Source organism: Stenotrophomonas sp. STEN083, from assembly GCF_056759195.1.
On record NZ_JBRRCU010000035.1, the window covers coordinates 1 to 43,504 of the forward strand.

Annotated in this window: 40 protein-coding genes; 15 read left to right on the forward strand and 25 right to left on the reverse strand. The window is 62.9% G+C overall.

Features of this window, described 5'->3' with window-relative positions; translation table 11 throughout:
• Positions 1–201: 201 nt before the first annotated feature.
• The 5 genes from ggt to rsmD all read right to left on the reverse strand — a co-directional run bounded on the left by ggt (position 202) and on the right by rsmD (position 4,189).
• Positions 202–1,944 (reverse strand): gamma-glutamyltransferase, encoded by a 1,743-nt coding sequence (gene ggt, locus ACVOK8_RS11665; RefSeq protein ID WP_481566947.1) that lies wholly within the window; start codon positions 1,942–1,944, stop codon positions 202–204.
• Entirely contained in the window at positions 1,941–2,225 is a 285-nt protein-coding gene (locus tag ACVOK8_RS11670; protein WP_481510864.1) for a YfhL family 4Fe-4S dicluster ferredoxin, read from the reverse strand. Before ACVOK8_RS11670 ends, ggt begins: the two co-directional genes overlap by 4 nt.
• Positions 2,226–2,537: 312 nt before the next feature.
• Complete coding sequence (locus ACVOK8_RS11675) at positions 2,538–3,026, reverse strand: hypothetical protein (RefSeq protein ID WP_481566948.1); 489 nt, start codon at positions 3,024–3,026, stop codon at positions 2,538–2,540.
• Positions 3,027–3,065: 39 nt separating this feature from the next.
• Positions 3,066–3,569, reverse strand: coding sequence for a pantetheine-phosphate adenylyltransferase (gene coaD / locus ACVOK8_RS11680; RefSeq protein WP_481513533.1), 504 nt, complete (start codon positions 3,567–3,569; stop codon positions 3,066–3,068).
• Positions 3,566–4,189, reverse strand: coding sequence for a 16S rRNA (guanine(966)-N(2))-methyltransferase RsmD (gene rsmD / locus ACVOK8_RS11685; protein ID WP_481566949.1), 624 nt, complete (start codon positions 4,187–4,189; stop codon positions 3,566–3,568). The genes coaD and rsmD overlap by 4 nt, the downstream gene beginning before the upstream one ends.
• Before the next feature lie 203 nt (positions 4,190–4,392).
• On the opposite strand from rsmD, the gene htpG reads away from it, so the two are divergent.
• The 4 genes from htpG (at position 4,393) to ACVOK8_RS11705 (ending at position 9,404) form a co-directional block, all read left to right on the forward strand.
• Complete coding sequence (htpG, locus tag ACVOK8_RS11690; RefSeq protein WP_481566950.1) at positions 4,393–6,297, forward strand: molecular chaperone HtpG; 1,905 nt, start codon at positions 4,393–4,395, stop codon at positions 6,295–6,297.
• Positions 6,298–6,494: 197 nt separating this feature from the next.
• Complete coding sequence (gene ftsY / locus ACVOK8_RS11695; protein WP_481566951.1) at positions 6,495–7,901, forward strand: signal recognition particle-docking protein FtsY; 1,407 nt, start codon at positions 6,495–6,497, stop codon at positions 7,899–7,901.
• A 154-nt stretch (positions 7,902–8,055) separates the two neighbouring features.
• Positions 8,056–9,111, forward strand: coding sequence for an A/G-specific adenine glycosylase (mutY, locus tag ACVOK8_RS11700; protein WP_481566952.1), 1,056 nt, complete (start codon positions 8,056–8,058; stop codon positions 9,109–9,111).
• Positions 9,112–9,128: 17 nt separating this feature from the next.
• Entirely contained in the window at positions 9,129–9,404 is a 276-nt protein-coding gene (locus tag ACVOK8_RS11705; RefSeq protein ID WP_481513528.1) for an oxidative damage protection protein, read from the forward strand.
• Positions 9,405–9,561: 157 nt separating this feature from the next.
• Here ACVOK8_RS11705 and ACVOK8_RS11710 read toward each other — a convergent pair whose 3' ends face one another.
• The 10 genes from ACVOK8_RS11710 to ACVOK8_RS11755 form a co-directional block, all read right to left on the reverse strand.
• Positions 9,562–10,023 carry a DUF6491 family protein gene (locus tag ACVOK8_RS11710; protein WP_481566953.1) on the reverse strand — a complete coding sequence of 154 codons (462 nt, stop codon included), beginning with the start codon at positions 10,021–10,023 and terminating at the stop codon, positions 9,562–9,564.
• 109 nt (positions 10,024–10,132) lie between these two features.
• Positions 10,133–10,843 (reverse strand): lipoprotein-releasing ABC transporter ATP-binding protein LolD, encoded by a 711-nt coding sequence (gene lolD / locus ACVOK8_RS11715; RefSeq protein WP_481535360.1) that lies wholly within the window; start codon positions 10,841–10,843, stop codon positions 10,133–10,135.
• Positions 10,836–12,077 (reverse strand): lipoprotein-releasing ABC transporter permease subunit, encoded by a 1,242-nt coding sequence (locus tag ACVOK8_RS11720; protein WP_481566954.1) that lies wholly within the window; start codon positions 12,075–12,077, stop codon positions 10,836–10,838. Before ACVOK8_RS11720 ends, lolD begins: the two co-directional genes overlap by 8 nt.
• A gap of 24 nt (positions 12,078–12,101) precedes the next feature.
• Positions 12,102–12,281, reverse strand: a complete 180-nt coding sequence (locus tag ACVOK8_RS11725) for a hypothetical protein (protein ID WP_481566955.1) — start codon at positions 12,279–12,281, stop codon at positions 12,102–12,104.
• A gap of 220 nt (positions 12,282–12,501) precedes the next feature.
• A complete protein-coding gene (locus tag ACVOK8_RS11730; RefSeq protein ID WP_481566956.1) occupies positions 12,502–12,756 on the reverse strand; it encodes an FAD assembly factor SdhE in 255 nt (84 codons plus the stop codon).
• A gap of 284 nt (positions 12,757–13,040) precedes the next feature.
• Positions 13,041–13,826 (reverse strand): succinate dehydrogenase iron-sulfur subunit, encoded by a 786-nt coding sequence (locus tag ACVOK8_RS11735; RefSeq protein ID WP_481566957.1) that lies wholly within the window; start codon positions 13,824–13,826, stop codon positions 13,041–13,043.
• A 17-nt stretch (positions 13,827–13,843) separates the two neighbouring features.
• Positions 13,844–15,634: a succinate dehydrogenase flavoprotein subunit gene (gene sdhA, locus ACVOK8_RS11740; RefSeq protein ID WP_481566958.1), complete on the reverse strand. Its 1,791-nt coding sequence runs from the start codon at positions 15,632–15,634 to the stop codon at positions 13,844–13,846.
• A gap of 3 nt (positions 15,635–15,637) precedes the next feature.
• On the reverse strand, positions 15,638–16,021 hold the full coding sequence (gene sdhD, locus ACVOK8_RS11745) for a succinate dehydrogenase, hydrophobic membrane anchor protein (RefSeq protein ID WP_282268787.1): 384 nt from the start codon (positions 16,019–16,021) through the stop codon (positions 15,638–15,640).
• Positions 16,018–16,410 (reverse strand): succinate dehydrogenase, cytochrome b556 subunit, encoded by a 393-nt coding sequence (gene sdhC, locus ACVOK8_RS11750; RefSeq protein ID WP_282268784.1) that lies wholly within the window; start codon positions 16,408–16,410, stop codon positions 16,018–16,020. Before sdhC ends, sdhD begins: the two co-directional genes overlap by 4 nt.
• Before the next feature lie 54 nt (positions 16,411–16,464).
• Positions 16,465–16,638: a DUF1674 domain-containing protein gene (locus tag ACVOK8_RS11755; RefSeq protein ID WP_303746729.1), complete on the reverse strand. Its 174-nt coding sequence runs from the start codon at positions 16,636–16,638 to the stop codon at positions 16,465–16,467.
• A gap of 39 nt (positions 16,639–16,677) precedes the next feature.
• Here ACVOK8_RS11755 and ygfZ point away from each other — a divergent pair, with 39 nt between their 5' ends.
• Complete coding sequence (gene ygfZ / locus ACVOK8_RS11760) at positions 16,678–17,535, forward strand: CAF17-like 4Fe-4S cluster assembly/insertion protein YgfZ (protein WP_481566959.1); 858 nt, start codon at positions 16,678–16,680, stop codon at positions 17,533–17,535.
• Positions 17,536–17,705: 170 nt separating this feature from the next.
• Here ygfZ and ACVOK8_RS11765 read toward each other — a convergent pair whose 3' ends face one another.
• Complete coding sequence (locus ACVOK8_RS11765) at positions 17,706–18,800, reverse strand: ABC transporter ATP-binding protein (RefSeq protein WP_481566960.1); 1,095 nt, start codon at positions 18,798–18,800, stop codon at positions 17,706–17,708.
• A 185-nt stretch (positions 18,801–18,985) separates the two neighbouring features.
• Here ACVOK8_RS11765 and zwf point away from each other — a divergent pair, with 185 nt between their 5' ends.
• The 5 genes from zwf (at position 18,986) to eda (ending at position 25,041) form a co-directional block, all read left to right on the forward strand.
• Positions 18,986–20,557: a glucose-6-phosphate dehydrogenase gene (zwf, locus tag ACVOK8_RS11770; protein ID WP_481566961.1), complete on the forward strand. Its 1,572-nt coding sequence runs from the start codon at positions 18,986–18,988 to the stop codon at positions 20,555–20,557.
• Positions 20,554–21,561, forward strand: coding sequence for a glucokinase (gene glk / locus ACVOK8_RS11775; protein WP_481566962.1), 1,008 nt, complete (start codon positions 20,554–20,556; stop codon positions 21,559–21,561). Before zwf ends, glk begins: the two co-directional genes overlap by 4 nt.
• Positions 21,558–22,277 carry a 6-phosphogluconolactonase gene (pgl, locus tag ACVOK8_RS11780; RefSeq protein WP_481530661.1) on the forward strand — a complete coding sequence of 240 codons (720 nt, stop codon included), beginning with the start codon at positions 21,558–21,560 and terminating at the stop codon, positions 22,275–22,277. Before glk ends, pgl begins: the two co-directional genes overlap by 4 nt.
• Before the next feature lie 141 nt (positions 22,278–22,418).
• On the forward strand, positions 22,419–24,329 hold the full coding sequence (edd, locus tag ACVOK8_RS11785; RefSeq protein WP_481566963.1) for a phosphogluconate dehydratase: 1,911 nt from the start codon (positions 22,419–22,421) through the stop codon (positions 24,327–24,329).
• Between the two features lie 52 nt (positions 24,330–24,381).
• Positions 24,382–25,041: a bifunctional 4-hydroxy-2-oxoglutarate aldolase/2-dehydro-3-deoxy-phosphogluconate aldolase gene (gene eda, locus ACVOK8_RS11790; protein WP_481566964.1), complete on the forward strand. Its 660-nt coding sequence runs from the start codon at positions 24,382–24,384 to the stop codon at positions 25,039–25,041.
• A gap of 335 nt (positions 25,042–25,376) precedes the next feature.
• On the opposite strand, the gene ACVOK8_RS11795 is transcribed toward eda, so the two are convergent.
• The 9 genes from ACVOK8_RS11795 to ACVOK8_RS11835 all read right to left on the reverse strand — a co-directional run bounded on the left by ACVOK8_RS11795 (position 25,377) and on the right by ACVOK8_RS11835 (position 38,185).
• Positions 25,377–28,526: a discoidin domain-containing protein gene (locus tag ACVOK8_RS11795; RefSeq protein ID WP_481566976.1), complete on the reverse strand. Its 3,150-nt coding sequence runs from the start codon at positions 28,524–28,526 to the stop codon at positions 25,377–25,379.
• A 128-nt stretch (positions 28,527–28,654) separates the two neighbouring features.
• A complete protein-coding gene (locus ACVOK8_RS11800) occupies positions 28,655–29,506 on the reverse strand; it encodes a carbohydrate ABC transporter permease (protein ID WP_481566977.1) in 852 nt (283 codons plus the stop codon).
• An 11-nt stretch (positions 29,507–29,517) separates the two neighbouring features.
• Positions 29,518–30,399: a carbohydrate ABC transporter permease gene (locus ACVOK8_RS11805; protein WP_481566965.1), complete on the reverse strand. Its 882-nt coding sequence runs from the start codon at positions 30,397–30,399 to the stop codon at positions 29,518–29,520.
• Positions 30,396–31,673: a sugar ABC transporter substrate-binding protein gene (locus ACVOK8_RS11810; RefSeq protein ID WP_481566966.1), complete on the reverse strand. Its 1,278-nt coding sequence runs from the start codon at positions 31,671–31,673 to the stop codon at positions 30,396–30,398. Before ACVOK8_RS11810 ends, ACVOK8_RS11805 begins: the two co-directional genes overlap by 4 nt.
• A 10-nt stretch (positions 31,674–31,683) precedes the next feature.
• Positions 31,684–33,216, reverse strand: coding sequence for a glucoamylase family protein (locus ACVOK8_RS11815; protein ID WP_481566978.1), 1,533 nt, complete (start codon positions 33,214–33,216; stop codon positions 31,684–31,686).
• A gap of 199 nt (positions 33,217–33,415) precedes the next feature.
• Complete coding sequence (locus tag ACVOK8_RS11820) at positions 33,416–36,370, reverse strand: TonB-dependent receptor (protein ID WP_481566967.1); 2,955 nt, start codon at positions 36,368–36,370, stop codon at positions 33,416–33,418.
• A 76-nt stretch (positions 36,371–36,446) separates the two neighbouring features.
• On the reverse strand, positions 36,447–37,466 hold the full coding sequence (locus ACVOK8_RS11825) for a LacI family DNA-binding transcriptional regulator (protein WP_481566968.1): 1,020 nt from the start codon (positions 37,464–37,466) through the stop codon (positions 36,447–36,449).
• A 144-nt stretch (positions 37,467–37,610) separates the two neighbouring features.
• Positions 37,611–37,889 (reverse strand): BolA family protein, encoded by a 279-nt coding sequence (locus ACVOK8_RS11830; protein ID WP_481566969.1) that lies wholly within the window; start codon positions 37,887–37,889, stop codon positions 37,611–37,613.
• Positions 37,886–38,185, reverse strand: a complete 300-nt coding sequence (locus ACVOK8_RS11835) for a YciI family protein (RefSeq protein ID WP_481566970.1) — start codon at positions 38,183–38,185, stop codon at positions 37,886–37,888. The genes ACVOK8_RS11830 and ACVOK8_RS11835 overlap by 4 nt, the downstream gene beginning before the upstream one ends.
• Positions 38,186–38,535: 350 nt before the next feature.
• On the opposite strand from ACVOK8_RS11835, the gene ACVOK8_RS11840 reads away from it, so the two are divergent.
• The 5 genes from ACVOK8_RS11840 (at position 38,536) to ACVOK8_RS11860 (ending at position 43,096) form a co-directional block, all read left to right on the forward strand.
• On the forward strand, positions 38,536–39,432 hold the full coding sequence (locus tag ACVOK8_RS11840; protein ID WP_481512123.1) for a segregation and condensation protein A: 897 nt from the start codon (positions 38,536–38,538) through the stop codon (positions 39,430–39,432).
• A gap of 16 nt (positions 39,433–39,448) precedes the next feature.
• On the forward strand, positions 39,449–40,300 hold the full coding sequence (scpB, locus tag ACVOK8_RS11845; RefSeq protein ID WP_481566971.1) for an SMC-Scp complex subunit ScpB: 852 nt from the start codon (positions 39,449–39,451) through the stop codon (positions 40,298–40,300).
• On the forward strand, positions 40,293–41,933 hold the full coding sequence (locus ACVOK8_RS11850) for a pseudouridine synthase (protein WP_481566972.1): 1,641 nt from the start codon (positions 40,293–40,295) through the stop codon (positions 41,931–41,933). Before scpB ends, ACVOK8_RS11850 begins: the two co-directional genes overlap by 8 nt.
• A gap of 179 nt (positions 41,934–42,112) precedes the next feature.
• Positions 42,113–42,457 (forward strand): type II toxin-antitoxin system prevent-host-death family antitoxin, encoded by a 345-nt coding sequence (locus ACVOK8_RS11855; RefSeq protein WP_481566973.1) that lies wholly within the window; start codon positions 42,113–42,115, stop codon positions 42,455–42,457.
• 3 nt (positions 42,458–42,460) lie between these two features.
• Positions 42,461–43,096, forward strand: coding sequence for an ATPase (locus ACVOK8_RS11860; protein WP_481566975.1), 636 nt, complete (start codon positions 42,461–42,463; stop codon positions 43,094–43,096).
• The last annotated feature ends 408 nt before the right edge of the window (positions 43,097–43,504 follow it).

A 43,504-nucleotide genomic window follows, 5' to 3' on the forward strand; every position in this document is an offset into this window, starting at 1 on the left:
CTCTCTTGCTCTTCGCTCTTCGCTCTTCGCTCTTCGCTCGTCGCTTATTCAATTCCCCACGCTCCCCCAAGCGGAGAAGCAAGTACAAAAACTGGAGCAGGAGCGATTCCCGCCTTCGCGGGAATGACGACAAGGATCAAAAGCCGACGCCCTTCCCGCGACCAAACAAAAACCCCGCCTATGCGGGGTTTCCTGTTTACCTCAGTCAGCCTTTCCCGACTTTCTGACCTCGGCACTACCTACCGGGTTACGTGGATCGCTGCCGCCACTGAGTACATTGCTGCGGCGGTCCCACTCAACCGTCTGCAGGTTGCCCCAGACGTGGCTGGAACCGCGACCGCCTTCGGCCGAGTCGCCCGGCAGTTCGACCTTGTGGCCCATCGCCTGCAGCTGCTTCGCCACTTCCGGCGAGAACGCACCGGTCTCAGCCGAAATTTCATCCGGCAACCACTGGTGGTGATAGCGCGGCAAGGCAGCCACCTGCTGTGCGTCCAGGCCGGCGTCATAGCCGAGGATGCCGAGCAGGACCATGGTAATGATGCGGCTGCCACCGGGCGTGCCAATCACCACGACCTTGTCGTCGTTTTCCATGAAGGTCGGCGTCATCGAGCTGAGCATGCGCTTGCCCTTGGCCGGTGCGTTGGCCGCATACCCCATCACACCGAAGGCATTGGGCGTACCCGGCTTCAGCGCGAAGTCGTCCATCTCGTTGTTCAGCAGCACACCGGTGCCGGCCGGGATCAGGCCCGAGCCGTACAGCAGGTTCACCGTCTGGGTACCGCCAACGCGGTTGCCTTCGCTGTCGATGATCGAGAAATGGGTGGTCTCATCATCTTCCAGCGGCGTCGGGTTGCCCGACAGCAGGTCGCTGGGCGTGGCCTTTTCCGGGTGGATGGTCGCGCGCAGGCCCTGCGCATAATCGCGACTGGTCAGCACCTTCTGCGGGATATCAACAAAGTCGGGATCGCCGAGGAAGAAGGTACGATCACGATAGGCGCGACGCATCGCCTCCACCACCAGATGGGTGCTGTGTGCCGGATCCATCTTGTTCAGATCCCAGGGCTCGAGGATCTGCAGCATCGAGGCCAGCGCGATACCGCCGGACGACGGCGGCGAGGCCGTGGTGATCTTCCAACCACGGTAGTTGAACACGATCGGCTCGCGGGTCTTGACCGTATAGCCAGCCAGTTCCTCGGCAGTCCAGCGGCCGCCAGCCTGCTTCACGCCAGCCAGCAGCTTGCGCCCGGTCTCACCTCGATAGAAACCGTCAAAACCATTGGCAGCCAGCAGCTGCAGCGTATGCGCCAGCTCTGGCTGCTTGAAGATGTCGCCCTCGGCGATCGGCTTGCCATTGCGTAGGTAGACCTCACGGGTACCCGGGTAACGGTCCATCACTTCGCGGCGGGTGGCGTAACCACGTGCCATGCGTGCATACACCGGGAAACCATCGGTGGCGACACGGATTGCCGGTGCCAGCGAATCGCTCAGCGGCAACTTGCCATGCTCACGCGCCAGTTTCACCAGCGCCGCCGGCAGGCCCGGGATACCGGCCGACCACGGACCATTGACCGAGCGGTCACGGTCCAGATTGCCGTTCTTGTCCAGGAACTGTTCCGGCGTTGCGGATTCGGGCGAGGTCTCGCGCGCATCCAGCATCACGTCCTTGCCGGTCTTGGCGTCGTGCAGCAGGAAGAACCCGCCGCCACCCAGTCCCGAGCTGATCGGCTCGACCACGGCCAGGGTGGAGGATACGGCCACCGCGGCATCGAACGCATTGCCGCCCTTGCCGAGGATTTCCATACCAGCTTGCGTCGCCAGACTATGGCCGCTGGCGATTGCGGCGCCATCGGGATGTGCGGCGCGGGCCGGTGCGGTATCGGCTGCCCACGCAACCGGTGACAACACCAGTGCGAACAGCAGCAGGGAACGGGCAACGAGTTTCATGCCGTTGGATTCTCCGATTGGTAAAACTCAGGGTGATCGCGTTGCAGGCCGGCCAGTTTGGCCAGCAGCTGATCCTCGGTTTCGACGATCTCGGGGTCCGGGTCGATGCATTCGACCGGGCACACCACCACGCATTGCGGCTCATCGAAATGACCGACACATTCGGTGCAACGGGCCGGATCGATCACGTAGATCGTCTCGCCCATTGCGATGGCCTGGTTTGGACAGGCCGGCTCACAGACGTCGCAGTTGACGCAGAGCTCATTGATTTTCAAAGACATTGTTGCGGTGTTCCCGTCGGAGCGGGGCTTGCAACCGGCGCCTGCCGGTTCATCGGTCCTGCTGTTCATGACCTGCCAAGGGCAGCGCCGACAGTTAGCTTACCGGATACTGGTTTTGCCGGGGTTGGGGTGACGGCAATGCCGCCGCCCCACACCGTTCCGCCCGTGGGGATGCTGCCGCTTGGCAACCTCCAGATTGGGCAGGTTTACTGTGGCTCAAACCAGAGCCGCAGCACAGCCAGAGCGATCTCCGCCTGCGCGGGGATGCGCACTGGCAAAGGCGGGGTCGCTACGCGGCCCCGCGCCAGTGCGTCACTTGGCTTCGACGAAGACGTAGTCGGCGCCGGTCGGCTTGACGATGGTCTGCACACGGGCGTTGTCAGCGGCGTCGCCGATGAACACCACGCGCACACCCTTCATCGAATCAGCCTGCACGTCCTTGAAGCTGGTCTCGATCAGGTCGGCCATCTTGGCCGAAGCCGACGAACCGAAAGCCAGCATGTTGCCCGACTGGACGCCACGGCCGACTGCGCCGGTAGCGCTCTCAGCCTGGCGGTCGTACTTGGCAGCAAATTCCGGATCCGATTCCGGCGGCAGGTAGTACAGGAACGGGCTGGCGGTGATGTTGCCCATGTTCTGCACGGCAACCGCCTGCAGGTACTTCTTCCAACCTGCGTCGTCATCCTTGGCCGGGGCGACCAGCGCCTGCTGCGCTTCGACTACCGGTGCTTCTTCTTTCTTGCAGGCGGTTACAGCCAGCGCCATCGAGGCGGCAAGCAGCACGCGCATCGTGTTCTTCATGATCGTTCTCCCGTTGAAAAGTGGTGTTACTGAAAGGATTTACTGCCCGCGCGCTTCGCGGGCCTTGCGCAACGCTTCAAGCACAGTGGCCGGCACGAAGCCGGAAACATCCCCACCCAAACGGGCGATTTCACGCACCAGCGAGGAGGAAATGAAACTGTGCTGCTCGGAGGGGGTGAGGAACAGCGTCTCCACCTCCGGAATCAAATGCCGGTTCATGCTCGCCATCTGGAATTCATACTCAAAATCGGACACCGCGCGCAGACCGCGCAGCAGCACCCCGCCGTGCACCGAGCGCACGAAATGGGCCAGCAAGGTGTCGAAGCCAACCACTTCCACGTTGTCGTGGTGCTGCAGGGCCTCCACCGCCAATGCTACGCGCAGTTCCAGCGGCAGCGTCGGGCCCTTGGCCGGGCTCTGTGCCACGCCGACCACCACCTTCTCGAACAGCGGCGCGGCACGGTTCACCAGATCGATATGACCATTGGTGATCGGGTCGAAAGTGCCCGGGTATACGGCGATGCGGCGATTGGCTGAGGTCATGCGGGTTCGGTCGCGTTCATGTCGCCGCGAAGTGTAGCAGCGGCCCGGCGATAGAGGGCATAGGCCACCTCGCGGGTACTGCCCTCGCGGCGCAACTGCCATTCCGTCGGCAACTGCAGCGCCGCGCCTACCGGCGCTTCCACGTACAGCCAGGCATCTTCAGCCAGGTGCCGGGGCAGGCGCTCGATCACCTGATCCCACAAACCGGCGGCAAAGGGAGGGTCCAGAAACACCAGATCGGCCTGCGCGGGTGGTGCGTTGCCCAGCCATTGCAGGGCATCGCCGGCAATTACCTCAACCTGTGCCCCCGCCCCCAGCTTCCCGACCACACCTCGCAGGGCCGCCACCAACTGCGGATCACGCTCCACCAGTTGCGCTGAGGTAGCACCTCGCGACACCGCCTCGAGGCCAAGCGCGCCGCTGCCGGCAAACAGGTCCAGAACCCGCGCGCCAGGCAACTTGGGCATCAGCCAGTTGAACAGGGTTTCGCGCACCCGGTCACTGGTCGGCCGCAGGCCCGGCAATTCAGGAACCTGCAACCGGGTGTTGCGCCAGCGCCCGCCGACGATGCGCACCTGCCCGCTGCCGGCGGCTGGCGTCTTGCCACGGACCGGACTCATCTGGCCCACACCGGCAAAACCAAGGACAAAACGTGGCAAATCAAATACATCGGCGACCTGAATTCAACAGCTCTGAGAACTGCAGATGATAGACCAGCACCCACCCCGGCAGCGCCCACCTTGAAATCGGCCCATTCACCCTTACCCAAGCTGCAGTCACCGCGCAGCTGCGCGACCTAATCAGCAACGGAGCACCCCGACCGATGACCGACCAGAATCACAAGGAAACCCGCGGTTTCCAGACCGAGGTGAAGCAGCTGCTACACCTGATGATCCACTCGCTGTACTCGAACAAGGAAATTTTCCTGCGCGAGTTGGTGTCCAATGCCGCCGACGCCGCCGACAAGCTGCGTTTCGAAGCGCTGACCCAGCCAGAGCTGCTCGAAGGCGGCGCGCCGCTGCGCATCCGCATCGAGGCCGACCCGGCCGCACGCACCCTGACCATCGACGACAACGGCATCGGCCTGAGCCGCGATGAGGCCATCGCCCATCTCGGCACCATCGCCAAGTCCGGCACCGCAGAGTTCCTGAAGAACCTGTCCGGCGACCAGAAGAAAGACTCCAACCTGATCGGTCAGTTCGGCGTGGGCTTCTATTCGGCCTTCATCGTGGCCGACCAGGTCGACGTCTACAGCCGTCGCGCCGGCCTGCCGGCCAGCGAAGGCGTGCATTGGTCGTCCAAGGGCGAAGGCGAATTCGAGGTCGAGACCATCGACAAGCCCGAGCGCGGCACCCGCATCGTGCTGCACCTGAAGGAAGGCGAAGACAGCTATACCGACGGCTGGCAACTGCGCAGCCTGATCAAGAAGTACTCCGACCATATCGGTCTGCCGATCGAGCTGCAGAAAGAGCACCACGGCGAGGAAGCCGACAAGCCGGCCACCCCGGAATGGGAAACCGTCAACCGCGCCAATGCGCTGTGGACCCGTGCCAAGTCCGAGGTCAAGGACGAGGAATACAAGGAGTTCTACAAGCACATCGCGCACGACCCGACCGACCCGCTGGCCTGGACCCATAACAAGGTCGAAGGCAAGCTGGAGTACACCTCGCTGCTGTACACCCCGGGTCGCGCACCATACGACCTGTATCACCGCGACGCGCCCAAGGGCCTGAAGCTCTATGTGCAGCGCGTTTTCATCATGGACCAGGCCGAGCAGTTCCTGCCGCTGTACCTGCGCTTCATCAAGGGCGTGGTCGATTCCAACGACCTGCCGCTCAATGTGTCGCGCGAAATCCTGCAGTCCGGCCCGGTGATCGACTCGATGAAGTCGGCGCTGACCAAGCGTTCGCTGGACATGCTGGAGAAGCTGGCCAAGGACAAGCCGGAAGAATACGCAGGCTTCTGGAAGAACTTCGGCCAGGTGCTGAAGGAAGGCCCGGCCGAGGACTACGGCAACCGCGAGAAGGTCGCCGGCCTGCTGCGCTTCGCCTCCACCCACGACGCCAGCGGCGAGCAGAGCGTTGCCCTGGCCGATTACGTCGGCCGCATGATCGAAGGCCAGGACAAGATCTATTACCTGACCGGCGAAAGCTTCCAGCAGGTCAAGGACAGCCCGCACCTTGAGGTGTTCCGCAAGAAGGGCATCGAAGTGCTGCTGATGACCGATCGCATCGACGAGTGGCTGATGAGCTACCTCACCGAATTCGACGGCAAGTCCTTCGCCGACATCGCCCGCGGCGATCTCGACCTGGGCAAGCTTGAGACCGAGGAAGACAAGAAGGCACAGGAAGAAGTTGCCAAGACCAAGGAGGGCTTGGCCGCGCGCCTGAAGACCGTACTTGGCGAAGAAGTTGCCGAAGTGCGCGTCTCGCACCGCCTGACCGACTCGCCGGCCATCCTGGCCATCGGCGAACAGGACCTGGGCCTGCAGATGCGCCAGATCCTGGAAGCCAGCGGCCAGAAGGTGCCGGACAGCAAGCCGGTATTCGAGTTCAACCCGGCCCACCCTCTGATCGAAAAGCTCGATGCCGAGCCGGACATGGACCGCTTCAACGATCTGGCACACGTACTGTTCGACCAGGCCGCATTGGCAGCAGGCGACAGCCTGAAGGACCCGGCCGGCTATGTGCGCCGCTTGAACAAGCTGCTGCTCGAGCTGTCGGCCTGAGTGTAGTGCCGAGCCATGCTCGGCAGAGGCCTTCCCGGTAACGCCAAAAAGCTCCCCTCACCCCAACCCCTCTCCCGTGAACGGGAGAGGGGCTTCAAGCAACAGCCCTTGCGCCAACAGCCCTTGCGCTGCCCGCAACGTCGGTCGCCCAACCGCCAGTGGTAACATAGACATCTGATTTCAGGCCTTTTTCCTCCATGTTCAGCTTCTTTCGCCGCAAAAAGACCGACGACGCCCAACAGCCCGCAAAGCCGTCCACGCTGAGTGTTGAGGAACTGGCCGCCGCCTTCCCGCAGGCACCGTCGGCGCAAGCGCCGCTACCGGCAGAATCCACTCAGACTGAAACCGCGCAAGCGCCGATCGAAGCTCCGGTCACTACTCAAACGTCGGTAGATCCTGCGACCGAAGCCGCAACAACACCCGCGCCAGTTGTGGAACAAGCTGCTGTAGTCGAAGCAGCCCCTGTTGCAGCACCACTCGAACTCGAAGCACCGGCTGCTGTCGAAGCGCCCTCCCCTGCAGTCCTTGAAATCGCACCGCAGGCGATTGAGCCTGTTGCTGCTCCTGTTGTTCCAGTTGCAGTACCGGCTCCCACTCCGGCTGTAGCCGAAGTCATCGCCCCAAGCTCCCCCGATTCAGACGCAGCACTGATTCCCGTCGATGCAGCCCCCGCAGCACCGGCCGGCAAACTCGGCTGGCGTGATCGCCTGCGCAACAGCAGCTTCGCGCGCAGCTTCGGCGGTCTGTTCTCACGCAACCCCAAGCTCGACGACGACCTGCTCGACGAGATTGAAACCGCGCTGATCACTGCCGACGTCGGCATGCCGGCCACCACGGCACTGGTCGAAGACCTGCGCAAGCGCATGAAGTCGCGCGAGTTCGCAGATGCCAACGCACTGCTGGCCGCACTGCGCGCCGACCTGATCGCGATGTTGGAGCCGGTCGCCAAACCGCTGGTCATCGACACCAATGCCAAGCCCTTCGTGATCCTCACCGTTGGCGTCAACGGCGTAGGCAAGACCACTACCATCGGCAAGCTGGCCAAGCGCTTCAAGGATCAGGGCCATAGCCTGATGCTGGCCGCGGGCGACACCTTCCGTGCCGCCGCTGTCGCCCAGTTGCAGATCTGGGGCGAGCGTAATGGTGTGGCCGTGGTCGCCCAAGGCCAGAACGCCGATGCCGCTTCGGTCGCATTCGACGCACTGCAGGCAGGTAAGGCGCGCGGCACCAGCGTGTTGATCGCCGATACCGCCGGCCGCCTGCACACCCAGACCGGGCTGATGAACGAGCTGAGCAAGATCCGCCGCGTGCTCGGCAAAATCGACGACACCGCGCCGCACGAAGTGCTGATGGTGATCGACGGCACCACCGGCCAGAACGCGCTGTCGCAGCTGCGCCAGTTTCATGCTGCTGCCGGCGTCACCGGCCTGGTCGTAACCAAGCTGGACGGTACCGCCAAAGGCGGCGTGGTGTTTGCGCTGGCCCGCGAGTTCGGCATTCCGATTCGTTTTGCCGGCATCGGCGAGCGCCCGGAAGATCTGCGCGTGTTTGATGCCGAAGCCTTCGTCGACGCGCTGCTACCGCAGGCGCTGGGCAGCAACTGATCTGAGCCCCTCTCCCGTTTACGGGAGAGGGGTGGGGGTGAGGGGAAGCTTCTAGCCAGGTAAAGTCAAAAGCTCCCCTAATCCGCCCCTTCGGCGCATCTTCTCCCGCAAGCGGGAGAAAGCAACAGCTGCAATCGCCAGCCTTCGCGAGCCCATGCCCAACTTCCCCAGCCAACTCCTCACCTGGTTCGACCAGCACGGCCGTCACGATCTGCCATGGCAGCATCCGCGTTCGCCGTACCGGGTATGGCTGTCGGAGATCATGCTGCAGCAGACCCAGGTCGCCACCGCAACGCCTTATTTCCAACGCTTCGTGCAGTCGTTCCCAACGCTGCGCGATCTGGCCGCCACCGACAACGACACCTTGATGGCGCACTGGGCCGGTCTTGGCTACTACGCCCGTGCCCGCAATCTGCATGCAGCAGCCAAGCAATGCGTCGAGCTGCATGACGGAGAATTGCCGCGTGATTTCGATGCCCTGCTCGCCCTGCCCGGCATCGGCCGCAGCACCGCCGGTGCAATCCTCAGCCAGGCCTGGAACGACCCGTTTGCGATCCTTGATGGCAACGTCAAACGTGTCTTGACCCGCTACCACGGCATCACTGGTTTCCCCGGTCTGCCAGTTATCGAAAAACAGCTCTGGGCGCAGGCCGAAGCCCACGTCGCGCAGGTGCCGGCCGGGCGCATGGCCGATTACACCCAGGCGCAGATGGATTTCGGCGCAACCCTTTGCACCCGGGCAAAGCCGGCATGCATCCTGTGTCCACTGCAGAGTAGTTGTGCCGCACATGCGCAGGGCCTGGTTGATTCACTGCCAACACCGAAGCCCAGCAAAGTGTTGCCTGAGCGCGAAGCTACTGCCTTGCTACTGGAAGATGCGGACGGCCGCATCCTGCTGTTGAAGCGCCCTCCAACCGGCATCTGGGCCTCGCTGTGGACCTTGCCGCAGGCCGATACCGACAGCGCGCTGCGCGATTGGTTCGCTGCCAGCATCAAAGGCAACTACGACAACTCCAACGAACTCCCGCTGATCGTGCATACCTTCAGCCATTACCGCCTGCATCTGCAGCCGCTGCACCTGCGCAAGGTCGCGCTCAAATCCAAGGTCGGCGACAATGCCGATCTACGCTGGGTAGCGCGTGACGAACTGGCCACACTTGGCCTGCCCGCCCCCATCCGCAAACTGCTGGAACGTCATCCGGCGCACTGATTCGACAGGACTTCACCATGCCCCGCTCCGTCTTCTGCCAATACGAACAACGCGAAACCGAGGGTCTGGATTTCGTGCCCTACCCCGGCGAGCTGGGTCAGCGCATTTTCGCCAATATCGGCAAACCGGCCTGGGCCACATGGCTGGCGCACCAGACCATGCTGATCAACGAGAACCGACTGTCACCACGCGACCCCAAGCACCGCGCCTTCCTTGAGGAAGAGTTGGTGAAGTTCCTGTTCTCTGGTGGCGCGGAAAAGCCTGCGGGCTACGTCGCGCCGGAAGCGGAATAAAACCGGACGCCTGTAGTGCCGAACCATGCTCGGCAGGGGCTTCATGCACGGGCTAACCGTCGCCGGTAAGGCCCCTGCTGAGCATGGCTCGGCTTGGGCTGTGAAACGTTGCTGGGAAAGCCCCTGCCGAGCATGGCTCGGCACTACAGATGGTGCTTCAATCCGTCTCGGTGCCCTGATCTGCAGCACGTTCGGAAATTTTTGCTTCGCGCAGCTGTTTCTCCGATGCGCGCAGCGTCTTCACGTCCAGCGGCTGGATGCTTTCAATCCGGCACGGCACATGGGCCATCGGGCCACTGCCATGCACGATCACGCGGTCAAAGCGCGCCGACACCTGACCCATCATATTGGTAATGCTGATCGCCGGGGCGAATGACAGATCCATACATGGCCCGCTGAGGTTCAACAGCCAGGCTTCGCTGGGTTTGGTCCACACCGCCAAGGCGCTGTCGCCCAGCTCGGTCCAACCATTGAGCGAACCAAAGTATCTGAAGCTCTTAACCGGCTCACCGGCGTGCGCACGATAAAGATCCAGACGCTCGGCGCTGGTCAATTTCCCGGTCGTCGCACAGCCGCCCAGAACGGCGGCCAGCATCATCGCAACAAACACTTTTTTCATGGCAGCAATCCTCATTGAAGGAAACAACCCGACTCCATGACTACAGTGAGCACTTGCCGGAACATGGTAGCCCCATGGCAGCCACGGGACCATCACCGCTTATCGCAGATCAGACGCCGCTGCTGGCCAGCTCGTGCAGGCGGCCTTGACGCAGTTCCAACACGCGATCCAGCTTGCGCGCCAAACTGCGGTCATGGGTGACCAGAACCAAACTGGTGCGATGCACGCGATTCAACTCCAGCATCAGATCAAACACGGTTGCGGCGGTCTTGTCGTCCAGATTGCCGGTTGGCTCGTCGCCAAGCACGCAGCCCGGCTGATTGACCAGGGCGCGCGCAACCGCGGTGCGCTGGCGCTCGCCGCCGGACAACTCGCCCGGCTTGTGATCCAGGCGATGGCCAAGCCCTACCGATTCCAGCAGCGCCTTGGCGCGTGCGCTCGCGCCGGCCGGATCGCTGCCGCCCAGCATCACCGGAATCATCACGTTCTCCAGCGCGGTGAACTCCGGCAGCAGATGATGAAACTGATAGACGAAGCCAAGCGAACTGTTGCGCAGCTTGCCGCGCGCCGCATCGGACAGCGCCGACATGCGCTGGCCGGCGACATAGACCTCACCGGCGGTCGGAATATCCAAGCCGCCCAGCAAGTGCAACAAGGTGCTCTTGCCCGCGCCTGAGGCACCGACGATAGCTACGGTTTCGCCAGCGGCGACATTCAAATCCAGGCCGTCGAACACCGGCGTGTGCATCTTGCCTTCGGCGTAGGTCTTGCCCAGGCCTTCGGCGCGGATTACCGATTCCATCAATGCGTTCTCATTCATAGCGCAGCGCCTCGGCCGGCTGGGTGCGGGCTGCGCGCCACGCCGGGTAGATGGTTGCGGCAAAGCTCATCAGCAGCGCCACCACGGTGATCACCACGATGTCGGCAGTCTGCATGTCGGTCGGCAGGCCGGTGATGTAGTACACATCCTCTGGCAGCAACTTGATGTTGAAGATGGTCTCGATCAAGCCGAGGATGCGCTCCAGATTGAGGGTCAAGGTGATACCGCTGATCACGCCGACTATGGTCCCGAACACACCGATCAAGGTGCCTTGCACCATGAACACCTGCATCACTCCGCCCGGCGTCAGGCCAAGCGTGCGCAGGATGGCGATATCGGCCTGTTTGTCGGTGACCAGCATCACCTGCGAGGACACCAGATTGAACGCCCCCATCGCTACGATCAGCGACAACAGGATGCCCATCACCGTCTTTTCCATGCGCAGCGAGTGGTAGAGGTTGGCGTTCTCCTGGGTCCAGTCACTCACCCGGTAATAGCCGTTGAGGTTGACCGCCAGATCGCGGGCGACGGTATAGGCCTGGTCCATGTCGTGCATTTTTAGGCGCACGCCGGTGACACCGTCCATGCGCAGCACGCGCTCCATGTCCTGCATGTTGGTGAAGGCAACGCCGCGATCCACTTCATTGGAGCCGGCCTCGAAGATGCCGCTGACCTTGAAGCGCTTGACCCGCGGCATGGCGCCCATCGGCGTGCCCTGTACTTCGGCCAGCGTCGCTACAACGCTGTCGCCCACGTCCACGCCCAACCAGATCGCCAGCTCCTTGCCGACCACCATGTTGAATTCGCCGGGCTGCAGGCTGTCCAGTTTGCCCTTTGTCATCTTCTCGGCCAGCACCGAGACCTTGGACTCCTGTGCCGGATCAACGCCTTGGATGATCGCCCCCTGCACCCGCAGGCCGCTCAACATACCCTGGATCTCGATATACGGTGCGGCGCCGGCTACACGTGGGTCCTTGGTCGCCACGTCCACCGCATGCTGCCAATTGGCCATCGGCTCGCCATCGGCGCTGACCGTGGCGTGGGCGGACATCTGCAGCAGGCGGTCGCGGATCTCCTTCTGGAAGCCGCTCATCACCGCCAAGGTGGTGATCAGCACCATCACCCCGAGCGCGATGCCGAGGATGGAAGCCATGGAAATAAAGGAAATGAAGCCGTTGCGACGCTTGGCGCGCAGATAGCGCAATCCGATTGCGACAGGTAAGGGTTTGAACATGCGTGTCTGCCCGTGAACTGATGGCTATGGTGCCATTCCCGGCGGCTGGCGGGAAACGCCATGCGCCTTCACGGCCAGTCGCAGTTCACGTCGCAGGGCCCGTGGCAGCGTATCGGGCCAGAACAGCAGCTGTTGGCGGCGCTTGTCCAGCCGCCAACGCAGTACCAGCAATGGGCCGCGCTCGAACAGTTCGATCTGCTCCACGGGCTCGGCGTCTATACAGGGCGGACCTGGCGGCGGCGGTATGAGTATGTTCCGGCACGGCTTACGCGCCTCGGCGCGCGCCTGCAGCAGCCCCCAGCCGAGCACGCACGCGGCCAAGGGCCAAGCGTAGCCCGGCTCCAATCTGCAGTTCACTATCGAAATGGCGGCGAGTAGCGCCAGACCCGCCAACGCGCCACTCAACCAGAGCGACGGGCGGCACTCATACCGGAAGGGAGCGGATGTAGCTGATAAGTTGCGCCTGCGCCGCATCCGGACAGACCTCGTAGCCCATGGACCAGCGCCACAACTTATCGTCTTCGGTCTCCAACAACTGCAGGAAAACCTCGCGCTCGGCGGCAGGTGCTTGCAGCCAGCGGCGGTCAAGATAGCGGCCGAACAGCTGATCGAGCTCGCGCATGCCACGCCGGCAGCGCCAGCGCAGCTTCTTCAACAGGATTTCGTCTTCAGTCTGCATGGCTATGAGCTCAAGCCCCTCTCCCGTTGGCGGGAGAGGGGTTGGGGTGAGGGCAGCTCCTGGAGTAATTCATCCAGAGCGCCACTCAAAGTTCAGCAAGGGCAACTTCAAAAGCCCCCTCATCCGCCCCTGCGGGGCACCTTCTCCCGCAGGCGGGAGAAGAGACATCAACAGCGCTGGGAACCCGACCATCTTTCGCCGGCCCCATCGTTCTCCCGCAGGCGGGAGAGCGAAAAGCCGCAACACAGCAGCGTTGCTCCGGCTTGCGCCGGAGCAACCGCGCCTTACGCGCGGCGCGCCATCATCAACTTTTTGATCTCGGCGATTGCCAGTGCCGGGTTCAAGCCCTTCGGGCAGGTACGCGCGCAGTTCATGATGGTGTGGCAACGGTACAGCTTGAACGGATCTTCCAGATCGTCCAGGCGTGCGCCGGTGTCTTCATCGCGCGAATCGATGATCCAGCGGTAAGCCTGCAGCAGGATCGCCGGGCCCAGGTAACGCTCGCCGTTCCACCAGTAGCTCGGGCAGCTGGTCGAGCAGCACGCGCACAGGATGCACTCGTACAGACCGTCCAGCTTCTTGCGATCTTCCGGCGACTGCAGGCGTTCACGGTCTGCCGGCGCCGGGGTCTGGGTGCGGATCCACGGCTTGATCGAGGCGTACTGCGCGTAGAAGTGGGTCAGATCCGGAACCAGATCCTTGACCACGTCCATGTGCGGCAGCGGGTAGATCGGCACTTCGGCCTTGCCGCAATCGGCAATGGCACGGGTGCAGGCCAGGGTGTTGGTGCCGTCGATGTTCATCGCGCACGAACCGCAGATACCCTCGCGGCAGGAGCGACGGAAGGTCAGGGTCGGATCAATCTCGTTCTTGATCTTGATCAGCGCGTCCAGAACCATCGGGCCGCACGCATCGAGATCGATCTCGTAGGTGTCGGTACGCGGATTCTGGTCGTCGTCGGGGCTCCAGCGGTAGATCTTGAAGGTGCGAGTATTCTTCGCGCCGCCCTTGGCGGGGAAGTGCCTGCCCTTGGTCAACCGGGAGTTCTTCGGAAGTGCAAATTCAGCCATGTTCGTAAGTTCCCGGATCAGTAGACGCGCGGCTTCGGCGGCACCACGGACACGTCATCGCTGAGCGTGTACATGTGCACCGGGCGGTAATCGAAGCTGCACTTGCCCTTGTCGTCGACAGTGACCAGCGTGTGCTTCTGCCAGTTGACGTCGTCGCGGTCCGGGTAATCTTCGTGCGCGTGGGCGCCACGGCTTTCCTTGCGCTGCTCGGCCGAGTTGATGGTCGCCACTGCGTTGAGCAGCAGGTTGTTCAGCTCGTAGGTTTCGATCAGGTCCGAGTTCCAGACCAGCGAACGGTCGGAAACCTTGACGTCCTGGAACGAATCGAACACTTCCGCCATCTTCTGGCAGCCCTCTTCCAGCGTCTTGCTGGTGCGGAACACCGCTGCATCGTTCTGCATGGTGCGCTGCATGTTGTCGCGGATGACCGAGGTCGGCGTATCGCCATTGGCGTGACGCAGCTTGTCGAGCAGGCCCAGGGCCTTGTCGCAGGCGTCCGACGGCAGGGTCTTGTGGGCAGCGCCCGGCTTGATCGTCTCGGCGCAGCGGTTGGCCACGGCGCGGCCGAACACCACCAGGTCGAGCAGCGAGTTCGAGCCCAGACGGTTGGCACCGTGCACGGACACGCAGGCCGCTTCGCCGATGGCGTACAGGCCCGGCACCACTGCATCGGGGTTGTCGCCGACCTTGCGCACCACTTCACCGTGGTAGTTGGTCGGGATGCCGCCCATGTTGTAGTGGACGGTCGGGATGACCGGGATCGGCTGCTTGTGCACGTCCACGCCCGCAAAGATGCGTGCGCTTTCGGCGATACCCGGCAGCTTGTCGTCGATCACGCCCGGGCCAAGATGGGTCAGGTCGAGCAGGATGTGATCCTTGTGCTCGCCGACGCCGCGGCCTTCGCGGATTTCGATGGTCATCGAACGCGACACCACGTCACGCGATGCCAGATCCTTGTAATGCGGTGCGTAGCGCTCCATGAAGCGCTCGCCATTGCTGTTGCGCAGAATACCGCCCTCGCCTCGCACACCTTCGGTGATCAGGCAGCCGGCGCCATAGATGCCGGTCGGGTGGAACTGCACGAACTCCATGTCCTGCAGCGGCAGGCCGGCACGGGCCACCAGACCACCGCCGTCACCGGTACAGGTGTGCGCCGAGGTGGCGCTGAAGTAGGCACGGCCGTAGCCGCCGGTTGCCAGCACCACGCCCTGCGAACGGAACAGGTGCAGGGTGCCTTCGGCCATGTCCAGGGCGAGCACGCCGCGGCAGACGCCTTCGTCGTCGAAAATCAGGTCGAGTGCGAAGTACTCGATCATGAACTGCGCATCGTGCGCCAGCGACTGCTGGTACAAGGTGTGCAGGATGGCGTGGCCGGTACGGTCGGCGGCGGCGCAGGTACGCTGCGCGGACGGGCCTTCACCGTACTTGGTGGTCATGCCACCGAACGGACGCTGGTAGATCTTGCCTTCTTCGGTACGCGAGAACGGAACGCCGTAGTGCTCCAGCTCGATGATGGCCGGGATGGCTTCACGGCACATGTACTCGATGGCGTCCTGGTCGCCCAGCCAATCCGAACCCTTGATGGTGTCGAAGAAGTGGTAGCGCCAGTCGTCCTCACCCATGTTGCCGAGCGCGGCGGAAATGCCGCCCTGCGCTGCCACGGTGTGCGAGCGGGTCGGGAAGACCTTGGTGATGCAGACCGTCTGCAGGCCCTTCTGGGCCAGACCAAACGTTGCACGCAGGCCAGCGCCACCGGCGCCGACGACGACCATATCGACCTTGTGTTCAGTGATGTTGTAAGCGGACATGTATCAGTTCCCAAACGCGATGCGGGCAACCGCAAAGATGCTGACGATGGCGCCGAGCACGGCGACGAACTTGACCGTGGTCTGCAGGGCCAGGGCCATCAGCGAGTTGTGGATGTAGTCCTCCAGGACTACCTGCAGGCCAAGCTGGGCGTGCCAGAACATGGCGACCAGGAAGCCACCCAGCAGGATCGCGTTCCACGGCTTGGCAATGGTTTCCACAGCGGTGACGTAATCGGCGCCCATCAGGCTCAGCACCAGGCACAGGAACCAGATGGTCAGTGCGACCAGGGCGGTTGCGGTCAGGCGCTGGTGGACGAAGTGCTCGGTACCGGACTTGGCGCTGCCAAGGCCACGCGCATTCTTCAACGGGGTGCGGTACTTGCTCATGCGGCAGCTCCCATGCAGACGTAAGCCCAGATCAGCGCGGTCAGCACCAGCGAGGCAATCACCGACACCCAGCTGCTGCGGATGAAGGTAGCCTTGGCGTAGCCGATGGCGAAGTCCTGCACGATATGGCGGATGCCATTGCACAGGTGGTAGGCGAAGCACCAGGTCCAACCGAACAGGATCACCTTGCCGTACCAAGCGCTGGCGTGGGTGGTGAAGCAGTTCCAGGACTCAGGCCCCATCATCAGGGCGAACAAGCCGCCCGCAATGATCAGGGAACCGACAGTCAGAATGATGCCGGTTACTCGATGCAGGATCGAGGTGGCCATCTGGATCTGCCAGCGATACACCTGCAGGTGCGGAGAGAGGGGGCGGGGTCTGTTCGCCATTCGCTGACTCGTATCTCGGCTGGGCGGCTCAATGCCGCGTTGGCTCAACGCTGCTCAGAAATCTATGCAGCGCCCGTTTTTCTCCCAATCGCCATACCGCACCGGATCAAGTCCGCCGCGGCCGCCTATTTCCTGAGGCACCGGCGTGACCTCGGGAAGCGGCTGCTTCTCGGGGCCCAACGGGGCTTCAGCTTCGGGCTCGGGAGTGGGGGTTGTTTGGCCTATCATTGGTGGTCTCGCAACGCACAAATTTTAGTCCTCAGTCACGTGTCTGACAACCTCGCCCCTGCTTTCACCGGTTTCCGCACACTTTCCAAGGCTCAGATCGTGAGCCTTGCGGGAGCTGATGCGGTCGCTTTCGCCCAAGCCCAGTTCGCCAATGACGTGCCCTCGCTGGCCGACGGTCATTGGCAATGGAGCGCCTGGCTGACCGCCAAAGGCCGCGTGCTGTCTATCTTTCAGCTGGTACGGGTAGACGCGCAGACCCTGCTGCTGATCTGCCACGACGGCGGTGCCGAGGCCATGGCCGAACAACTGCGCCGCTTTGTATTCCGCCGCAAGGTCGTCATCAGCCATGCCAGCGTGCTGGCAGTGAATGCCGCGCTGGAAACGCCCAGCCAGGCGCGTGGCGCGCAAATAGCGCAGCTCGCCAACGGCGTCATCGAACTGGATGCGGGCAGCGCAACGGTGCCGCGCACGCTGCAGATCCGCGATGTGGCCGCTGCCATCGACGACAGCGCTGAATTGGCATGGCGTCAATCCGACCTTCGTTTCGGCCTGCCCCGGCTTGAAGACGCACAGCGCGAGCAATGGACGCCGCAGCAGCTCGGACTGGATCGCTTGAACGCCTACAGCGTCAAGAAGGGTTGCTATCCGGGCCAGGAAATCGTTGCCCGTACCCACTTCCTGGGCAAGGCCAAGCGCTCGCTGGCGCTATTGGAATGCGCATCACTCGCAAATTCCGCTGACGCGGTCCAGCACGGCGACAGCAACATCGGCAGCATCGCCTGTGTGGCAGGCGCATTGGCGCTTGCAGTGCTGCCACTTGAGTTGCCGGAAGGTCCGCTCAAGGTAAATGGCGAGACCGCCAGCATCCAGCCGCTGCTGGAAGGCTTGGCCCGCTAGAACCTGTAGTGCCGAGCCATGCTCGGCAAGGGGCGTTACCAGCGAAAAGCTGCCCTCACCCCAACCCCTCTCCCGTGAACGGGAGAGGGGCTAGAGCGGTAGTGCCGAGCCATGCTCGGCAAGGAGCGTTGTCGGCAGACCTTCTGCCGAGCATGGCTCGGCACTACCGGTCAGGCTCCGGTTTCGATGCGACTGCCATTGGCCGCTTCGAAAAAGTGCAGCTTCGCTGCATTCACTTCAACTGCAATCTCCTGCCCAACCTGCGGCAGCTGCTGCGGCGGCACCCGCATGATCAGCGCCTGCTCGCCATAGCGTAGATTGACGAAAATCTCGTTGCCTACCGGCTCCAAGCCCTCAATGCGTGCATTGAACGCTGCCGCGCCGCTGCCCGGCTGTAGATGCTCAGGGCGCGCGCCAACCACCAGCGGCTTGCCAAACCACTCAGCACCTAGCGACACAGCGCCGAGCGCCACTTCAGCGCCCTCGTCCAGCTGCAGCACCGCCGAACCTGCTTCATCACGCTGCAGTTGCCCACGCAACATATTCATCGCCGGACTGCCAAGAAAACCCGCAACAAACAGATTGACCGGCCTGTCATACAAGGCCATCGGCGTATCGATCTGCTGGATGACGCCTTCGTTGAGCACAACGATGCGCTGCCCCAGCGTCATCGCCTCGACCTGGTCATGGGTGACGTAGATCATCGTCGTGCCCAGCTTGCGATGCAGCTGCGCGATCTCGGTACGCACCGAATGACGCAGCTTTGCATCCAGATTGGACAGCGGCTCATCCAGCAGGAACACCGCCGGCTCGCGTACCAGCGCACGCCCCAGCGCCACGCGTTGCCGCTGACCGCCCGACATCGCACGCGGCAACTTGTCCAGCATCGTGGTCAGACCCAATGAGTCAGCCGCCTCCCGCACGCGACGCTGCACTTCGGCCTTGTCATGCCCGCGCAGCTTCAGGCCAAAGCCCAGATTCTCAGCCACAGTCATATGCGGGTAGAGCGCGTAGTTCTGGAACACCATGGCGATATCCCGATCTTTCGGCGCAACGTCATTGACCACCCGTTCGTCGATACGCAGGCTGCCAGCGCTGATCTCCTCAAGCCCGGCCACCATTCGCAGCAGTGTGGACTTGCCACAACCCGACGGCCCCACCAACACCATCAACTCGCCATCGGCAATATCGAAACTGGCCCCGGCCACGGCGACCTGACCGTTGTCATACACCTTGCGCACACCGTCGAATTGAACCTTGGCCATCATTACCTCGTTGCGAGTCGAAACCTGGAGCAGCGGAACACTTGCGTTACAGCAAGAGAACAGTTTCCTGCAATCGTATACATCCGAAACATTGTGCACGGTAAGCATATTCATATGGCACCATCGCAGTCGCCCTTACATGGCACCTGCGCTCCGCTGCACGGACCTGCTTCCGCCCTCGCGGCATGCTGCATTGCACAAGCCCAGGTTGCCCACGCCCGCCCCCTCGCGCCGATGGACGCGGACGTCCCAACCACGGCGCAGGCCTTGAAGACGAACAATTGACAACGATGTCATCCGCACCCGAAACTCGTGCAATGCACGACACCCTCTTCCTGTTCGGTGCCACAGGCGATCTGGCCCAGCGTTATCTGTTCCCGTCCCTGCTACGCCTGCTCGGCGACGGCCTACTTCCTGAAGATTTCCGTGTGCGTGCGCTGGCCTTGTCACCGCATGACACCGAGAAATTCCGCGACATCCTGCGTCCGCGTCTGGAAGCAGCCATGCCGCATGCCAGCCAGGAGGACATCAGCAACCTGCTCAGCCGCATCGACTACCGCTCGGTGGACCTGCGCAATGCAGAGTCGGTCGCCGAGGCGGTCAAGGATCTGGTGCACCGCAAGTGCGTCAGCTATCTGGCGATCCCGCCAGGCCTGTACATCTCCACCTGCGAAGGCCTGGCATTGGGCGGCGCCCTGGCTGCACCGAACCGCCTGATGCTGGAGAAGCCGATCGGCTCGGACAGCGACAGCGCCGAGGAGATCCTGCAGTCGATCGGCAAGCTGATCGACGAAGACCGCGTGTTCCGCCTGGACCATTACCTGGGCAAGGCAGCGGTGCAGAACCTGATGGCGCTGCGCTTCGGCAACACCTTGCTGGAAGCGGTGTGGAACCGTAACTACATCGCCTCGGTGCACATCCTGGTTGCCGAAAGCGACGGCGTGGATGGCCGTGACTCTTATTACTCACGCTCCGGCGCCCTGCGCGACATGGTCCAGAGCCATATCCTGCAGCTGCTGTGCCTGGTGGCAATGGAACCGCCGGCATCGATGGAAGCCGACCGCATCCGCGACGAGAAGGTCAAGGTGCTGCGCGCCCTGCGTCCACTCGACGCCAAGCACGCGGCCAAGGACAGTGTGCGCGGCCGTTACACCGCCGGCACCATCAATGGCCAGCCGGCGCAGGCCTACCAACCGCCGGAAGGCAGCGAGGCCGAAACCTTTGTCGGCGTCACCGCGCATATCGACAACTGGCGCTGGGCCGGCGTGCCATTCCATCTGGTTACCGGCAAGCGCCTGCCCGAGCGCACCACCCGCATCGAGGTCAACCTCAAGCCGGTGACGCATTGGCTGTTCGAGCGCCCCGACCGCAAGAGCGCTACCCCCAACCGCCTGACCTTCCAGCTGCAGCCGCAGGAGAACATCCAGCTCGGCTTGATGAGCTCGCTGGCCGGTCCGGAATGGGGCGCGCTGGAACTGCAGCCGCTGGAGCTGGAACTGTCGGTTCCCACCGGCCTGCACCGTCGCATCGCCTACGAACGTCTGTTCCTGGACGCGTTCAACGGCAACCACGCACTGTTCGTGCGCGATGACGAAGTGCGCGCCGCCTGGGCCTGGATCGACAGCATCAGCGATGCTTGGAAGGCCGCCGACCTGCCGATGGAACCCTACCCGGCCGGTGGTTGGGGCCCGCAGTTGGCACAGGACTTCCTGCCCGAATCCATAGCCGCCGAAGCAGGCCCGGAGCAGGGGCTGTGAGCCCCAGCACCGACCTGGTACTGGTAGCGGACATTGGTGGCACCAACGCGCGCTTCGCGCTGGCCGACCGCTCCGCTGCCATCCCACTGGATCAGGGCAGCATCGACGAATACCCGGTGGCGCAGTTCGCGTCGCTGGCCGATGCCGCCGCGCACTACCTGCAGCAACGTGGTGCGAGTGCCAGCAGCGGCGTGTTCGCGGTAGCTGGCCGGGTCGATGGTGACGAAGCACGCATCACCAATCACCCGTGGGTGATCTCGCGTTCGCGCACCGCCGAACAGCTCGGCTTCGAGCAGCTGCATCTGATCAACGACTTCGTCGCCCAGGCAATGTCCATTGCCCTGCTCGGCGTCGACGATGTCGTGCAGGTCGGCGGCGCCGGCTGGCAACCCGCAGCCGAGGGCGAATCGCGCAACTACTGCGTGCTCGGCCCCGGCACCGGCCTGGGCGTTGGCGGACTGGTGGTGCGCGATGGCCGCAACTACCCACTGGCCACCGAGGGCGGCCATGCCAGCTTTGCACCGAACTCACCCGAACAGATCCGCATCCTGGAAATCCTTTCGGCGCAGTTTGGCCGGGTTTCCAACGAACGTCTGGTCTGCGGCCCCGGCCTTGTCAACATCCATCGTGCCATCTGTGAGATTGCCGGTACCGATCCGGGCCTGCTGCAACCGGCCGAGGTCAGCGCCCGTGCTGCCGAAGGTGATGCACTGGCCAGCCGTGCAGTTGAAGTATTCCTGGAAATCTTCGGCGCCGTCGCCGGTGACGCAGTACTGGTGCAGGGCGCTTGGGACGGCGTGTTCCTGACCGGCGGCCTGGTACCGCGCCTGCTGCAGCAGCTGCAGCATTCCGGCTTCCGCCAACGATTTGAAAGCAAGGGACGCTTCTCCGCGACGATGTCGCAGATCCCTTCAATGGCCATCACCCATCCCTGCCCCGGCCTGCTGGGTGCCACTGCTTATGCGCTGGACATGCAGCGCGCCAATTCTGGAGTGACCGCATGAACGCCGCTGTTTCCGACCGCATCACACTTGTCCGCCATGCTGACGAAGAGGCCTGGACCGAAGGTGTCGCCAAGGAAATGGCAGCGCTGCTGAGCGCGGAAATCGAGCAGCGCGGACGCGCCCGCATGCTGCTGTCCGGCGGTACGACGCCGGCCCCCATCTACGAACTATTGTCTGACCAGGGTCTGGAGTGGGCGCGGGTTGAGGTTGGCCTGGCCGACGAACGCTGGCTCTCGCCGCAGGACAAGGACAGCAATGCGTGGCTGGTACGCGACAGCTTCCTGCGCCATGCCGAGGGTGCGCATTTTGATCCGTTGGTACGCGTTGGCCTGCCCATCGCCGAATGCGTGCACACCGCCAACCTGCTTGCCACCCATTCGCAGCCGGCCTGTCTGGTGGTGCTGGGGATGGGCAATGATGGCCATACCGCCTCGCTGTTCCCCGGCTCTCCCGACCTGCCGCAGGTGCTGCAGAGCAAGCACCCTTATGCAGCATTGGATGCCACCGGCTGCCCGGTCGCCAAGCACTGGTCCTTGCGCATCACCTTGACCCCGCATGGACTGGCACTGGCCAACCAGCGCCTGCTGCTGCTGCGCGGCAAGCAGAAGCTGGAGGTGCTCGAAGCCGCACTTGCATCCGGCGACGTGCATACCTACCCGATCCTTGCTGCGATCAATGCGCCCGGCAACAAGCTGCGCGTGCATTGGTGCCCTTGAGCGGGGAGTCGCGCATCGGGAACACGGAATGGACCTCGCCCGCCGCTCGCATGAGCTGCCGGCGGAACGTTTCGAAGCACCAGAACCCGAAGTCCACCGCTCTCCTTGCTGCACCCTCCTCCTCATTCCAGCCATAGAGCCATGCATCCGAAAATCCAAGCCATCACCGATCGCATCCGCCAGCGCAGCGCCCCGTCGCGCGCGGCTTATCTGGCCGGGATTGACGCCGCACTGCGCGAAGGCCCGTTCCGCTCACGTCTGAGCTGCGGCAACCTGGCCCATGCCTATGCAGCTTGCGGGCCAACCGACAAGGACCGTCTGCGCGGCGACGTGACGCCCAACCTGGGCATCATCACTTCGTACAACGACATGCTGTCGGCGCACCAGCCGTTCGAGAACTACCCGGAGCTGATCCGCGACGCTGCCCGCGAGCTGGGCGCGACCGCGCAGGTAGCCGGTGCCGTGCCTGCGATGTGCGACGGCGTTACCCAGGGCCGTGGCGGCATGGAGCTGTCGCTGTTCTCGCGCGACGTGATTGCCCAGGCAACGGCGATTGGCCTCAGCCATGACATGTTCGACGCAACCATCTATCTGGGCGTATGCGACAAGATCGTGCCGGGCCTGCTCATCGGCGCCCTCGCCTTTGGCCACCTGCCGGCGGTATTCGTACCGGCCGGGCCGATGACCCCGGGCATTCCGAACAAAAAGAAGGCCGAAGTACGCGAGCGCTATGCCGCCGGCGAAGCCAGCCGCGAAGAACTGTTGGAAGCCGAGTCGGCCTCGTACCACGGCCCGGGCACCTGCACCTTCTACGGCACCGCCAATTCCAACCAGGTATTGCTCGAAGCAATGGGCGTGCAGCTGCCTGGCGCCTCGTTCGTCAACCCGGAGCTGCCGCTGCGAGATGCCCTTACCCGCGCCGCCACTGCGCGCGCGTTGGAAATCAGCGCACTGGGCAATGACTTCCGACCGTTCGGCCGCGTGATCGACGAGCGCGCCATCGTCAACGCCGTGGTCGCACTGATGGCCACTGGCGGCTCCACCAACCACACCATCCACTGGATCGCAGTCGCGCGTGCCGCCGGCATCGTGTTGACCTGGGACGACATGGATGAGCTGTCGCAGATCGTGCCGCTGCTGGCCCGCGTCTACCCCAACGGCGAAGCCGACGTGAACCGCTTTGCGGCGGCCGGCGGCCCGGGCTTCGTATTCCGCGAGCTGATGGACGCCGGCCTGATGCATGCCGATGCGACCACGATTGCCGAGGGTGGCATGCGCGCCTTCGCGCAGGAACCGCGCCTCACTGACGGTAAGGTCAGCTATGTGCCCGCCGCTGAACGCAGCGGTGACGAAGAAGTAGTGCGTCCTGCCTCCAATCCGTTCGAGGCCCAGGGCGGCCTGCGCCTGCTGCGCGGCAATATCGGCCGCTCGTTGATCAAGCTGTCGGCAGTAAAGCCGCAATACCGCACCATCGAAGCACCGGCCGTGGTCGTGGACGCACCGCAGATCCTCAACAAACTGCATGCCGCTGGCGTCCTGCCGCAGGACTTCGTCGCCGTGGTCCGCTATCAGGGCCCGCGCTCCAACGGCATGCCGGAACTGCATTCGCTGGCACCGCTGCTGGGCCTGTTGCAGAACCAGGGCAGGCGCGTGGCGCTGGTCACCGATGGCCGTTTGTCCGGCGCCTCCGGCAAGATCCCGGCCGCCATCCACGTCACTCCGGAGGCAGCACGCGGCGGCCCCATCGCACGCATCCGCGAGGGCGACATCATTCGCCTGGACGGTGAAGCCGGCACCCTGGAAGTTCTGGTCGATGCCGCCGAGTGGGCCGCACGCGGCATTGCCGCCAACACCGCACCGGCAGGCTCGGACATGGGCCGCAACCTGTTCGCGATGAATCGCCGCATTGTTGGCCCGGCTGATCAGGGCGCGATCTCGATTTCCTGTGGCCCGGCCCGTCCGGACGGCAGCCTGTGGGACTACGACGCCGAATACGAACTCGGCCACGACCACGCCGCTGCCGCCGCCCCGCACGAAGCCAACGACGCCTGAGATTCGCGGGTCTGGATTAGAGCTTCGCGAACACGTTATCAATGAGGACACCATGAGCATTGCCCAATATCAGGACCGCGCCGAGCAGCTGCTGAGCGCCGCTGGCATCCTGCCGGTCGTTACCGTACACACCCTCGATCAGGCGCGCGCCGTCAGCGCCGCCCTGCTCGAAGGTGGCCTGCCCGCTATTGAACTGACCCTGCGCACGCCGGTGGCAATGGAAGCGCTGGCCATGCTCAAGCGCGAGCTGCCGGATGTGGTGGTCGGTGCCGGCACCGTACTGACCGTCGAGCAGATGCAGCGCTCGATCGATGCAGGTGCCGACTTCATTGTCACCCCGGGTACGCCTGCGCATATGGCCGATGCCCTGGCCGCCGCGCCGCTGCCGGTGGTTCCGGGTGCCGCTTCACCGACCGAACTGCTGGAACTGGTTGCGCGCGGCTTCCGCATCTGCAAGTTGTTCCCGGCCACCGCCGTTGGCGGCCTGGCGATGATCAAGGGCGTTGCAGGCCCGATTCCGGAACTCAAGCTGTGCCCGACCGGCGGCATCACCGAAGCAACTGCAGGCGAGTACCTGTCGCAGAAGAACGTGGTCTGCATCGGCGGCTCGTGGATGGTTCAGGACAGCTGGATCCGCAACGGCCAATGGGATGAAGTGAAGAAGTCCGCCGCCGCTGCCGCTGCCATCGTCAAGCAGGCCCGTGCTGGCTGACGGAAGGCAGCTTCTTTTGTAGGAGCGGCGTAAGCCGCGAAGCCGACAGCATCGAAATTACCTGCATCCACTTCCCAAGGTTCCGACCAGGAAGCGGGTGCCGTTCTACGAATGATCTGCACGCAGCATAAGCTTCGCGGCTCACGCCGCTCCTACAAGCAATCCCACTGAATGCCCCTGCCGAGCATGGCTCGGCACTACTTCTTTGCTCCCAACCGTTGGCCGCAAGCCAACGGGAGCATGGTGGTCTCTTTTTCTCAGATCCGACGGAAGTTCTTCCTCTCCCTCTCGTCGACTGGCCTGCGCCTCGGTATTCGAGGCGCAGTTTTTATCGCTCAGCGCTTGCTGCGCTCATTGCGGCGTAGCTCGGCAGGAATCTCGATCTCGACCTTGGCCGGCAGGCTGCCGATATACAGCTCATTGCCTAGCCACTGTGCCGGTTCGCCATTGATCGTCGCTCCACCCGGCGTGCCTTCATAAGGCCATTGCAGCAACAACCCCGCCGCAGGCAAACGCAGCCCTTCCAACACCTGCAAGGTCAGCTGCTTATCACTGCGCTGCAGCGTGTAGCTCAACATGCCGTGCGAGGTATTCAAGTCGTCGATGGCGATGCCCTTACCGGTCAGCCAGGCACTGGGCACACCCGCAGCCAACACGATCGGGCCGTCGACATCACGCTCATAGGCGAACATGTCCAAGGCCGAGCGAACGAAATCCGACGCCACCCAGGCATGCGGTAGGTCGCCGACAAAAAACGGCTGTCGCGGCGTCGAGGACACCACTTCGGCCCATTGATTCCATGCCGGCGGCGCACGGTCCTTGAAGAAGAACTCGGTGGCTTCCCAGGCCCGCGCGCGCCAACCCAGACGCACAAAAGCGCTTACGTTGCGCCACTCGTATGGCGTGTAGTCCTTCCATTGGCGCTTGCCATCACGCCGCTCGACGAAGTGCTGCCAATAGCGCTCGAAGGTATTGTCCAAGGCAGGCTGCGGCAACCTGCCCTGCTCGCCTCCCGGCGCAAGGGCAATCGTGGTCGAGGTGGCATCGAAGTCACCCAATTCCACCGAGCCGGGCAGATAGTCGATCTTGTGCGTCGCCATTGCCGCGCGCAGCGATTCGTCCAGATCCTGGCGGAACTGATCGCGCGACGCGGCCATGGTCAGCGCTTCGGTTTCCAAGCCCAAGGCTGTCGCCATATCGGCTGCGTCCTTGTAGCCGCGCAGGGCCCAGAAGTTGTCCCAGTACGAATGCACCGGCTTGGCCGAATAACCTTCGTGACTGATTGATGCCGGCATCATGCCGTAGAAGCCGGCGTTGCGCGCACGGTTCTCCTCGGTGCGCTCGCTCAGCCGCAGCTGCTCCATGTAGTTCCATGCCGATTGCACATGCGGCCACATCTGCTGCAGGAAAGCAGCGTCACCGGTATGTCGCCAGTACTCGGCGATGGTGTAGATCAGTTCGCCGTGGCTGTCGTTCTCCGGCACCGGATCGCTGCCACGTGCATCCACGCAGCACGGCACCATACCGCTTTCAAACTGATACGGCGCATACCAGTCAACGTACTGGCGCACTGCATCGGCGCGCCCCATCCGCAACAAGCCCTCCGAGATCATTGCGCCGTCACGGATCCAACTGCGTGCATAGGAACGCGTGCCCGGCTGCAGGCTCGGCCCAACCCGCGAGATCAGCATATGTGCGAGCGCGGTGCGCAGCGTATTGGCCAGCGGCTGGCCAGCCTCAGGCACGCGCAGCTTGAGCTGATCGAGCTTTTGCCGCCACATCGTCGCGACCTGTTGCTGCGCTTTGTCCGCATCGAACTTGGCCGGCATCTGCCAGTTGCCGGTCTGCGGCAGCACCAGCACTACTTCGCGGCGTTGGCCCGGCTCCAGTTTCCAGTTGTAGACCAAAGCGCCCGAAGCCAAGCCGGTGGCGTCGCGCACCTCCTGCGTGGTCGGCAAGTCCTTGTCAGCCAGATGGGTCACATCCAGCTTGCTGTCGAAGCTGCTGGCGAAACTGGCATCAGCCGCTGAGGTGGCATAGACCCGCGGCTTGCCATTGACGCTGATCTGCGCGCCCTGCACGGCCAGATTGTCGATGCGACTGACGCCGCCGACGGTGTTGAGGAACTGGCTGGGCGGATTGACCTGGAACGGCCGCACCGCAAGCGCCAGACGATACTCGTGCGCGACCTTGTCGGTATTGCGCAGCTCGTAGCGCGCCACCAGTTGAGCCTGCTCGGGCCGGCCCTGCACGAAACCGCTCACGTTCAAACCCAACTGATCGTGCTGCCAAGCCACCGACGGCATCGGCAGATAACCGTCCTGCAAACTCTGGCTGGACTTCACCTCGGCCCAACCAAGCACCTTGCCATCGAGCACCACAAACGGCTCGATACTGAAGCCACCCTTCATCGCTTCCAGTGCGCCGTCCTCGCTGATCAGGGCCTGCTCGCGGCCACCGTCCAGACCGAGGATGGTCCAGTAAGGTTGCTCGCCACTGAAGCCACGCGGCAAGGAGCCGCGCGGCAGATCGGCAGCGACAGAACGGATGAAATCATTCGGGGTATTGGCAAACGACAAGGGCTTGAGGCTGATATCACGGATTCCATAGCGCCAGTTGGGCCCGTCGACCAGATCGAAGCGCAGGTAACGCGCCTCGGTTTCCGGCAATGCCAACCAATCCTTGCCGCCGCTGCCACTGGTGACTTCACGCAGCGTCTTCCAGTCACGCCCATCGGCGGATCCACGCACCACGTACCGACTTGCCTCCAGCCCGGGCGCCCATTGCACAACCGCGCCGCCGAACTCACGCACCTTGCCCAGATCCAGGCTGACCGTCTGCTGCTTGATCCCGCCGCTGATCCACAAGGTATCCGGCTTGCCGTCGGCGATGCGCTGCTGCAAGGCGGTCGCTGTATCGGCGATCACCGTAGTGGTCAATGCCGAGTTGTCTTCCTTTGGCAGGGGCTGCAGGGTCAGCTGATCGAAGCAGACCGTACCGCGGCCACCGACCTTGCTGTAAATGGTGAACTCCACTGCCGCACTACGACGCAGTGTCTTGTCCTGGTCCGGACCCCAGGCTTTTTCGATATGCCGCTTGCGGTAGCTGATGCGGGTCCAGTTCTTCGGAAAACTGAAACCCGGACGATTGACCCACCAGACATTGTCGCCACTGGCATCGACCAGTTTGAACTGCAAGTCGTTGGCCGGCGAATCACCGCGCAGGTCGAAGGAAAGCTGGTAGTTCTCAGGCCAGGTCACATCCAGCGGACGGCGAATGCCGACATAGCCGGATACCTCATGGAAGTCGTAGTCCAGACACAATGCGCGCCCGCTGTTGCCGGCTACCGGACGCAGCGAACCGCTGACCTGCGGCGAGGTGATCAGCTGCCACGCGCCAATGTCGTCGAACTTGGCGAGCACGGCCGCTCCGGCCGGTTGCACCCACGCCAGCAACAAGCTCAGCAGACCGATAACAAAACGCATATTCATCAGTAAAGTCCCGATTTACCACCAGCAAAACCTGCTGGATTTTCGCAAAGATCACCGCCATCCGCGGCGGTATGTTTCGTATGGAAGTGCAGCACCGCAGCCCGCTTGCGGATCACGGCGAATCAGCCCTTGACGCTGCCCAGCAGCAGGCCCTGGATGTAGTAGCGCTGCAACACCAGGAACAACAACAACACAGGAAGCACGGTCACCACCGCACCAGCCATCATCATCTCCACATCCATGATGTGCTCGCGCGACAAACTGGCCAGTGCCACCGGCAAGGTGTAGTGCTCCTGGTCGGTCAGCACGATCAACGGCCACATGAAATCGTTCCATGCACCCATGAAGGTGAAGATCGCCAAGGTCACCAGCACCGGCTTGAGCATCGGCAACACGATCTGGAAGAAGATCCGCGCCTCGCTGGCACCATCGATACGCGCCGCCTCCAGCAGCTCATCGGGAATCGAACGCGCGTACTGACGCACCAGAAAAATGCCGAACACGCTGGCTAGGGCCGGAATCACAACACCGCCGAAAGTATTCACCAATCCCATCTGCTTCATCAGCAGGAACAGCGGCAGCATCGCTACCTGCGCCGGAATGACCAGCGCGGCCAGCAGCATCTGGAACAGCCGCTCGCGGCCAGCAAAACGCAGTTTGGCAAAGGCATACCCGGCCAAGGTGTTGAACAGCAGCGAGCCCAAAGTGATCGCAACCGACACCAGCAAGCTGTTGACGAAGTTGTTGCCCATACCGGTGCGGGCAAACAAAGCCTGGTAGTTGGCCAGTGTGGTGTGCGCTGGCAGCAACGGCGGGGGGAACTGCGATGCCTGCCCGCTCGGCATGAACGACACCGACAGCATCCACGCCAACGGCGCCAGGCTGATCACCGCCAACAATAACAGCCCACCATTCACCCACCACGCATGCCAACGTGACTGACCAATCTCTCGCCCGGCACCAACGCGACTCATACCGGCCTCGCTCATACCAGCTCCCTGCGCTTGCCGAAGCGCAACATCAGCGTAGTCACCGCCAGGATGATCAGGAACAACAGGAAGGCCACGGCCGAGGCGCGCCCCAGGTTCCACCACTTGAAGCCTTCCTCGAACATGAAGTACAGCACGCTCACGGTACTTTGCAGCGGATCGCCACGGGTCATCACATAGGGCTCGGCAAACAACTGGAAGTAACCGGAAACGGTGATCACGCCAACGACCAGCAGCACCGGCCCCAGCATCGGCAAGGTGATATGCAGGAACTGCTGCCAGCGCGAAGCGCCGTCAATGCGCGCCGCCTCGTACAAGTCCTTGGGAATCGCCTGCAGACCGGCCAGGAAGATCACCATGTTGTAGCCGAAGTTCTTCCATACCGCGAAACCGATGATGGTCGGCATCGCCCAGTTCGGGTCGCCGAGCCAGTCAATCGGATTGATGCCGACCTGCCCCAGCCCCCAGTTCACCAGCCCATAGCGGGTGTGGAACAGATAGCGCCAGATCACCGCCACCGCCACCAGCGTGGTCACCACTGGTGCGAACAAAGCAGTGCGGAACAGCGCCTTGAAGCGTGAGGCCGGTGCGTTGAGCAACAGCGCCGCACCCAACGAAACACCTATCGACAAGGGCACGCCGGCCACCACGAAGTACGCGGTATTGCCCAGCGACTTCCAGAACATCGGCGTCTGCAGCAGGTCGATGTAATTACCAAGGCCGGCGAAGCGCAGGTTGTGCGGGTCAGCCAAGGCATAAAGATCGAAGTCGGTCAGGCTCAAGGCCAGCGCCGACAACACCGGCAAGCCAAAGAACACTCCGATCACGATCAGTGCTGGTGCGGCGAAGATCCAGCCAGCCAGCGAGCCGCGCTTCATGGCGCCGCCTTCGCAGCTGCGTCAGCCTGCTGCTCGGCGATCCAACGGCGCTTGGCAAGGATGTCATCCACCTGCTGATCCAACTGTTCGACCGCCTTGTCCTGCGGCAAGCCGCCGCGCACCACCTGCTCGGTCACCACCCGCATCTGCTGGGCGATGCGCTCCCACTCCAACACCTTTGGCGTGGGTTTGACGCGCTCCAGCTGGTCGGCAAATGCAGCCGTCAACGGATCGTCATGCAACTCCGGCGACTGCCAGGCGCTGCGCCGCGGCGGCAGGTCACCAATGATCTTGTAGAAGCGCTGCTGGATGGCAGGACGCGACAGGAACTCGATCAGTTTCCATGCCGCTTCTTTCTTCTGCGAAGAACGGAACACCACCAGACTGGTGCCACCGGCAATGCCGGCGCCCAAACCGTCAGGACCGGGCAGCGGCGTTGCGCCCCACTCGCCCTCCAGCGAGGGCGGTTGACGCTGGCGGAACTCGCGGATATTCCATGGGCCCGAGAGGTAGAACGCGGTGAAGCCGCGGAAGAATTCATCCCAGACATTGGAGATCTGGGTCTCGGACATTTTCGGCGCCCAGCCCTGCTCGAACATATTGTCGTAGAAGGCCAGCGTGCGACGGAAACCGGGACTGCGGAAGTTGCCGCGGGTATCGCCACCGCGCAGCAGGGAATCATCCTGCTGCAGCGCGAACGACAGCTGTGGCTCGAACTCGTTCAAGGGCATCAGCACCGGATAACCACGCGTGCCCATGATCTTCTTCAGCGCCGCGTTCATCTGCTCCCATTCGGCCCAGGTCTTCGGTGGCTGCGTGTAGCCGGCCTGGCGCAGCAGGTCCTTGCGATAGAACAGCAGGCGCGTGTCCACGTACCACGGAATACCAACCAACTGACCATCGACGACATTGGTGTCCCAGATGCCGGCGAAGTAGTCGGACTGATCGATGACGGTGGACGTATCGACCAGTGGCTGCAGTGGCGTCAACGACTGCAATGTGGCGAATTCGGCAATCCAGGTATTGCCGAGCTGGCAGACATCGGGCAGTCCGTCGGCGGCATACGCCGTCAACAGTTTCTCGTGCGCAGCCGTCCACGGAATGTTCTGCACATCCACACGGATGCCCGGGTTTTCCGCCTCGAACTCACGAACCAGCTCGCCAACCACCTCAGCCTCGCGGCCCATCGCCCAGAATCGCAAGGTGGTGCCCTGCTCCGGCTTGGCGCAGCCTGCGAGCAACAACAGCAACAGCATGGTCAGCGCGCGCTTCATTGGCCGCGCATCACTGCTTCTTGGCCGCAGGCGCAGCCGGCTTCTCGCTGGCTGCCTTCTGCTCGGCCGCTGCCGAAGCGCGCGACTCGGCAATTCCTGCTGCCCGCGCAGAAGCGGCCTGTTCATCCTTCTGCAGCGGCTGGAAGCTGTCTTCCGGCGCCAACCAGCCGCCGGTGAAGCCCGCCCGCTCCAAGCCCTTGCGGATATAAGGGTTCTTCTTCATCACTTCCCACACGAACTCATCGCGGTAGTTGGCGATACCGGCGAGGATCGGACCCTGATCAATGGCGATGTAATCGCTGGCCACCCAGCCGCGCTCGGGAATCAAACGCCCGGTCTTGAGCGGAATGTCGTAGCTGAAGCTCGGGTTGAACGAATCCAGGAAGCCATAGCTCGAATAGAGGTAATCGCCGTAACGCTTGTGCATCTCCACCGTGGCCGGGATCACTACCTCCGGCGCAAACGGCAGCGAGGAGATCGCTGCCGAAGGCACGATGGTGCCGTCATCGAAGTTCTCGCGCAGGCCTGCGCCACGTGCAGAGTAGTGGCGGAACTGGCGTTGCTCACCCTTGTAGTCCTGAGTGGTGTTCTGCGGGCCATCGCCTGCGGTCAAACCCCAGACATTGGCGCTGTAGTCCTTCCACTGCATCGGGTTCTCAATCGCATACTCGCGTTGCGCCAAGGTGGCGCGGCGGCTATTGAGAAAGTAGTCGATGCCGCGCTCGCGCATGTACGGGTCCTGGATATCGCGGAAGTCGATCCAGACATGGCTGTACTGATGGCCAAACAAGGGCCCGAACGACAGGTATTCCTGCCCTTGGTACACGCCCCAATCGTTGTCATAGGTGCGTGTCCACACCGTCCACGCGTCGGGCTCGACCGGATGCGTCGGCGAACCCAGGGCCAGTATGTACAGCATCATCGCTTCGTTGTAGCCCATCCAGTCGTGCTGGATGAAACCGCTCTCCGGGAACCAGCCCATCGATACCAGCGGCTTGTTGCGCTGTAGCCACTGCCAGTCCGTGCGCTTGTAGATCGTGTCGGCAATCTGCCGGATCTCCTTTTCACGCGGATCGTCCTGGTCGTAATAACTCTGTGCAAACAGCACGCCCATCAACAACAGCGCGGTATCTACGCTGGAGAGTTCCACCCAGCTGTCATAGCGGCGCCCCTGCTGCATGTCGAGGAAGTGGTAGTAGAAGCCCTTGTAGGCACCCTTGCCGGTGCGCTGCGGACCGCTGGGCAGGTCACGGAAGAACTTCAACGTGACCAGGGTGCGCTCTACCGCTTGGTTGCGACTTACCCAGCCGTTCTCGATGCCGATCGGATAGGACGTCAGCGCAAACCCCACCGAAGCGATGCTGGCAAACGGCCGCGACGGATAGCGGTCCGGCGTCAGCCCGTTCTGCTCGTTGGTGGTGTCCCAGAAGAACTGGAAGGTGCGTCGCTCGATGTCGTCGAACAGCGGTGGCAGTTCGGGCTTCATCGGCCGCGGCGGCAGATCCGCCTCGATCAGGATCACCTGCGGCAATACCTTCGGCATCGGCGGCTCCGGCGCCTTGCCACAGCCTCCCAACAACGCCAGCCCGATACCGGCGAGAACACAGGCCAACAACTGCGGAGTACGTGACTTGCTCAAGGCGACATCCATCTCGAAAACATAGCACCACATTCACGTGGCTAAAGTATGCTGCATATAGGAAACGTCCCGGCCGGGCAAATGCCGGCCGGGACGGTGACGCTTACCAGTCCAGACCAAACGACAGCTTGAAGGTGCGGGTGACGTACTGGTCCCAACTATTGACCACGCCGGTGTTCCAGTTGATGCCGTAGCCGCCCCAGTTGGTCCAGTTGAAGACATTGATGATGTCGGCACGGACCTTGAGCTTCAGGTCGGTGCCGGTATCCCAGGTCTTGGTCAACGACATGTCGAACTGCTTGAACGCACTACCACTCGCTTCCCAGCTGTGTGGGCGCTCGTAGCCGCCGTAGGCGTCGGTTCCGTCTATATCCCAGCGCTTGATCTTGCTTGCCAGGGTCAGCTTGCCGGACGCGCTCATGCCCCACGGCAGATCGGTGAAGCCGCTGACCACCAGGCGATGCTTCGGTGCCCAGGCACCGTCGAACCAGCCACCCTGCTGGAAGTACCAGCCATAAACCGGATCCTTCTCATGGATGTTCTGCTTGGCATCGGTCAAAGTGTAGGCAACGTTGAGGTTCCAAGGACTCTCTGCCGTATACGGCTTGTCCAGGCTCAGCAGCAATGCGGTGTTCTTTGACTCGAAGCCATTGGTCGCCACGATCAGCGAGCCAAGGCCCGGCAGGCCCGGTGCGTTCCATGGGCTACCGTTGGGGGCAAAAACGCCACCATCGGCATAGCGATTGCCGCGCGAGATCAACAGGCCATCCTTGTAACGGGTGTGCTGGATGGTGGCTGAGCTGTTCCAATCCTGGCCAATCAAGTTGAAGCTGCTGCGGATGCCCAGGCTGAACTGGTCGGAGTACGGCGTCTTCAACTTGTTGTCGAACATCCACACTTCGCGACCAGCTTCGGTCGAATCGATCAGCGACATCAGGTAGTCACGATCAAGCAGTTGTGGGCTCCACTCCAGGCAGTCACCGCCAACCACGCAGGCATGGCCCGGCGAGTTGATCTTGAAGCGACGGGTCGGGAAGGTCGCCTTGCTGCGTTCCAGCTGCAGGTAGTCGAACAGATTGCGGTCATAGGAGCGACCGACACCGCCGAACAGCACCAGCCGCTCATCGCCGCTCAGGTCATAGGAGAAACCAAGGCGTGGCTGGATGGCGTTCTTGAACGGCTTGCGATTATTGCCGGTGCTGATGTAACGATTGACGTCGATGCCGCCCAGGGCCAGCGTCTGCGCATAGGTCTGTCCAGCCGCAGCGCTGGGGTCCTGGCTGGCCAGCGAGGCCAGCACATCCGGCGCCGTGGCAAAGTCCAGATAAGACGGGGTCTTCTCGTAATCCCAACGCAGGCCCAGGTTCAAGGTCAGGCGATCGGTGACATCCCAGTCGTCCTGGATGTAGATGCCGAACTGCTTGTTCTTGGAAGTGACCGAGCCACCGTCAGTGCCGCCAGCCGGGCTACCGAAGCGCACGAAGTACGGAATGACGCCGCCCTGGTTGATGTCGTAGTAGAACTGCGGGTTGTAGGGCTGCTGCTCGATGGTGTCGAGATCAACCTGCTTGTATTTCACGCCGAACTTGAGCGTATGCCCTTCCCAACCGAAGAAGGTGGTGTCGTTCTGGAACGACCAACCCTTCTGCCCCTTGTCCTGCAGGCCGCCTTCACCAGCTCCGATGCGGTAGATCTGCTTGCCATCATCGCCGCTGCCATCGGTCAGCACCGCACCATTGCCGAAGTTCACCGGTGCCTTAGTCCAGAAGGCCTTCTCGTAGGTCAGGTGCGAGTCGCTGAGCCAGTTGGTGCTGGAGTACTGCCAGCGCAGGTCGTAGCGGTCCTCGGTCACACCGGTATCGGTGCCGTAGCTGCTTGCGCTCTGCCCGCCGACATTGCCGATCTCGCTTTCTTCGCGGCGCTTGTAGGTGAACTCGAGCAGATTGGCGTCGTTCACCGACCAATCCAGCTTGCCGAAGTACAGATCTTCCTTGAACGGCGTTGCGGTGGCACCGAGCTGATCACGCCAGGCCTGTGGCAGATCGCTGGGCAGGCGCCCTTCGCCCGGCTTCAGGTCCTGTGGCGCGTTGTATTCCTTGGCTTCATAGGTGACGAAGAAGTGTGCCTTGTCCTGCACGATCGGGCCGCCGAAGCTGCCGCCATACTGCTTCTCACCGGAGCGGGTCTTGCCGACACCGTTCTTCTCGCTCTCACGCGGTTCGCGCCAATCCTGATTGGTGTAATCCCAGAAGAACGAACCCTTGAATTCATTGGTACCGGACTTGGTCACCGCGGTCACCGCAGCGGAACTGATCTGGTCGTACTCGGCCTTGTAGTTCGAGGTGATGACCTTGTACTCGCCGATGGCCAGCTGCGGGAACGGATTACCACGGCTTGCATCCTGGCCGGTGATGCCGCCCTGGGTGACATAGTTTTTCTGGCCCACGCCATCGATGTAGACGTTGACGTTGTTGGCGCTCTGCACACCGCCGCGCAGCTTGGTCGAGCCATTGGCTGGGTTCTGTTCGAACGCCATGCCAGGCACGGTGTCAGCGAACGCCAGGAAGTTGCGCGTGCCCTGCGGCAAGGCCTGGATCTGCTGCGGTGTGATGTAGGTGGCGATTTCCGATGTCTTGGTCTCGATCGGCGCCTGCGCCGTTACTTGTACCGCATCCAGCGTGGTTGCCGAACCACCACCGGCTTCAGCTACACCACCCACACCCAGGTTCACGGTCGCGGTTTGGCCCACGGCCACGGTTATGTTCTGGCTGCTGCGCTTGCCGCCAGCAGCGACGTCCACCTTGTAGGTGCCCGGCGGCAGGCCGGCCAACGAATAGCTGCCGTTACCGGTGCTCTGCACGCTGCGGCTCAAGCCGGTAGCGATATTGGTAGCGGTGATCTGGGCTTGCGCGGCGGGGGCCGAGTCAGCCATCACCTGGCCACGGATGGTTGCGCTGGTGCTCTGCGCGAACGCAGGCGCCGCACCCAACAACAGACAAGCGGCAAGCGCGCTGCTGAGCAGCTTGCGTGCCGGGGATTTCCGAGCATTGTGATTCATTCTTTACCTCTCCCGAAGCGGCGGCAAAGGCCGCAAGGAACGTGTATGTGAGTAGCCGTCCCGGTCTATCGCCGGGTCAAAGGAAGTCGCAGGCGGTGGTTGAGTCACGCACCACCAAGGTCGGAACCAGCGTTACAGCAGGCGTTTCCTGCGCCTCACCGCTATCGATCATCTGCACCAATTGCAGCATCGCCCGCTCGCCCAACTCGGCGATGCTGACCTGCATCGTTGTCAAAGCAGGGTGAACAAAGCGCGCCAAGGGAATGTCATCGAAGCCTGCCAGTGCCACTTGTGCAGGCACTTTTATGCCTGCCTGCGAGAATGCGTACAGGCAACCCAAGGCCATCATGTCGTTGGCGGCGAACACCGCATCGGGCAGTTCAGAACCCGCCAACAGTGCCAATCCGGCCTGATGACCGGAGGCTTCATCGAAATTACCCGGTAGTTCGATCGCTTCGACCTTACCGTCGAATCCCGCCATTGCCTCACGGAAACCAAGCAGGCGCTGCTGCGCATCGTGGTTGTGTTCCGGTCCGCCGATAAAGGCGATACGGCGATGCCCGCCTTCAAGCAGATGTCGGGCCATGTTCAACGCACCGGCATGGTCATCAATGCTGAAAACCGGATAGCGCGCCTCGGCCAAAGGGGTATTGATCAATACCGTGGGCAGCGCAGGCGGCAGATTGTCGACCAGGAAATCGGAATCGCCTGCATAAGGCGACAGCACCAACAAACCATCAACGCGTCCGCGCATTGCCTGCAGCACCGAACCTTGTTGTTGCTGGTCGCCGTGATAGCTGGACACCAACAGATGCCGGCGATGGGCGCTGGCCACGCCGTCAATCCCTCGCATCAACTCAGAAAAGAACTCGCCGTACAGGTCGGGAAGCACCACACCGACTGTCTGGGTACTGCGACTACTCAGGCTGCGGGCCGCAGCGTGCGGGGTGTAGCGCAGCCGGTTGGCAACCTCCAGCACCAGCTTGCGGACCGGCGCGGCGACATTGTCATGGCCGTTGAGGGCACGCGACACGGTTGCGACGGAGACATTCGCCTCGCGGGCAACATCCTTGATCGTGATTGCCGACTTCGCCACTGGCCTACCCACCGCAGTACAGGGTCGGGCGGACTGTAAACGTTTTCAATCGTATCTGTAAACAGTTCGTTAGCCCGATTTGACCCGCCTGGCCAACGTATGTCCCGACACTTCCCAAAGGAACCTTGCAGCGCCCCACCGCGTTCAGCGTGTCCCGCCCAGTTCCTGTGGCGTCAGAGCCTTGATGGACAGTGCGTGGATATCCGTCTCCATCATCTCGCCGAGCGCGGCGTACACCGCCCGGTGCCGGGCAAGCGGGGCCTTGCCAGCGAAAGCCTCGCTGACCACCATGACCTTGAAATGGCCGCGCCCGTCGCTGGCACCGGCATGGCCGGCGTGGCGATGACTGTCATCCTTCACTTCCAACTGCAAGGGTGCAAAAGCAGCCTGCAGGGCGGACTGGATCCGTTCGACCCGACTCATGGCAGCACCTTGCGGAACGGGCGCACTTCCACGCGTGTATAGACGCCTGCAGCCACATACGGATCAGCATCGGCCCAGGCCCTCGCTGCAGCTAGGTCTTCGAAGCTGGCGATCACCACGCTGCCACTGAAACCGGCCGGGCCTGGATCTTCCGCGTCAACCGCAGGACAGGGGCCCGCCAAAAGCAGTCGCCCCTGGTCAAGCAATGTCTGCAGCCGTGCCAGGTGCGCTGCCCGCGCCTGCAACCGCGCCGCCAGCACATCCGCACCGTCATAGCCTTCAATTACGTACCACACTGGCCTTTCTCCGCTTGTCTGCTGAATGGAAGGATGCCAAGTCTAGCGTCACAAGGCTGGACAGCGCCCTGCCCGGGCGATTACTCTTTAGTCCATTGCACGCAGTCGGCCAGTAGCCGCTCGGTGCGGTGGCAGGCCCAGACCTCCACCCAACCACCGCAGCACATCACTTCCCGGACCGCGTAGACGACCTCCTCGTAATGACGTCCCCGCTGATCGTGCGGCGCGTCTTGTTGTTCATATGTGGAAGCGCGCAGAACAAGCGCGAGTAGCTCGTAATACAGGGCTGGAATCCTCCCGGGCGGGAACCTGGGATGTGCACAGCTCGCAATACCCCGAATGTCGACCTGATGACTTCCGAACTCGCGCACGACGCGAACCCGCCAGCGCAGCATCCCTTACCTCAGCAGCAGGAAATGCCGCTGGCGATGGTGCATGGCCAGCCGGTACTGCAGATCCCGCAGGATCTGTACATCCCGCCGGATGCTCTGGAAGTTATTCTCGACGCCTTCGAGGGCCCGCTGGATCTACTGCTTTACCTGATCCGTCGGCAGAACCTGGACATCCTTGATATCCCGGTCGCCGAGATCACCAAGCAGTACGTGGAATACATCAACGTCATGCAGGAGCTGCGCTTCGAATTGGCGGCCGAATACCTGGTGATGGCGGCGATTCTTGCTGAAGTGAAATCGCGCATGTTGTTGCCGCGCCCCCCCAGCATCGAAGGTGAAGAAGCGGATCCGCGCGCCGAACTGGTACGCCGCCTGCAGGAGTACGAACGTTTCAAGCAGGCCGCCGAGGATATCGACGACCTGCCCCGGCAGGACCGCGACACCAGTCTGGCGCACGCCTTCGTGCCGGAGCGGGTACTGGTCAAGGCACCGCCGCCGGTTGAGTTGAAGGAAATGCTGCTGGCGCTGCACGACGTACTCAAGCGCGCCGAGCTGTTCAGTGGTCACGCGATCAAACGCGAAGCACTGAGCGTGCGGCAGCGGATGGGCGATGTACTGAGCCTGTTGGAAGGCGACAAGTTCTACCGTTTTGAAAGTCTGTTCACCGCCGAAGAAGGCAAGCTCGGCGTTCTGGTCACCTTCCTCGCGGTATTGGAGCTGGCCAAGGAGCAACTGCTGGATCTTGTGCAGGAAGCACCGCTCGCCCCGATTTACGTGAAGTCCCTGGCCACCGGCAACACCAACGCACCGCTGCAGTTTTCCAGCGAGTTCGATGACGCTGACACCACCGCCTGAGCAACCGACCCAACGCATGGATCAAGCACTGATCAACCGCATTGTCGAAGGTGCCCTGCTTGCTTCCAGCCAGCCGGTCACCTTGGCGCAGCTGCAGGGCCTGTTCCCCGAGGATGCGCCGGCACCGCCGGGCAGCATCGAGCGGGCACTCGAACTGTTGCGCGAAGGCTGCGCAGAACGCGGCGTGGAACTGACGGAAGTGGCCTCAGGCTACCGCTACCAGATCACCAGCGAAGTACATGGCTGGGTGTCGCGGCTATGGACCGAACGCAAGACCCGCTACACCCGTGCCACCCTGGAAACCCTGGCCTTGATCGCCTACCGGCAGCCCATCACCCGTGGCGAGATCGAGCAGGTGCGCGGCGTGGCAGTGAGCAGCAACATCATTCAAGCGCTGGAAGAACGCGAGTGGATCCGGGTCATCGGCCATCGCGACGTGCCTGGCAAGCCGGCCCTGTTCGGCACCACCAAGGGCTTTCTGGATTACTTCGGGCTCAAGCGCCTGGACGAACTACCGCCGCTGTCCGAACTGCGTGACATCGGCGAGCTGGAACCGCAACTACCGCTGGATGGCGACGGCCAACCAGCTACTCCGCTGGCCGCTGGTGCCGCCTCGCCGCAAGGCCTGGATGCCGCCAACGACAGCGACCCAACACCCGCAGCTACGCCAGAATCCCCGGATTCGAACGCAGCCGCATCCAACACCGCCTTCACCGGCGAACCCGACGCCGCGCCGGGAGAGCGCGCGGCGGAAGTGGAACAAACTGAAAACAACGCCGTCGCGACGACGACCGTGGCTGTTGATGTAGCCGATTCCGAACCAGAGGCCGACGCGGAAAACGCCGGCCGGAGCCAAACAGATGAGTGACACCCCCCGTAAACCCTCGTTGAACAAGCTCTCGCTCAAGCGTGAAGCCGACACCGAACAGCAGCCCAAGCTCGAAGAGCGCCTGCACAAGGTACTGGCGCAGGCCGGCCTGGGCTCGCGCCGTGCGCTGGAACAGCGCATCGCCGACGGCCTGGTGAAGGTCAACGGCGAAGTTGCCAAGACCGGTATGTCGATCAAGAGCGGCGACAAGATCGACCTCGACGGCCGCAGCTTTGTCGCCAGCGCGCTGACCGACCCCTCGCGCGTGCTGATTTACAACAAGCCCGAAGGCGAAGTCACCACGCGTGACGATCCCGAAGGCCGCCCGACCGTATTCGAAGCGCTGCCGCCGCTGAAGGGCGCACGCTGGATCGCCATCGGCCGCCTCGACATCAACACCACCGGCTTGCTGCTGGCTACCACCGACGGTGAACTCGCCAACGCGATGATGCACCCGTCGTTCGAAGTCGAGCGCGAGTACGTGGTGCGCGTGCGTGCGCCGGAAGGCGAAGAGAAGGTCTCCGACGAAATCGTCGAGCGCCTCGGCCGTGGCGTGCTGCTGGAAGACGGCGGCGCCAAGTTCGACGAAGTCGAGCGCATTGGCGGCACCGATTCGCACGACTGGTTCCGCGTGGTCGTAAAAGAAGGCCGCAATCGCGAAGTACGCCGCCTGTGGGAATCGCAGGGCTGCCAGGTCAGCCGCCTGAAGCGCACCCGCTACGGCAAGATCGAGCTGCCGCGCGACCTGATGCGCGGCAAGTCGGTGGAACTGACGACCCAGCAGGTTGACGCACTGCGCGCCCAGTTGAAGCTGGAAGAAGGCACCCCGTCGGCACTGACGCTGCAGCCGGTGATCGGCCAGCGCAAGGCAGTCAAGACCACCCTGCGTGTGTCCCGCGAAGGCGGCCGCGGCAATGCCTACGTCAACGGCCACAACACCGCTGACGAAGGCCGCGAACTGCGCCGCTTCGACAACGTGCGCGAAGACCGCGGCGGCCGTGGCCGTGGCAACGGCGGCGGCTACAAGGGTGGCCTGACCGTCAGCGGCGAAGCCGCAGCCAAGCAGTCACAGAAGCCGTTCAAGCAGCGCAAGCCTGCCGGCGACCGCAGCCTGCCGGATGGCAACCCGGCTGCATTCCGCACCTGGTATGTGCCGGACGGTGTCAGCACCGGCCCGAGCGGCCACCGCAATGCGGGTCCGGGCGCAGCACGCGGCCCGGGCGGCAACCGTGGTCCGGGCCGTGGCCCAGCAGCCGACGGTCAGGCTCGCCCCTACGGCAAGCCGCGTCCGGGCGGCGCGCCGGGTGCAAGCCGTGGCGGCCCCGGTCAGGGTCGTCCGCAGGGTGCTGGCGGCCAGGGCGCAAGCCAGGGTCAAGGCCAGCGCAAGCATCCTTACGGCCATCCTGGCAATGCGCCGAGCTTCCCCTCCGATCACGCCACGCCGAGCTACAGCCCGTACGGCGCACGTCCGGCCGGCGGCCGCCCGAGTGGCGGCAACCGTGGTCCGGGTGGCCCGGGTGGTCGCCCGTCAGGTGGCCCGCGTCCGGGCGGTAACCGTCCCGGCGGCGCTGGCCGCCCGGGTGGCGGCGGTCGTCCCGGCGGCGGTGGCAACCGCGGTCCGCGCGGCGCCTGATTCACCCCGCAGCTGAGGCGCTTCACCGCGCACTACTGCAAGCAAACGCCCGGTGCGCTTCGCACCGGGCGTTTGCGTTTTTATCCCCCACATACAAACGACGGATGAACCAATAAAGGTAAAAATACCCAAAATGGACAATTTGGTATATTTTTCCTCTACGCAACCCGGATATCACCATGGATCTGTCCCTGAACCTGCTGGAATTGGAGAAGACGCCTGCCAGTGACGTCAAAGCCAAAGGCTGGCCAGACCTGATGCGCAAGGTCGCCAAGCTGGGGGCCGTGGTGGTCACCAACCACAACCATCCGCAGGCAGTAGTGGTCTCTGCCGAGGAGTATCAGCGTCTGGTAACGCAGGCTTCGGGCGCTTCTGTCGCAGCGCAGCGCGCACAGTCGCTCAAGCAGCTGCAGGCTGAGTTCGATGCACACCTAGCTGTGCTTGGTGAAGGCAATGCGCTCACCACGGCACTGAACCGCCCTGCCCGTCGCGGCTTGAAGATCACCCCGGGCAAGTCGCGCTGACCAATGGCGCGCATCCTGGTATTGGCCGGCGTCAATGGCGCCGGCAAGAGCTCCCTGCTGGGCATGATGCTGGCGCAAGATGGCGCGACCTGGTTCAACCCCGATGCCTTCACCCGGCAACTGGTCGAGCATGACTGGCCGCTGGCGGAAGCCAATGCAACCGCATGGCAGGAAGGCACCCGCCGCCTGCGCGAAGCGATGCAGGCCAATCGCGACTACGCGTTTGAAACAACACTTGGCGCCAATACCATTCCCAAGCTGTTGCGCGAAGCCTGCGAGCAACATGAGGTAATCATGTGGTTCTGCGGCCTGGAGAGCATCGAACTGCATCTGCAACGCGTGGCCGAACGGGTTGCGGCTGGCGGGCACGATATTCCCGAAGACAAGATCCGCCAGCGCTATGACAGCTCACGCCTCAACCTGATCGAACTATTGCCGCACCTGACCACGCTGCACGTCTATGACAACAGCCGCCCGCCGGATCACTACGGCCTGGTCGAGCCGTTGCTGGTGCTGGAAGTAGATAGGGGGCAGATTCTCTGCCCGGTCAGCCAGGAAGAGTTTGCGCAGGTGCCAGAATGGGCCAAGTCTGTGGTCTGGGCGGCGCTCAAGGCTTTTCCGGCTGCAAATGCAAAATGAGCCACAACGCCCGGAACTCGCCGCTACCAATAGTTGAACTGCACCACCCGGCTCTGTCTCCGACTTGAGTACTCAGTCCAGTTTCAAGGATCGGCGATAGCAACGCAGCCACACCGAGTGCATCGCAATCGCACGCCTGCCGGCACGCGAAAAGCCCCGCTCATCCGCCCCTGCGGGGCACCTTCTCCCGCAAGCGGGAGAAGGACGCAGCGCTCAAACATTGCTTCCAGCGTTGCTACTCCGGCGGCCCTTGCTTCGGCTTGCTTCGGCTCTGGCCATTGCTTCGGCTCCGGCCATTACTTCGGCTCTGGGCCTTGCTTCGGCTCTGTCCCTTGCTTCGGCGATGGCCCTGGCTTCGGCTCTGGCCATAACTTCGGCTGTGGCCCTTGCTTCGGCTCTGGCCCTTGC

What these genes read in the sequence shown, in the direction of transcription:
- ggt (WP_481566947.1), bottom strand. Translation starts at nt 1,944, where the DNA reads ATGAAACTCGTTGCCCGTTCCCTGCTGCTGTTCGCACTGGTGTTGTCA.
- ACVOK8_RS11670 (WP_481510864.1), bottom strand. Translation starts at nt 2,225, where the DNA reads ATGTCTTTGAAAATCAATGAGCTCTGCGTCAACTGCGACGTCTGTGAG.
- ACVOK8_RS11675 (WP_481566948.1), bottom strand. Translation starts at nt 3,026, where the DNA reads ATGAAGAACACGATGCGCGTGCTGCTTGCCGCCTCGATGGCGCTGGCT.
- coaD (WP_481513533.1), bottom strand. Translation starts at nt 3,569, where the DNA reads ATGACCTCAGCCAATCGCCGCATCGCCGTATACCCGGGCACTTTCGAC.
- rsmD (WP_481566949.1), bottom strand. Translation starts at nt 4,189, where the DNA reads ATGAGTCCGGTCCGTGGCAAGACGCCAGCCGCCGGCAGCGGGCAGGTG.
- htpG (WP_481566950.1), top strand. Translation starts at nt 4,393, where the DNA reads ATGACCGACCAGAATCACAAGGAAACCCGCGGTTTCCAGACCGAGGTG.
- ftsY (WP_481566951.1), top strand. Translation starts at nt 6,495, where the DNA reads ATGTTCAGCTTCTTTCGCCGCAAAAAGACCGACGACGCCCAACAGCCC.
- mutY (WP_481566952.1), top strand. Translation starts at nt 8,056, where the DNA reads ATGCCCAACTTCCCCAGCCAACTCCTCACCTGGTTCGACCAGCACGGC.
- ACVOK8_RS11705 (WP_481513528.1), top strand. Translation starts at nt 9,129, where the DNA reads ATGCCCCGCTCCGTCTTCTGCCAATACGAACAACGCGAAACCGAGGGT.
- ACVOK8_RS11710 (WP_481566953.1), bottom strand. Translation starts at nt 10,023, where the DNA reads ATGAAAAAAGTGTTTGTTGCGATGATGCTGGCCGCCGTTCTGGGCGGC.
- lolD (WP_481535360.1), bottom strand. Translation starts at nt 10,843, where the DNA reads ATGAATGAGAACGCATTGATGGAATCGGTAATCCGCGCCGAAGGCCTG.
- ACVOK8_RS11720 (WP_481566954.1), bottom strand. Translation starts at nt 12,077, where the DNA reads ATGTTCAAACCCTTACCTGTCGCAATCGGATTGCGCTATCTGCGCGCC.
- ACVOK8_RS11730 (WP_481566956.1), bottom strand. Translation starts at nt 12,756, where the DNA reads ATGCAGACTGAAGACGAAATCCTGTTGAAGAAGCTGCGCTGGCGCTGC.
- ACVOK8_RS11735 (WP_481566957.1), bottom strand. Translation starts at nt 13,826, where the DNA reads ATGGCTGAATTTGCACTTCCGAAGAACTCCCGGTTGACCAAGGGCAGG.
- sdhA (WP_481566958.1), bottom strand. Translation starts at nt 15,634, where the DNA reads ATGTCCGCTTACAACATCACTGAACACAAGGTCGATATGGTCGTCGTC.
- sdhD (WP_282268787.1), bottom strand. Translation starts at nt 16,021, where the DNA reads ATGAGCAAGTACCGCACCCCGTTGAAGAATGCGCGTGGCCTTGGCAGC.
- sdhC (WP_282268784.1), bottom strand. Translation starts at nt 16,410, where the DNA reads ATGGCGAACAGACCCCGCCCCCTCTCTCCGCACCTGCAGGTGTATCGC.
- ACVOK8_RS11755 (WP_303746729.1), bottom strand. Translation starts at nt 16,638, where the DNA reads ATGATAGGCCAAACAACCCCCACTCCCGAGCCCGAAGCTGAAGCCCCG.
- ACVOK8_RS11765 (WP_481566960.1), bottom strand. Translation starts at nt 18,800, where the DNA reads ATGGCCAAGGTTCAATTCGACGGTGTGCGCAAGGTGTATGACAACGGT.
- zwf (WP_481566961.1), top strand. Translation starts at nt 18,986, where the DNA reads ATGCTGCATTGCACAAGCCCAGGTTGCCCACGCCCGCCCCCTCGCGCC.
- pgl (WP_481530661.1), top strand. Translation starts at nt 21,558, where the DNA reads ATGAACGCCGCTGTTTCCGACCGCATCACACTTGTCCGCCATGCTGAC.
- edd (WP_481566963.1), top strand. Translation starts at nt 22,419, where the DNA reads ATGCATCCGAAAATCCAAGCCATCACCGATCGCATCCGCCAGCGCAGC.
- eda (WP_481566964.1), top strand. Translation starts at nt 24,382, where the DNA reads ATGAGCATTGCCCAATATCAGGACCGCGCCGAGCAGCTGCTGAGCGCC.
- ACVOK8_RS11795 (WP_481566976.1), bottom strand. Translation starts at nt 28,526, where the DNA reads ATGCGTTTTGTTATCGGTCTGCTGAGCTTGTTGCTGGCGTGGGTGCAA.
- ACVOK8_RS11800 (WP_481566977.1), bottom strand. Translation starts at nt 29,506, where the DNA reads ATGAGTCGCGTTGGTGCCGGGCGAGAGATTGGTCAGTCACGTTGGCAT.
- ACVOK8_RS11805 (WP_481566965.1), bottom strand. Translation starts at nt 30,399, where the DNA reads ATGAAGCGCGGCTCGCTGGCTGGCTGGATCTTCGCCGCACCAGCACTG.
- ACVOK8_RS11810 (WP_481566966.1), bottom strand. Translation starts at nt 31,673, where the DNA reads ATGAAGCGCGCGCTGACCATGCTGTTGCTGTTGTTGCTCGCAGGCTGC.
- ACVOK8_RS11815 (WP_481566978.1), bottom strand. Translation starts at nt 33,216, where the DNA reads ATGCCGAAGGTATTGCCGCAGGTGATCCTGATCGAGGCGGATCTGCCG.
- ACVOK8_RS11820 (WP_481566967.1), bottom strand. Translation starts at nt 36,370, where the DNA reads ATGAATCACAATGCTCGGAAATCCCCGGCACGCAAGCTGCTCAGCAGC.
- ACVOK8_RS11830 (WP_481566969.1), bottom strand. Translation starts at nt 37,889, where the DNA reads ATGAGTCGGGTCGAACGGATCCAGTCCGCCCTGCAGGCTGCTTTTGCA.
- ACVOK8_RS11840 (WP_481512123.1), top strand. Translation starts at nt 38,536, where the DNA reads ATGACTTCCGAACTCGCGCACGACGCGAACCCGCCAGCGCAGCATCCC.
- scpB (WP_481566971.1), top strand. Translation starts at nt 39,449, where the DNA reads ATGGATCAAGCACTGATCAACCGCATTGTCGAAGGTGCCCTGCTTGCT.
- ACVOK8_RS11850 (WP_481566972.1), top strand. Translation starts at nt 40,293, where the DNA reads ATGAGTGACACCCCCCGTAAACCCTCGTTGAACAAGCTCTCGCTCAAG.
- ACVOK8_RS11855 (WP_481566973.1), top strand. Translation starts at nt 42,113, where the DNA reads ATGGATCTGTCCCTGAACCTGCTGGAATTGGAGAAGACGCCTGCCAGT.
- ACVOK8_RS11860 (WP_481566975.1), top strand. Translation starts at nt 42,461, where the DNA reads ATGGCGCGCATCCTGGTATTGGCCGGCGTCAATGGCGCCGGCAAGAGC.